The following is a 57,671-nucleotide window of genomic DNA, read 5'->3' as shown; positions in this document are numbered from 1 at the left end:
TGATATGAAAAAATTAGAGAAAGATAGAGAAAAACTACATAATGAATTAAAAGAAATTATTGCAACAAATAATATTAATGCGGTGAGTTTTGCTTATGAATATTATGACTTTGTAAAATCACTCAATTTAAAATATGATATTAACGGGGGGGGGGGGTAGATATGCCTCTACTCACTTGGAATGTAGGCGGGAGCGACAAAAATTGGGTTAATAACATAGCAGTGGAGGCTTTCGGTGATACCCAAACAAAGATTATTCTTGTAAGCGAACAGGGCAATTATCGCTAATTTTGCGTATCGACATGAGTGGATATCCAACTCTTACATAAATTATTTTTTGCTAAGATCTAGGCTAAACTTACAGGATTTGAGATTTTATACATTAACTTAGATGATTGGGAATCTCTAAGATATATTCCTAAATTTTAGCTAGATTTAGTTTGAGGCTATATATGCAAAAATAGACTCTAGAGAAACAAAAACTACACCATCATTGCTATAAGTATTAAAACTCACATTTGCATTTATGCTATAATGTAGCTTTGTAGTTCTAGATTCTAACACTACAAAACAGAATCTCTATATACACAAATAAAAATATTCCAACCTCACACACAAAGGAACAACATGCAAAATACTCTCTCAAAAGTTATACTTGTTGATACTTTTGGCTTCTTTTTTCGTAGTTATTATGCCCTGCCACCATTGCATAACTCAAAGCATTTTCCAACTTCCCTGCTAACTGGCTTTGCGACACTTATTTTCAATCTCTATAAAGAACATAAAGATTCATGTATTATTTTCACACTTGAGGGTGGCGGGACAAATAGGCGAAAAGAGTTTTATCCGCAATATAAGGCAAATAGAAAAGAAGCCCCGCAAGACCTTTTGCTACAACTCCCTGTGGCAATAGAGTGGCTAGAGAAAATGGGACTTCCTACGCTCTCACTGCAAGGCTATGAGGCTGATGACTGCATAGCTACCCTTGCTACCCTTGCTAAAAAAGATGGTTATGAAACACAAATCATTAGCCATGATAAAGACTTGTATCAGCTGATAAGTGAGGGGATTTATATCTTTGATTATGCGAAAAAACAAGCTATTACGCAAAAAGAATGTTATGAAAAATTTGGGGTTTTACCGAATGATTTTATTATGTATCAAAGTATTGTTGGGGATTCCAGTGATAATGTGCCCGGGATTAAGGGCATTGGTCCAAAGGGCGCACAAAGCATTTTGGCACATTTTAAAAGCTTAGAATCTTTATATGAAAATATAGAAAAAGATTATGAAAATATAGTATCACTGCTTGGCAAACGCACAGCAGGACTTATAAAAGAACATAAAGAACAAGCCTTTATAAGTAGGAATCTTGTAACTTTACGCACGGATTTATTACAAAATTATGATTTTTTAAGTAAGAAGAATGAGTTTGAGACTTCGCCTTTACTCACTATCAAAGATGAGTTAGAATCCTATGAATTACACAGAATTTTACAAAAGATACTGCCAAGACGCAAAAATAATACGCAACATGTAGAAACTATACCTTTGGGGGATATAGGTGCTAATCCATTTGAGCAGAGAGCAGGATTTAGGTCGCAAGATAGCGGAGATTCTAAAGAAAATGCATCCCAAAGCCCTATACCCACCCAAGTGGTTAAGAATCTAGATTCCATAAGTTGTCATACTGAGCCTTTAGGCGAAGTATCTAATATGAAAGCTAAAAGGGATATTTCGACTTCGTCTCAATATGACAATCATTTAGATTCTATAAATTACGCCCTAAACCCCGTAGCCCGCCCAGATTTGATAGAGAATCTAGATTCTAATATTTGTCATGTTGAGTGTAGCGAAACATCTAGCATGGAATCGAAAAGAGATATTTCGTGCTTACGCACTCAATATGACAATAATCTAGCAGCCCACACAAATTTGACACAGAATCTACAAAATCCTACATTTCAATATACCCCTCATTTAATCACAGATTCTAAAGAACTTTTTAATCTATTAGAATCTATCCCAAAAGGAAATTTAGTTGCATTTGATTGTGAAACAAATGGCTTAGATGTAAGAGTGGCGGACATGGTAGGATTTAGCTTTTGCTTTGATGGATTGAATGCTTATTATGTGCCATTTTTACATGGTGGGATAAAGCGTGAAAAACCCAAATATGAAGTTATGAAATCTCAAAGCATATCACAGAATCTTTTTAGCACAGAAGAAGCAAAGCCTACATTCTCACTATTTGATGATACGACAATGAGTAAAGATTCTGCAGATAATGATACAACAAACACCCCCGCACAAATCTCTCAAAGCGATGCAAAAAAAGCCTTAGAAATACTCTTTAGCTACCCGCTTATAGGGCATAATATCAAGTTTGATTTACATATAGCATGGCATAATTTTGGTATAAAGCCTAAGCACATACCACAAGATTCTATGTTACTTGCATGGCTTGATGACCCAAGTCAAAGCGTGAGTTTAGATAATCTTATGAAAAAGCATTTTAATCACAATATGATAGCCTTTAGCGATATTGTCCCCAAGAAAGCTACCTTTGATTCTATTGATATAAAGACGGCGAGTAACTATGCAGCAGAAGATGCGGCGGCTACTTTTCAACTTTATTTTTATTTTAAAAATACGCTTTATCCGCATTTATTCACACTTGCTAAAGACTTAGAGTTTCCTTTTATACGCACACTTTGTGCTATGGAGGATTGTGGTATTGCTATCAATTATTCATATTTTAAGAATCTAAAGACTACTTTTAGCCACACCTTGCAGCAATTACAGCAAGAAATCTATGAAAAAGCTGGGGTATCTTTTAATCTTAATTCACCAAAGCAAGTAGCAGAGATTCTCTTTGATACATTAAAGCTTGATACAAAAAGAAAGGGTAAAAGCGGATATAGCACTGATGAGGCTACATTACTTGCCTTAAAAGATTCCCACCCGGTTGTGCCTTTATTACTTGAGTATAGGGAGATTTTCAAGCTTTTTAGCACCTATATTGAGCCAATATTAAAGTTGGGTAAAAATGAGAATAGAATCTATACGACTTTTCTACAAACAGGCACAAATACAGGCAGACTAAGCTCAAAATCCCCAAATCTTCAAAATATCCCCGTGCGTAGTGAGATGGGCAGAAGTATCCGCAAGGGCTTTGTAAGTAGAGAAGGATATAAGCTTTTAAGCCTTGATTACTCACAGATTGAGTTGCGATTATTAGCACATTTTAGCGGGGATAAAGTGCTATTAGAATCTTTTCATAATAATGCTGATATTCACGCAGAAACGGCAAAATTGCTTTTTAAAGATTCTAATAGAGACTTTTCACTTTTAAGAAGCATAGCAAAGTCCATTAACTTTGGTTTAATCTATGGTATGGGTGCAAGGAAGCTATCACAAACGCTAAATATCACACAAACTGAGGCAAAGCAATATATTGAAGACTATTTTGCGACATTTCCTAGTGTCAAGCAGTTTTTAGAATCACAAAAAGATTCTATACTTAAAAATGGATATAGCAGCACTTTACTTGGTAGAAAAAGGTATTTTGACTTTTTTAGTGCGACTGAATTTATGCGCGCAAACTTCTTAAGGGAAGGGGTAAATACAATATTTCAAGGCAGTGCCGCAGATTTAATAAAGCTTAGCATGAATGAGATTTATAAGAAAATAGAATCTTTAGATAATGATTGCTTTATGCTTTTGCAAGTGCATGATGAATTGATTTTTGAGATAAAAAATAGCATTATAGAATCTTTAAGCAAAGAGTTAAAAGAGATTATGGAGAATATCTATAAGCTAAAAGTGCCACTTGTATGTAACCTATCCATAGGCAATACTTGGGCGGAGTTGAAATAATTGCTACAATAAATTTAAGATTCTAAGCGTAATATTATGGAATCTAGCATACTGCATGACATGTAAAATTTGGCATAAATAACTCACTTTTAAACCAAACTCTATAAACCACAGCTTTATTTTTTGAAAATTATATATTATAATATGCGTTTTATTTGGGAGGATAGTATGATAGCAAAGCGTTATAGCGATGTGGTGCAAGAAAAACCGCTTGTGCTTGGCACAAGGGGGTCTCTCTTAGCCTTATGGCAGGCAAATCATATCAAAGAAAAATTAGAATCGCTTGGCTTTCAAGTTGTGCTAAAAACTATCAAAACAAAGGGCGATAAAATCCTTGATGCACCGCTTGCAAAAATAGGCGGCAAGGGACTTTTTACAAAAGAGTTAGAGAATGAATTGTTAAGTGGTGGGATTGACTTTGCTGTGCATTCACTAAAAGATGTTCCCATTGCTATTCCACCAGAATTAATGCTTGTTTCTATCACGCAAAGAGAAGATGCTAGAGATTGCTTTGTGAGTGAAAAATATGCAGATATTGCTTCATTGCCACAGGGTGCAAAAGTCGGCACGACTTCACTTCGCCGTAGCATGCAGCTAAAGCGTATAAGGCAGGATTTAGACACACAAAGCCTAAGGGGCAATGTGCAGACACGATTAGAGAAATTGCGTAAGGGTGAGTTTGATGCGATTATCCTTGCTAGTGCGGGGTTAAATCGTCTTGATTTGAAAGATGATATTGGCTTTATCTCGCATTTACAGATAAATCAATTTATCCCCGCTATGGGGCAAGGCTCACTTGGCATTGAGTGTAGAGATCCTAAGTATTCGCCAGATTTTAGAGATCAAGCGATTATGAAAGTTTTAGAATCTTTGCATGATTCTAAAAGTGCGTTATGCTGTAATATTGAGAGAGCTTTTATACAATTACTTGGTGGTGGTTGTCAATCACCCATTGGCATACACGCACAGATTTTAGATTCAAAAGAAATAGAGATTCAGTGTGTTGTAGGGAATTTGGACGCTTCAAAAGTGCTTACTGAAACTCGTGTGTGCAATAAAGGTGAGGTAGAATACGCATTGCAAGATATGATTAATACGCTAAAGAAAAATGGCGTTATGGAAATTTTAGAAGAAGTTCGCACAAGTTTAAACTAAAAAGATTTAAGGATTCTATATGGAAACAAAGCATTATGTAGATATTGCCGTTATAATTATTGTCGCTGTGCTTGGATTGCGTGGGCTTAAAAATGGGCTTATCCATGAGATTATGGGCGTTCTTGGCATTGTGATTGGAATCTATTGTGCCTCTAAATATTGTATTGATGGGGCAAAATATATTGAGTTAGCAGGGCTAAGCTTTGAGAATAGGCATATTTTATTAATGCTTGCTTTTATCCTTATCCTTGCACTTGTGTGGATTGGCTTTCTTGTGCTTGGCGTTATTGTCGCGCGTTTTGTTGTGATTTTACCAGAGATTGCGATTATAAATTATTTTGGTGGTTATGTATTTTCGGCGTTAAAATATTTTGTGATTTTATGCGTTGTTGTATATGGGCTGACACAGGTTGGATTCTTAAAAGATCCCATTAAAGAATTGACTGAAGGCACAAGAAGTTATCCTATAATGTATGAAGTTGCCGAAAAAATTATGAGTATAGAAGCTTTGCAAGATTTACAAAAACAATATGTAGAGGTTGAAGAGACAGCTAAAAAAGAGGTAAAAAAGGCAGCCACAAAAGCCGCTAATGAAGTGGTAAAAAGCGTAATAAAATAAATTTATAAGGAGAATATATGTTTGATAATGTCTATATCCAGCAAAGAATTGAAAAAGCACAAACACTAAGAGAAGAAAATCTAAATCCATATAGAAATGATTGTGAAGTAAGTCTTGATAATAAAAGCTTTTTAGAGAAATTTGATACACTAAAAAATCTAGAATCTGATGAGAAAAAAGACGAAGATTCTAAGCTATGGGTAAAGGGTAGGGTAAAGTTTTTGCGACTTATGGGTAAGGCAAGCTTTATAAAGATTGAAGATGAATATGCGATTTTACAGATTTATTTCTCACAAAATGAGCTAGGTGATCTTTTTAAGATTCTAAAGAAAAATTTAGAGGTTGGCGATATTGTAAATGTCTATGGTTTCCCCTTTGTTACAAAGACAGGGGAGCTTAGTCTGCATGCACTAGAATTTAAGATTCTCACAAAAGCCATTGTGCCATTACCAGAAAAGTTTCATGGACTAAGTGATATTGAGCTTCGCTATCGACAAAGATATTTAGACTTAATTGTAAATCGTGAGGTAAAAGAGACTTTTCGTATGCGTAGTGCGATAGTCTCTTGTGTGCGTAAATTCTTTGAAAATAGGGGATTCTTAGAAGTTGAAACGCCGATGTTGCACCCAATCCCCGGTGGGGCTAATGCTAGACCTTTTATCACTCATCATAATGCCCTTGATGTAGAGAGATATTTACGCATTGCCCCAGAGTTGTATTTGAAACGACTTGTTGTAGGGGGCTTTGAAGCGGTATTTGAGATTAATAGAAATTTTCGCAATGAAGGGATAGATCATAGTCATAATCCTGAATTTAGCATGATTGAGTTTTATTGGGCATATCATACTTACCACGACTTAATCACGCTAACAAAAGAATTGTTTGATTATCTCTTAGATTCTCTCAACCTACCAAAGCAGCTGCCTTTTGGCGATATGCTGATTGATTTCACGCAATTTAGCGTTATGACTTATAGAGAATCTTTAGCAAAAATAGGCAATATAGACAAAGATATAATTGAAGATAGAGATAAACTCCATGCGTTTTTAAAGCAAAATAATATAAAGATAGAAGAGGGCTTAAGTCATGATAAATTGCTAAGTGAAGCTTTTGATAATTTTGTAGAATCTAAGCTTATTAATCCAACTTTTATCACAGAATATCCCATTGAGATTAGCCCACTTGCAAGGCGAAACGACACACATTCAAATATTGCGGATAGATTTGAGTTTTTTATCGGTGGTAGAGAGCTTGCTAATGGCTTTTCAGAATTAAATGATCCCTTAGACCAGCTTGAGCGATTTAGGGCACAAGTAGCAGAGAAAGAAAAGGGTGATGAAGAGGCACAATATATGGACGAAGATTATGTATGGGCGTTAGGGCATGGTATGCCACCTACTGCTGGGGAGGGCATAGGCATTGATAGGCTTGTTATGCTTTTAACGAATAATAAGTCTATCAAAGATGTGCTTTTATTCCCTGCGATGAAACCAGTGAGTGAAAACTATAATTCTATTACAAAAGAGGAGCAAGCATGAGTTATACAATGCAAACAACAGATTCTGAAATCTTTTCTTTGATACAAAAAGAGTTGCAACGACAAAACGAGCATTTAGAGATGATTGCGAGTGAAAACTACACTTTTCCAAGTGTTATGGAAGCTATGGGCAGCATTTTGACAAATAAATATGCAGAAGGTTATCCGGGCAAAAGGTATTATGGTGGTTGTGAATTTGTAGATTCTATAGAATCTTTAGCGATTGAGAGAGCAAAAAAGCTTTTTGGTTGTAAATATGCAAATGTCCAGCCACATTCAGGCAGTCAAGCAAACGCAGCAATCTATGGGGCACTGCTTAAACCTTATGATAAGATACTAGGCATGGATTTAAGTCATGGTGGGCATTTAACACATGGTGCAAAAGTTAGCATGAGTGGTAAAATGTATCAAAGCTTTTTTTATGGTGTTGAGCTTGATGGCTATATTAATTATGATAAGGTTATGGAATATGCAAAGGTTGTGAAGCCAAATATTATTGTATGTGGATTTTCAGCTTATACTCGCACGCTTGATTTTGCAAAATTTAGAGAAATAGCAGATTCTGTAGGGGCTATCCTTATGGCTGACATCGCACATGTAGCAGGGCTTGTTGTGGCAGGGGAATATCCTAATCCTTTTCCATATTGTGATATTGTTAGCACTACAACGCATAAGACACTTCGTGGTCCAAGGGGTGGCGTGATACTTACAAATAATGAAGAGATCGCACAAAAGATTGATAAAATGGTGTTTCCGGGTATGCAGGGCGGTCCGCTTATGCATGTTATCGCAGGAAAGGCTATTGGCTTTGGGGAGAATTTAAAACCAGAATGGAAAACCTATGCAAAGCAAGTCAAAGCAAATATTAAAGTTTTAGCGGAAGTTTTGGTAAAATCGGGCTTTGATTTAGTAAGTGGCGGGACAGATAATCACTTAGTGCTTATGAGCTTTTTAAAGAAAGATTTTAGCGGTAAAGACGCAGATATTGCCTTAGGTAATGCAGGCATTACGATTAATAAAAACACGGTCCCGGGTGAAACTCGCTCTCCATTTGTAACAAGCGGTATAAGGATAGGCTCACCAGCCCTTACCGCAAGGGGTATGAAAGAGAAAGAATTTACATGGATAGCAGAAAAAATAGCAGAGATTCTAAATGATATTAATAACACAGCCTTGCAGCAAAAAATAAAGGCTGAAGTAGCAGAACTTGGCAAGGAATTTCTTGTTTATGATAAGGCGATTTTCTAGTCGTATTATTAGCAATAAGAAAAATTTCCTTGTAATTGTAACTTGTAATGCAAAACTTACTTAAAGCATGTTACAATTACAAATTTAAATGAAGTAGTATAAATGCATAAGGAATAGCAAATGACCGAAATGGAACTCAAGTTAATAAAGATTGACACACGCTATTACTATACAAAAGCGAAAGGCTTAGGGCAGAAAACCACTCATAACGGACGCATATTTTACGATAAATTTGAGCGAGTAGATTCCATGCTTACTTCTCAAGTCATGCAAGCCCATTTTCGCAAAGAAATTATTGTCGCGCATTCTCTTATATTGCGCGGCAATAAGGTGGAAAATATTGTGTTTGATTATAATGGCAGAGATCCGCAAAGATTCTATCATAGAGCGCAATTAATGTTGCGTGATGAAGGCTTTATTAACTTTACTGCTTATCAAACAAAAACGCCCGGTCATTTGCATTTATACATACACAAAGGACATACAGATTTAGAAGAAGGAAAAAGACTTGCAAAAAACCTTTCTATGAAGCTTGCCTCAAAATGTCCTGTTGAGTGGCGTATGTTTCCAAGCAATGATGTCCCACCGCAATTTAATATTTTGACATTGCCCTATGAAGTCTATGCAAAAGAGCGTGGTGCATGGGCGAAACACATGTAATAGAGAAATTTTAGACTATAAAGGATTATACAATGAAAGACGACAATAAAGCAGTTAATGATATTTTTCAAAATGACAATGGAAGCAAAAATAAAACAAAAACCATATTGCTTTTAACCATTGTGGCCATCATTTTAATATCTGTATTTTTAATCATCGCACGGGTGATGACTAGAGATAATCCATTGCAAGATATGCAGAATCAAGCAATGCAAAATCAAAATAAAGATGGACTAGCATTAAATGAATCTAAAGATAGGACACTGCCTTACGCGCATAATCTCGATTCTCAAACTCCATCTCAAAATCCATTAGGTTTAGATACAAACAGAGATTCATTAAAACCACAAGAGAGCGAAGCACAAGCAAATAATCCAATGTCAAATGTCCCACCATTAGGTGTGCCTACAAATGTTGATTCTATGCCTACAACCAGCACAAAACCATCAAAAGATGATGATCTTGAAAATGATGCGCGTTTCCAAGCAGCATTAAGGGATCTTGAAAAGCAACATAATGATAAAAAGAATATAGACAAAACTACAGAATCTAAAAAAGAAGAATCTAAGAAAGAAGAGCCTAAAAAGGTTATCACACCAATACCGCCTAAAGATACCACAATAGCAATAGCCCCAGATCCAACAAAGTCTTCACAAAAACCACAGGCAGATTCTAAAAAACAAACAGATTCTAAGAAAGAAGAGCCTAAAAAAGAAGAAGCTAAAAAGCCAGAACCCAAAAAACAAGAACCAGCCAAAACAGAATCTGCTAAGCCAAAAGATTCTGAAAAAGAGACTAAAAAGCCAAATGACAATATTATCCCAAAACCACAAAATAATGTCGTAAGTGCAAATCAAGGTAAAGCACCAGAGCAAGGCTATTATTTACAAGTTGGTGTTTTCACACAAACTCCAGCTCAAAGCTTTTTGAATAAAATCGCAAAGTATAACTATCGCGTATTAAAAACAGAAGAAGATGGCGTTACGAAGTCAAAGTATTTAATCGGTCCATATATCTCAAAAAATAAAGCAAAAGAAGCAGAACAAAAAGTAAGAGAAGAAGTAGAATCAAAAGCAAATGTTATCTTCTATCAAAGACAAGCAAAATAAAGGCAAGATTCTTTGCATGCTCTGCTTTCTTATTGTTTAGATAATATTCCAAAATCCTATGATACAACCTATCCTATCACCGAGTTTAGTCAAGGTGAGCGTGGTGTGCTTGAAGTTACTATCACGCAGAAAAGATTCCATAACAATATACTTTTTATAGAATCTTTTTGTAAGGATTTTAACTCCCCCTTACGCATTATTATCTTTAATGCCCGTCCCTATCACGCACAGATATTTCAAGAGACAAAAACGCTTTTTGTGCTAGGAACGCTTGAATTCCAACATGATAAAATGACAAATGCCCTAAACCCTACTTTTGTAAATCCAAAGATTCCACGCACAACAAATACTATCACCATGCAGTTTAAAACACGCACAACAAAACTAGCAGACCTGCAAAAACATATCACAAAAGAAGCCCTTGAAAACACACATATACCACAGCAATATAGTGATAAACTTTATCGCATTTTTCACCCAGACCTTGAGTTTTTTAAAGAATATAGTAAAGAAAAAGCCCTGCCAGAGAGTTTTCAAGAAGCATTAAAATTTATTGAAATTTTTGTTTATACACAAAGATTGCGTAAAAAGAAAACACAATTCCGCTCAAAGTTTCGTTGTAATGGAGACTTAGAATCTTTTCTTAAAACCCTACCTTTTAGCTTAACAAACGCACAAAAAGAAGCCATAAAAGACATACAAGAAGATTTAAAAAGTGAATTTGCATGCAGACGCATTGTCATGGGTGATGTAGGTTGCGGTAAAACTATGGTTATTCTAGCAAGTGTCATATTAGCCTATCCACAAAAATCAATACTTATGGCACCCACTACAATCCTTGCTAAACAGCTTTTTGAAGAAGCAAAGAAATATCTACCAAAGCATATAAACATAAGCTTTGTTTCATCAAGTAATGCAAAAGAGAGAAAAAAGCCGCTAGAGGGCGATTTTATCATCGGCACACATGCCCTGCTTTATAGAAGCGGTGATTTAACTGATTTTGCCTTAGTTATGACAGATGAGCAGCATAGATTTGGCACAAATGCTAGAAGTAAGTTAGAGCAAATGTTAGAAGGGAAAGATGAACATGGTCGCACAAAACCGCATAATATACAATTCTCCGCCACGCCAATCCCACGCACAATGGCAATGCTAAAAAACAATGTAGTCTCTTTTTCTTTCATTAAAGAACTCCCCTTTAAAAAAGATATTGATACAAGAATCATTGATAAAAGCGGCTTTCAAAGACTAATAGAGCATATCCGCACAGAGCTTACAAAAGGGCATCAAATCGCAATCATTTATCCACGCATTGAAGAAACCGATGAAAATAAAGAAAAGCCTATAAAAGATTCTCGTTATGCACCCATTCCCTACATGTCGCTAAAGGATGCGGAAAACTATTGGATAAAGCATTTTCAACATGTATTTAGCACACATGGCAAAGACAAGGAAAAAGAAGATGTGCTAGAGCAATTCGCAAATACAGAGAGTGCAATCCTCCTTGCTACAACGATGATTGAGGTGGGAATCTCCCTGCCAAAGTTAAGCATTATAGTCATCGTTGGGGCAGAGAGACTAGGACTTGCAAGTCTTCATCAGCTTCGTGGTCGTGTGAGTCGTAATGGTTTAAAGGGATATTGCTATCTCTACACACACCAAATACAAAATGAGCGATTAATCCGCTTTGCAAAAACATTAAATGGCTTTGACATCGCAGAGCTTGACTTAGGATATCGCAATAGCGGGGATTTACTCGATGGGATTTTACAAAGTGGCGCACAATTTAGATATTTTGACTTTGCAACAGATAGCAAGATTCTAGAAGAAGCAAATGCCCTTATCCATAGAATCTAAACATAATCTTAGTAAATATTAGTTATAATGTGCTTTTAAATCACACACAAGGCTTTATATGCAATACCCACAATTGCTTTTTATTTCGGATTGTTATAAATATACACATGCAGCAATGTATCCAAATAATGTTGATGAAGTATATAGTCTGCTTTATTGTAGAAAACCGCGTTTGCCTTTAGAATCTTTAAATGGACATATTGTAGCTTTTGGTATGCGACAAGCTATCAATAAACTTCAATCTTTATATGATGAGTTTATACAATGGGACAGAAAAAAGCTAGAAGAAGGGCTAAGACTACTTTATGCGGATTTTATGAAGCTTAATGCAAATGACACTTCTTATAAATTTCTCATTGATAAATGGCTTACATTACCAAAAGTCATGCCTATTACTTTTAGGGCAGTCCCAGAGGGGACATTTGTGGCAAATAATACGCCTATTATCTCAATGCATTGTGCTGAAAGTAAGCATTGTTGGTTTGTAAATTTCATTGAAACATATCTTAACTCTATGCTATGGAAGACATGCTTTGTAGCGACACAGGCAGCTATCTTTAAACGCATTGAGTATGATTGCTTAGGCTATTATCTTGATGAGAGTTTTAACTTTCATGATTTTTCTGCACGGGGTATGAATGGTATTATGGACTGCTATAATTCCGGCGTAGGACATGTCCTCTTTTTCTCTGGCACAGATTCTATAATGGCATTACAAAATGTATATGAAAACTATGGCGGTAATGTAAGTATGCTGGGCTCAATCCCAGCAAGCGAGCATAGCGTAATGTGTCTAGGCGGACAGGCAAACGAGCTTAATACCTTTAAGCATATCATGCAGCAATTCCCAAATGATATGGTATCAATCGTAGCTGACACATGGAACCTATGGGATATTATCGAGTCTTTAAAAAGGGATAAAGATGCGTATAATCTCATTTCTTCTCGTTTAAAACCCATTGTATTACGACCAGATTCAGGCGATCCATTTTTAATATTAACAGGTGATGAAAACTCACAAGATTCTAGAGCTAAAAAAGGTGTGATACGGCTTGTTAATGAATATTTTGGCTTTGATAAAGTGCGTATTATCTATGGTGATGCAATCAGCACAGAACGCGCACAAAAAATCTATGAATGGTGTAAACAAAATGGCTATAATCCAACAGAATTTTTGTGCTTAGGCGTAGGGAGTTATGCGTATAATTCAGGCATACGCGATGATGTAGGGCTAGTTACAAAAATGACTTGGGCAAAGATAGGGGGAAAACCCACGCATTTAATCAAAAATCCAATCACAGGTAATGAAAAGATGTCTCTATCAGGGCAAGTCTCACTTGACAAAGACACAAGAGAGGTAACGCAATTCCTTGATAGCACACCAGAAAATGACTTGCTAAACACGAATTTAGCATTACCAAACTTTGAGCACATAAGAGAGTATGTAAAAAAAGAGTTTTTACGCGCAATCAATCATAAGGGATAGATATGAAAAGCATATATATAGGTAATCTCACTTACACCACGACACAACAACAAGTGCATGATATATTCGCGCAATTTGGCAATGTCATCTCAAGTAGAATGATTCTAGATAAAACAACCCATAAATTCAAAGGATATGCCTTTGTAGAAATGGACGATGACAACGCAGAAACCGCAGTCAGTATGCTAAATGGCGAAAGCTATAATGGCAGAATCATGCGAGTAAGCATTGCAAATTAGCCTAGATATTGCAGGATAGAGGCAATGCAAAAGGAAGTCTATTCTGGCAATACAGCAAAGAGGAATTTTACGCACTCAATATAGAATCTTATAAGATTTTGCAGGAAAAAGAGGGTGTAGATAAGGCACTTAGGTTTTAGAATCTATGATGAAATTCTTTTTAATTAGTATGGCAAGTTGTTATGGCATTTAGTCTATGTTAGAAATTAAAATGTATAGCTATATCCAAGATGAAAAGAAAATGGACTTTGAGGCTTATATATTTCCTCGCGAATTACATTTGGCGGATTGTTGGTATCTCTCACGATATTGCGTAAATCAGGTTGCAATATTGCATATCGATAGAGAATCTCTAACCTATGTCGGCTTTCAAATGTGAGCGAAAAGCCCGCATTTGCCACCGCCTTAAATCCACTCTTTGTATAGTTTTGCGTATGTTGCAAATTCCCGTTATCTCTATATGTCTTTTGTGCGCCAAGCTCATAACCAGCACCCAAGCCAAATATAATACCCAAACTCAATTTCAAGTCATTGTTGTTATAAAAATCATATAGCACATCAGCATTGAACAAAAATGTATGCGTATTTGCATATAAATCATTTATAACTGCTACAACTCTATATGCTGTTACAAAATCACTAAAGCTATAGCTATAACTACCATAAAGTCGCATACCCCATGTTTTTGTGAAAAATAGATTATAGCCAAGCCTCAAACCAGCATCTACAACAAACCTATCGCTATCATGTCCCATTACAAGATTAAACCCGCTATCAACACCAAGCATAGCTCCAGTCTTTGTATCCTTTGTGATCTCTTTTGTAGGTTCAGGCAATCTAGGCTGCGTGCGTTTATAAACTTGAGCATACGCCACACTTGATAAAGTTATACTGCACAATATTGCACTTACATATCTCATATAAACTCCTTTGCTTTTTCAAAGAAGTAGTATCGACAAAAAAATATATTATTTGATTAATTCAATTAATTAAGGTCTAGGTTCAGCGTTCAGGCTACATAGGCTTATATTGGCAAAATCAAAAACACAACACACAAAACCTATCTCTCAATCGCAAGTACGCCGCTACGCACGATTTCTTTTGGCATGAAGTTATGCAGTGAAGTGATAATGTCTTTAATCATTTGTGTTTCACCACTTACGCTAAAGACAATGTTTTTTTCATTCCAGCTTACAATCTTGCCACCAGAAGCATTGATTAAGGCACTGATTGCACCGATTTTTTCATTATTTTCAAATTTAATTAAGGCAATTTCTTGTGTAACAATATCGCTATGCTCTACGACATTTAGCACGGGGATAAGCTTGTGTAGTTGCTTTATGATTTGCTCCAACACTTTTTCATCGCCACGCGTTGTGATGGTTATCCTTGAGAGATTATTATCTGTTAAAGGGGCAACGGTAAGACTATCAATGTTATAGCCTCTACCTGCAAATAATCCTGAAATGCGCGCTAAAACACTATGTTCATTCACAACGGTGATACAGATAATTCGCTTTTGCATATTTTTCCTTATTATTCTAATATCATTTTATAGAGTGGATTCCCACCCGGGACCATTGGCAATACAATCTCATCTTTATCAACGCATACATTAATGAGACTAACTTTTGGGCTTTCAATCGCTTCTTTTAAAGCTTTCCTAAAAGATTCTTTATCACTTGCTTCTAAGCCCAATGCTCCAAAACTCTCGGCTAATAGCTTAAAGTTTGGCTGCGTGAGTTTAACATGGGATAATCTCTTTTCATAGAAAAATTCCTGCCATTGCTTTACCATACCTAGATAGCCATTATTGAGTATGATATTTATGGTTTTAATATTAGATTCTATACAAGTCATAAGCTCTTGTATATTCATTAATATCCCGCCATCGCCGCTAAAGTTTATCGCATATTTTTGCTTACTCTCACTTTCTTTATTCTCTTTTTGCATTTCTTGCAGGGCGATTGAGACACCCATAGTCGCTGGCATACCAAAGCCCATAGTCCCTAATCCACCACTTGTGATAAATTGTCGCTTTGCGCTAAAGGGATAGAATTGTGCTGCCCACATTTGATGCTGTCCAACATCAGTGATAATAACCGCGTTTTCGCCTAGAATCTTTCCAGTCTCTTCTATAACCCATTGTGGTTTTAATAAGTCTGTATCGCAATCTTTATACGATAGCGGGTGAGAGTTACTCCATTTTTTAAGCTTTGCAAGCCATACACTTCTTGCTTCAAGCACTTCTTTTGTCGGTGCTTTATCTTGTAATTCTTTAATGAGTTCTTGCAAAACTAGATTTAAATCACCTACAATAGGATAATTTACATTAATGATTTTTCCTATTGAGCTGGGGTCAATATCAATATGTGCTATCTTTGCAAACTTTGCAAACTCACTCACTTTTCCCGTTACTCTATCATCAAATCTAGCACCTAAGCTAATGAGTAAATCGCATTCACTTGTAGCCATATTTGCCGCATAAGTGCCATGCATGCCAAGCATACCTAAGAAGTTAGAATCTCCCTGTGCTACGCCCCTTGCCATAAGTGTTTCCACACTTGGAATCTGCGTTATTTCAAGTAGCTTTTTTACTAAATCATGGCTATTTGCAATAACCGCACCACCGCCGATATAAAAGAGTGGATTATGAGATTCTAAGATAGCATTTGCGAGTTTTTTTATCTGCTTTGCATTGCCCTTTGTTGTTGGCTTGTAACTTGCTAGAGAAATGCTATTTGGATAGTGAAACTCCCCTATTTGTGCGCTAATATCCTTTGGTAAGTCAATGAGAACGGGTCCGGGTCTGCCACTTCTTGCGATATAAAAGGCTTCTTTTAAGATTCTTGGTAACTCTTCAATGCTTTTTACAAGATAGTTATGCTTCGTGCATGGGCGAGAGATCCCTACTGCATCAATCTCTTGAAACGCATCTGTGCCAATTTGAGTAAGAGGGACTTGTCCGCTAATAACAACTAGCGGAATAGAATCTGTAAAAGCGGTAGCAATGCCTGTAACCGCATTTGTAAAGCCCGGTCCAGAAGTAATGATTGCCACGCCAACCTTACCAGAAGCCCTAGCATATCCATCGGCTGCATGGACTGCTGCTTGCTCGTGCCTTGTTAAAATATGTCGAAAATAATCTTGCTTATAAATCTCATCATAGACATTAAGGACAGCCCCGCCCGGATAGCCAAAAATCACAGACACACCCTCTAAATGTAGTGCTTCAATAAGCATTCTTGAGCCATTCATTTGCTGCTTTGCCATATCATTCCTTTAAGTAATACCACATAATACTGCCTAAACAAAAAGCTATATTATATACAACTTTTTGCCAAGCTTGTCAAGTATTTTTTACTTATTTATTTGTTTTATATGCAAATGATAAAGTTTTTTGATGATTGTTTGTATTACACAGCAAACACTCTCAAACTTGTTTTAGTTTGTTTTATGTTATAATTGCTAATCTTTATGGCTTAGAATCCGTATTCTATGGGTTTTATATGTATGCTTTGTTTTAGCGATTTTTACTTGTGCTAAGATTGAGATTTTAAGAAAAGGCAGAATGATGAGATATGTGCTTATTGTAGCTGATGGAGATATTGCATTAAATTTTGTGCATAAAGTGCTAGATGATTACTCAAGCAATAACTTCTATATTGTTTTGTATAGAGATTCTCGCTTTTTGCCAAAGAAATATCCAAATACTTTTAGATTCCATGAATGCGATTATACTTCCACTTTTCGCCTTGAATCTTGCCTAGAAAATAATGACATTGGCGATATTTTCATTGTCCTGCAAGATGAAAAAGAGGGTGATGTCGTATATGAATATTTACGCAAAAACTACAAAAAAAGCCGCATTGTGCGTAGCATACATGCCCCTGAAATCTCTTATGAAACTACAAAAAAAAGTGATGGGAATCTAGTGATTGTAGCAGAGACAAATGCAGTGGCTTCAAGGCTATTGCTTCGTATGCCAAATGTGCCTGTTATCCCGCGTGGTTTTGGGTTAGAGCAGGGTGAGATTATGGAGATTGGCGTGCCAAGTGGAAGCATTTATGCACACAGACAAATTAATACGATAGAGCAATCTGGTTGGTGCATTGTTGGAATCTATCGTCAAAATAGATTCATTCTTGCTAATGATGATGTAGTGATTTTTCCCGGAGATATTTTACTTGTAGCAGGTGAGCCACAAAAAACACGCATGATATATAACCAAATCAAAGCGGATATAGGGCAGTTTCCAGCACCATTTGGACGCGATATATGTCTTATACTTGATATGCGTTTGCAGCCAAAAGAGACAATGCTGCATGACTGCAAAGAAGCGATTTATCTACACAGACACTTAAAGAGCGCAAAACTTACTATTAAGGTTTTACACGCAACAGATTTTGAAACTATAAAAGCACTTGAAGAATTAAAGAGTGAAGATATCGCCGTAGTTATTGATTATGAGAATCTAGACTTTATACAAACTTTAGAAAATAAGATAAGTGAAAAAGTAGGCTTTATCATCGTAAGTCAAGAAATCTTTGCTAAAAGGGCGTATCGCAGGGCTTTATGGGAGAGTAAATTGCCTGTTTTAAAGATAGGTATGTATTCCTTGCGACCAGATAACTATGATCACACACTATCAAAACAGCAACTTTATACGCAAAAGAAAATGCTATATCCACCAAATGTTACAGCAAGTTTGCTTGTGAGTTCGGGTGATGGATATAGAGATTCTAATATCGCAACGCTTATATTTGATATTAGCAAACAACTTTGCCTTGATGTAGCGGTGTATGATTTTGAGCCAGATGGACATTTTAACAATAAGATTGATGAAGAGTTTGAGAATCTTTCCAGAATCTTTGAGAGAAAATACACTATACAGCATAATAACATAGATAATCCTATCTTTCATATACAAGGTTTAAATAAGCCGATTTTACATTTCATTCCATTTCGCATGTCTATAACTAGATCAAGATTTGCAGCATATATACGAACGCAGTTTGAATCTATCGCATGTATGGATAATACAAATCCGCAACTTTTCATTCCTGTGAGTGAATAGAATGCGAGTGATTTTGATTGATAATTACGACTCTTTTACGCATAATGTTGTGTATTTATTGCGTGAGATTGGAGTAGAAGTTAGCATTTTACGCAATGATTCTTCCTTGCAAACTCTAAAAGATTCTAATTTTGATGCTTTAGTTATCGCACCCGGTCCTAGCCACCCTTTGCAATCTGGAATCTGCTTAGAAGCGATTAAATATTTTGCTCCATTTAAAAAGATTCTAGGCATTTGCCTGGGACATCAGTGTATCGCACATGTTTTTGGTGGCGAAGTGGTCTCTATGCAAACACCACAACATGGTAAAATCTCGCATGTAACTTTCAGCAATCACCCGCTTTTTCACGGCATAAAAATACCGCTAAAAGTTGGTCGTTATCATTCATTGCATGTCAGCAAACTCGGCAAATGCAGGGCATTAGCATGGAGTGAAGATAATGTCGTCATGGCATTACAAGCAGAAGGCTATCAAACTTATGGGATACAATTCCACCCAGAATCTATTTTGCAAGACCAAGGCAAAAAGCTACTAGCAAATTTTTTTGAGTTGTGTTAATTATGTTTTATTGGTAGCAGGATTATAATTGTTGTGTAAAAAAGCTGGTAAAAAGCAGCACACATTGCAAAGTAAAATATCTTATATAGGATCTTAGTGAAAGATTTGTATATTTAAGGGTATTGAATGATTTTACAATCACTAGAAGTTACTTGGAAACCTGAAACCATAGAGAAAAGAATAGCTGAATATAAAGAGTTAGCCCCAAAGATAAGCGAATTACAAAGCACATTAAAAACCTTACAAAAAGCAGAGCTAGATTCTGAAGCAAGTAATGAAACAATCTCTGCATTAAGACAAAAGCTAAATAGTGATTATGAAGCAGTAGTGGGTAAGAATGGTAGCTTTTATACAAAGGATAAAAAGGTATCCCCTAGATTTAAACTCTTTGAAATGGTAGATGATACAAGCTTTGAGATATTTGCATTGGAAAAAGCACCGCTTGTAAAGAATAATAAAGTAGTAGGAGCAGAAAGGGCAGATATTTTTACAAAGCGAGTAAGCTATCCTTATGTAAGACCACAGAGTGCAGATAATCTAGCTGATGCCATGCATATAAGCTTAAATGAGACAGGCTATAATGATTATCAAAGGATTGCTGACCTTTTAGGAAGCGATGTAGATTCTGTAAAAAAGCCATTATATACCCCTAGCGTTATAAAATTACTCTCAAACTACATAAACAAGGGAATTGCAAACATACTACATAATCACATGTTTATAATTCTGTATAACCTTTTGTATAACCTTTTAAGATTAAATCAAAAAATTACAAGTAAAATAACACATATTCCAATAGATTTAACCCTTTAAAACACCCTTACATTGTAACTTAAAATCTAATCCTTTTTTATATGATTTTTATCTAGTGATTATATATTACATTTTCACTTTACAAAGTGTTACAAACTAAGCAATACAAAATTACAAATTAATTAATACTTTGATACAAATTAAAATTACACACAATACAAAATAATTAAAGACTAGATACAAACTTAATAAAACATACAATACAAACATTACTAACAAACAAAAGATTAAAAGATACATTAAAAACATAAAAAGGTATTAAAACATGATTTGCATTTAGATTATGATTAGCTTGTAATAAATGTATGATTAAGTTATGCAAGTAATATTAAAGTATATTTTGCTTTGTTTTCAGTTTGTTAAAAGCCTTTGTATGTGTTAAGCATTGTTTGTAAGTGTGTTATGTTTTGTTTTGCATTGCAATCACTTTATAAGCCTTTGCATGTATATTAATGCCTTGCTTATAGTTTTATAGCTTTATATTGTTTTGCTTACTTTGCATTGTTTGCATACTAAGAGCCACACATAAAGGCATATGTAAGCCCTTGCATGTGTTAATCTTTAAGTATTGCATACGCACACATACGCATTTATGTTATAACTCTAATGCTTTTAAAGAATAAAAGCTTTAAAAGTGTCCGTGATTTTTTTATCATTTCATTATATATTAAAGACTACTTGTAGGGTTTTTTATTGGTACTTATTACATGTAGTCTAAAATTTAAGCTTACAAAGTATCCTTTTATTTTAACATTCCAAAATATCAAATATAAAGGTAATCATAAAAATGAGTAGAAAAATAAGCATACCATATAAAGACATCATTCCAAAGTATCAAACAGGGTATTATTCAATATCAAAATTAGCTAAAGATTATAATATTTCAAAGAGTACATTAAGCAAGTATATTAAAGAAAATAATATAAGAATTAACGAACAAGCACAACATGCTACAAATGCCCTAAATAGCGGCTTTTCAACACTTGAAAAAATAATTAACGAACGAGGCTTGCAAATTAATGAACACTTGCAAAATACACAAAATAAAGGCTTAATTGATACACAAAATAACGATTTGATAGAATGTAAAAATATTAATACTTTAATTGTAAATGAAGTTATAAACATAGTAAAGCAAAAAAACCCTTATTTTGCATATATATTCCAAGATTTAAGCAATAAAGTTTTACATATATGCAATGATTTACTAGATAATGGAATCACAAATACTAAAGATTTAAAAAATATCACAAGTGCTATAAAAGATATTAACGATACCTTGCAAGTTATACCAAAACCCCCAGCATTAGCACAACAGATAAACATTAACAAAGATAATAATAACATTAACAATAATAAAGAATTTGTTAAACATATTGAAGTAGAGATTGTAAGCAAATGAAAACTAGAATATATAAAGCTTTAAAGCCTTGTTTATATTGCTTTATAAGCCTTTGCATTGTTTTATATTACCTTGCTTTAATGTTTTACTTTGTGTTATTGTGTGTAGATTTATAGTTTTGTATTGTTTGCAAGTGTATTAATGCCTTGCTTTGTGTTGCAAGTGTAGCTTTATATTGTTTTGCTTAGTTAGCTTTGTTTGCATACTATGGAGCCGAGCATAAAAGCACATGTAAGCCTTTGCAAGTGTTAAGCATTGTTTGCAAGTGTTAATCTTTAAGTATTGCATACTAGCATATACATTACATAAGCACATATAAGCATATACATACACATAACATACACTAGCACACAATAAACCCTTAAAAGTCTATTGTTACATTATTAACATTTAATACCTTATTGTTAGCTTTATCTTGTGATATTTCACTACTTAACAATAAATCATTACCTGCATTACTATCACATGCAATACTATCATTAAGTATTAATTCTGTTTCTAATGCTTTAATTTCATTATTTAAATGTATTAATTCTTTATCCCCTGCAATACTAGCAAAAAAGCCATTATCCAAGTTATCATTATCAGTGCTTGAAATTTCATTAAACACATCATTTTTTGCTAACTTGTCAATATTATTGCTTAATTTATCATGCCTTTTAGTATTAAGCAAGTTTTGTATATTGCTATAAAAGGCTTTACCTGCATAATCAAGTAAAGTATTATTTGACTTTGCAAAGTTATTAACATGCTTTAATACCATTAACACATCATATAAAGCCTTTTTGCTTTGTTTATGCTTCATATCATAATCTATATTATAAAACCCTGCTAACTTGCTTTTATACTTATAAAATGCTTGTCTAGTGATATTATATTTTATGCAAATATTACTTACACTATCAATACAAGCTACATAATCGATTAAAGCATTTGCAAGTATGTTGTTATTGTTATTATTGTTAGCTTTGTTATTAGCTTTATTGCTTGTGTTATTGCTTACCTTACCTTTTACCTTACCTTTTGTGTTATATCCATTAAAACCCGCTTTATTTGCTTTGTTACCTGCATTATAAGCATTTGTATTAAAGCCTTTGTTTGTGTTATTGTTTGTATCAATCATTACATACCCCCTTATCTTGTTTTAATACCCCATTATATTGCTTATGCAATAAATCATTATATTTATATTCTTTTGCTAAATGGTGTTTATTTATGCAAAACTCACAATCGCTTAAATGATTAGATAGCTTACTATGTTTTGTATTATCGCATGTATCACAATCACTACAAGCTACACAATCAAAGCAATTACTACAAGTTTCACACATAATACAATTATTACAATAAAAGCACTCTTTACACTTTATACACTCAGTGCATGTGTAGCAATCATTACAATTAATGCAATAATCACAATCTACACAATTAATACAATCAATGCAATTAACACACGCCCTGCAATCCTTACATTTTATGCAATTTTCACAATCAAAGCAATTAACTAACCCTTTGCTATGTTGTAAAGCTTCATTTTCATTATAAGCCTTTGCATTCCATTTGTTATTGTTATTATCTACATAATACCCTTTTTCTAGTTTTAATTCCATAATCAAACCTTTAATAAAAAATCAATCAAATAAACATTTAAAAACATTAAACCCTTAATCCTTAGCTATAACAAAGTAATATTACATAACATAGCATTACATAACACTATATAACATTACATGATTTATAACTAATAAGCCTTATAACCTCATCATGTAATATATTTGCTTAATGTTGAGGTTAGCAAAAAACATAACATGTAACATAAAAGCTAAGTAAAGCCATACACATATAAATCAATCAAAGCATATAAAAGCACATACACATAATAAAGCCTTTGCATGTATATTAATGCCTTGCTTATAGTTAGAATGTATGCCACACTAAGAGCCGAGCATAAAAGCATATTTAAGCCTTTGCAAACACATAACGCATACATATTTAAAACCTTAATGTATCATCATCATTAGCAGGATTTAATACATATAAATCACTATTATTTACTACTTGTTGCAATGTGTTTTCATGTGCTAATTTGTCTATATAATTAGCCCAAAATTGCATTAGCTCACGCCTTTCTTGCATTCTCTCGCTATGGTTATAGCTTTGTATTACCATATTTCCTACACTATGAGCCAAGCACATTTCAATAATTGTGAAATCTAGCTTATGCTTAGGTGTTAAATCATATAATATAGTTGAAAATGTGGAGCGGATTCTGTGTGGTGTGTTTAGCTTATGTGTTGTTAAAAACTCTTTATAACCCCAATATGAAAGCGGCTTGTTATATGCGTTATCTACTGACTTTTTATATTTATCTTTTATTGTGTTGTCTTGTAAATAACAACATATAAAAGTCTTAATACTTGCATAAGGTATTTTATACTTGTTAGCTAGTTTTCTTTGTGTACCTCTAGCTATTAAGCCTTGTTTTTGTAACTCCAAATACTCATTCAAAGCATTATAAAACGACCTTTGCATTCTTACCTTATCACTTAAAGCACATGAAAAAACATATTTATCTAGCTTTTGTTTATACATAAATTCTAATATTTCAAGTGCTTGACTACTTAAAGGTAATTTAAACTCTTTATTGAGTTTCATTTTATAAGCAGGTATCACTAACATTTTATTTTTAAAATCTATATCCCCCCATTCTAAGTTTAAAATATTATGTATTCTTAAGGGTATATACATATTAAATTTATACATAATTGCAAATAGTCTATAATCTAGTGTTTTATATTTTGTAAATTTATCCTTATATGTATGTATATCTAAATCATTAAATAAGGCTTTATTGCTATATATAACAAAGTCTTTTAAATCTTTTTCAAGTATTGCTTTATGGTGTTTTGCTTTAGGTAATTTAAATATTATCTTATATTTAATCCTATCACATACACTATACTCTATGTAATCATAAGCTATGCAATAATCAAATACACGCTTTAACGCCCTGTATAGTTGGTAACATATATTTAATTTTTTTCTTACTTGATAGCTTTGCAAAAACTCTAAAATATCATTTTTAGTAATATCTTGTATTAGCTTATTACCAAACACTTTTAAAAGCGGCTTTGATTGGTGTATATATTGCTTTTTTGTAGTTTCTCTTATGCTTTGTTTTTCTATCCATTCATTAAATACATGCTTAAAAGTAAGCTTTGCATTTTTATCTTTATCTTGCATGTATTGCAAGTAGTCTTTAAGGCTTAATCCTTTTTCTTTAAATTCTAAGCTTTGCAATATAGAATTATATTCTGTTGTTATATCCCTTGCTTTATCAAGGCTTATATGTGGATATTGTCCTATTGTGATAGTAAAAACTTTATTATTTACCTTGTATCTAAAAATAAAAGCTTTGTTAATCCCTTGCTTATTAAGCCTTATATGTAAATATAAGCCCTTGTATAAACTATCATTTGCAAATATAGCGGTTATAACCTTTGCATTACTTGCTTTATTAATACTATTTTCAAAGCTTGTTATAACCCTTTTTATATCATGTAGTGTTGTATATTGCATGTGTATCATTCCTTATAAAATAGTGTTTGTTATCTACTTTATAAAGTATGTTTAGTAGTGTTTGCATGTAAGGGTATTATGCTTTGCAAGTGTATTAATGTTTTTGCATTGCATACTAAGAGCCGAGCATAAAAGTATATGTAAGCCTTTGCAAGTATATTAATGCCTTGCTTTGTTGCATGTAAGCTTTATAACCTCATCATGTAATATATTTGCTTAATGTTGAGGTTAGCAAAGCATAACACATAACATAAAAAGTAACATATAAAGCAAGTATTGCATACATATATACTTTAAATGCTTTATATGTTTTAAATTATGTTATAATCCTTACATGCTTAACGCATATAAACTACACTTAAGCATATAATGTAACTTTTTGCATTTACGCATTATATGCCCCTTTAAAGCTTACAAATCCCTTTTATTTCAAATCTTACAAAGTATCAAATATAAATTACATAACACATTTAATAATCTTGTATTGCTTAATGCTTATGCTTTGTTTTGCATTGCAATTACTTTATAAGCCTTTGCATGTATATTAATGCCTTGCTTAGTATGTGTAACTAATTGCTTTATATTGTTTTGCTTAGTTTGCATTGTATGCCACACATAAAAGTATATGTAAGCCTTTGCATGTGTTAAGCATTAATATTGCATACTAGCATATACATTACACACATAATAACATTAATGCTTATGCGTGTTTTCACAAATACAAATAAAGCTTTTACAAATTACAAAGTATATAAAACACTTGATACAAAATAATTTTTAAAGCGTTACAAATTAATTAATACTTTGATACAAATTAAAATTACACAAGCAAATAATGCTTTAATTTTTGCATTCTTTACTTAATGGATTTTATAAGCTTTTATTGTGTAGTTTTATATGCTTTATTAGCACATAAAACATACTTTAATATGTAAAAAAAAATTTGTATAACCTTTTTTAGCTTAAAACAAAAAGTTGAGATGGAATTATAAAAGAGTGAGTATTTTTTAAGTTTATTTTTTATTTGCAATATGAGAACATACACACATTAACAAAGTTTTAAAACCCTTTATATAAGGCTTTTATGTGTTAGTGTGTTTTTGAGTGTTAGAGAGAGTGTTTTATTGTGTGTTGCTAAGTGAATATAAAAAATGTTTTTATTGATGCAGCGATATATATTTGCAATATTGTGAATTGCTGAAGTTTTTTTGACCCCCTCCCAATAATAAACCAAATCCCAATTTAGCATTCGCTAGATCACCAAGTATAAAATTCATTTGAGAGCTATATTGTATATTTAAGCGCAAATCAACTGCGAATTCATTGTTTGTAAGGAAAGCGATACTTTCTTTTAATCGATTAAATTGTATTTGATTAGGAAAGTAAGCCAACGCTTCATGATATTGTAAATCTTTAATATCAAGCAATATTTTATTTTGGTGAGAACATATCGTTTTTCCCAATAAAAAATTTTTACCAAGAATTGTATTTCTTATTCCTAGCACATTTTGTTGAGTTATATTGATGGGAATTTGTTGCGAAATATTTTCAATAATTGAAATCCTATTGTTTAGATTAAAATTATATTGCAAAATCTTTTCAATATATGGTTTTGGGCGTCTTTGGCTTAATATAAGAGATGAAAATGGTAAATACTCTTTTGCATTTGTTACATTATTAAAACCCAATATTTTTAAAAAAATATGCGAAATTCTATCATTCAAGTTATCATTAAAAGATCTATGATAATTTCTAAGTGACATGCTTTCGTGAAGAAGCCATAGAATATGATTGTTTAGAAAATCAAAAAATAAGCTAAAACCATTACCAGAATCTTCATTTCTTGCAAATTTGTCAAGTATGTAGTTTGGTAGAGGAGAAGAACTTCCAAATAAACCAAAAAAATTTGCTTTAATTTCAACGCAATTTTCATGTTGATCATTTAAAGAAGTTGTATTATCTGCAGAATCTGTTGCCTTTAAAAGTGTCTCATTGTCATTTTGTGCAATAACCTCTATTTCTTTATAAGCATGCCCCAAACTTTTCCCAGTTCGTAAAAATATTTGATGTTTCTTGTGTGTCAGTAAAAATGTTTTTATAGTATGATAGAATGTAGATGTTTTCATAAAGGCTCTTTATTTCCAAATTGTACAGGATATGTAAAGGTTGTATTGCTTAAAACACATATAATATTTAATTCACAAAAGGAATTAATAGCCGCAAAAGAAGCAAATAAGTGCGAAAATATCAATCCTATTTTATATACTTCTCCTAAACAATAAAATTTAGTCTCATCCATAGATATCGTAACAAGAATGCCTCTTCTTGTGATACAGCCATGAACTTTATAGGTCGGTTGTGATTGTATATTAATAATCGCATCACTTAGATTTGTCAAAAAATGTTTATCTTGAGAATCAAATGTAAACCCAAAAATATGTAAAAGAGACAATAAACTTTCTTTTTTTGTTATATTTTGATAATTAAAAGACAAAATAACAACAAGATTCCACATCATATCACTATCCATGTCTATGTGTTTAATTGGTGTGGGTAGCGTAATATTTTCTGTTGTAACGCTCTTATAGTCTAATATTTCGTTAATGTCATGAAGTTTAAGTTGTGCTGGTATATTATTATTGCTGCACAATACATCCATAGATATAGTTTCTTTTCTGTGATGCTTAGTATAAAAAGAAATTTCTTTATAGTGTTGGCCATGAGCATCGACTTTGTTAGCTAATGCATAAAAATCATTGCTTTTATTTAAAAACTCAAATCTCTCAAAACTATAATAATTTTTAAAAACTCGTCTGCCAGTATCGCTACTATGTGCTTTTACTTTTAGAATCTGTATAACACAATAAGCCTGTTCGTGCATTCTATCTACAAATATTCGATGAGTATTTCTTGAGTGATCAAGAAGTATTGGTTCTGCCTGTGTAGAAAACAAATTAATTGCTGGTGTTGCAAAGAGAGAAAACTGATTTGCTCTTGGTAGACAATTTTTAGGAAGCTCCTTATTAAAAATAAATTTGATACCCATTTTTTTACTTTTTACATCTTTTAAAGCTTCTAAACCCTCAAGATGGATAAAATGAAATTTTTCTGACATAAAAAATAATTCTTGCAACAATATAAATGCACTAAAGCCTAAATCATCATTATCTGATACACTTTCATTTCTGTTAAATCCCATAGGCTGTAAGCAATGTGTTGGTATTTTAAAATTCGTATGTGTATCGTATGAGAGAATAATAATGTCTTTTACATATTGTAAAAGCCATAAAAGCAGGGTATTTGCCGTATAAACCTCATTGCCAAGATATAAATTCAGATATTTTATGTTAATATCTGCAATAGTTAGATGATCTTGCGTGGTTTCTATGTCGATCACAAATGTAGTGTATTTTCCCTCACTACCCACATCAACATTATAAATCTTCAAGGGATACAACATAACATCATAAATTGTTCTAAACTCACATCTAACCGACTGAACAGGAGAAGATACTACGCTTGTATGTCTAGGAATAAACACATTATTGTCTTTAGAATCTGGTTTTAAGTTAAAATTTTGTATACAAAATGAAGGCAAAGAGTTTGTATAGTTTGGCATAAGGATATTAATAAGAGATTCTGCAAGAGATGGAATATTGCCATCAAGCTCTTCATTAATCTTAGCGGTCAAAATTGCTAATGATTCAATAATGCGTTCAACATCTGGATCATTGCTATTACATGCTAAAAATGGGGCAAGTTTAGGATATTTATTAATAAACAATTCCCTTGTTTTTTGCAGATAATCAATTTCCTTTCTAAAATAAAAGATATTTTTCATCTAACCTTATACCCTTCTATCTTATTTAGCTTATTATAAAACTTCATAATAACGGTTACTATTAAAAATAATTTGTATATTAAAATTTGTTAAATCTTTATTATATTGTAATGTTAAGAAAAATTTGAGTTGACAAGGCGCTAATGTCTCATCATATTCAATGCTTACAATCTTTGCTCTATATTCGTACGTAGAAACTATATCATAAATTCTTTCTGACATTACGATGGCTAGATTTTTGATGTTTAAATCCAAATCATTATAAGATAATAATTCCTGTGTATCCTCTTTTGTGTTTATGAGGGTTTCAATATGCTCTCTGATTGCTTGAATGGGATTCTCAAAATACTCAGAATCTACATATTCATCAAGCGCATGAATAACCCTATCAACAAAAGACATAGTTATTCTTTATCAAGCTTTCCTACCAACGAGAGTTCAAAATTAGCCCCCATAAACTTAAAGTGCGGACGCACATTCAAATCTATTTTATACCATCCAGTTTCACCTTCTATATCGCTTACTGTAATTCTAGCCCCTCTAAAAGGTCTTCTGCTCCGCACTTCTGCTGGAGGATTTTCTTGATCTGAAACATATTGTCTAATCCATTCATTCAAGCCATTTTCAACATCGCTACGTTCTTTCCAGCTCCCAATTTCCTCTCTTTGTAAAACCTTGATATAGTGCGCAAGACGAGAAACCAAAAAAATATATGGCAATTGTGTTCCAAGCCTATAATTTGTTTCTGCTTCTTTGCCTTCAGGAGTATTTGGAAAAATTTTTGGTTTCAATACTGCATTCGCTGAGAAAAAGACTGCATTGTTACTATCCCTTCGCAATGTAAAAGCTATAAAACCAGATTCTGAAAGTTCATACTCACGTCTATCTGTAATTAACACTTCAGTTGGTATCTTAGATTCTAATGTACCGAAGTTTTCATAAAGATATACCGGCAAATCTGTGACGGTGCCACCAGCTCTAGGACCTATAATATTGCCACACCATCGATATTGTGCAAAACTATCAGTCAATCTTGTTGCAAAAGCATAAGCAGTATTGCTCCATAAGAGATGATTGTGTGAATTATGCACATTTTCTTTATAATTAAAACTTTTTATGGGATTTTCTTGCGGGTCATATGGAGAACGAGTTAAGAATCTTGTCACCATAAGTCCAGCATATTTAGAATCCTCGTTCTCTCTAAAAGTGCGCCACTTTGTATATTGTGGACCCTCTAATAAACTTTTTAGATCTTGTATTGTTGGAAGTTCTGCATAATTATCAAGCCCAAAAAAGCTTGCATCTACAGATGTTAAAAATGGAGAATGACTCATAGCAGCAATTGATGACATTTTGGATAAAAAATTCATATCGGGACTTGATGCATTTAGCGCATAATCACCGATTATTGCTCCTATGGGTTCTCCTCCAAATTGTCCATATTCGGCAGAATAAATATATTTATAGAGCGTACTCGTCGTAATATCTGGATTTGAATCAAAATCCTCTAATGCCTCTTGTTTTGTAACATCAAGAATGTTAATTTTTATATTTTCTTGAAAATTCGTGCGTTCTACTAAGAAATGTAAACCTCTCCATGTAGATTCTAATTGTTGAAACTGCTCATTGTGTAAAATTTCATCCATTTGCTGCGAAATTAAATCATCTATATGCGCAATCATTTCATCAAGTGTGAATCGATTGATTTTGCTCTCTGCATTATCAGATTTTACAATTTCTGTAATAAACTCTGCAACACCAAGTTTAGCAATACTATAACTTTCATCATTTTTAGAATATTTACTTTTTTGCATAATGCCCTCAATAATTGAGACATTCTGTGTTTCTACCTCTTGTTCTAATTTTTCGCTCATAATTATCCTTCAGTCTAATTGTTCATTGTTTTCTCGGCTTTCTTGTATCTCCAATAAAAGCTTTTCTTTTATATCTTTATTCTTTAAAGCCTCCAAAACAGCTTTTCTAAAATCTGGGATATTGCCCATTGGACCTTTCAATGCAATAAGAGCTTCGCGCAATTTAAGAAGTTTATTGAGCTCTGGAACTTGGTTTGCAATACTATCTGGAGTAAAATCTTTCATGTTTTCAATCTTCAACTTTACATTCAATTCATCAGCATCTTGGCTCAGAGTGTTTTTGACACTAAAATGAGACTCTATTTGCATCTTTTGCATAACCTGATTGAAATTGTGTTTATTAATGGATGTTAACCCTCGTTCTTCCAATGGTACTTTATTGCCACCTGTAAAATTAGCCATAACCATTAGTTTTAATGGGAGCTCAATCTCTGGAGTTTGTCCACCAGTTTTTGATTTGTAAGTGATATTGATGCGCTCTTTCGGTGGAGTTGAATTTTTTTCTGCCATAACAAAATCCTTATTTTACTTTAGATTCTACCATTTTACTTTGAGATTCTACCATTTTATAACCAAATTTCATAAAAATTATTATAAAATTCTCAAGAATATACATCTCATAATTTCTTAAGGCATAACTAAAAAGTAGAGATAATGAAAAATATTTGCACGGCTTTAATTTTTGCTATGATGTTGATTCTTATTGGGTGTAACACACCTATACGGATACAAGCATCTAACCATGATAATTCTAATCTCAACAATCGTAACGATAATGTTCCCATCACGCTTGTTATTTATCAACTCAAAGATGTTAATAAGTTCGAATATGCAAGTATTCAAGATCTAACAATGCGTGAGAGCGTAGTTCTTGGTCGAGACAATGTAGACTCGATTAGAATCCAAGTTCCACCTAATGAAAAAGATATGCTTGTGGCAGAATTTGCAAAAAAAGAAGGTAAATACATTGGTATACTGGCTCTTTTTGCAAATTCTCAGGGCAAGAAGCAAAAATTTTACAAAAAATTGAATAAAGTGTTTAAAAATACAATAAAAATTGATATTACACAAGAAGGCATTACAAATAGTAAAAACAACAGAGGAACAAACAATAAGGAGAAGCGGTGAATAGCAGATTAAAAGTTGTTTGGTACAATGGGATGAATGTAGATAAGATCCATTTTGAACAGCAAGAAAGATATTTTGAGCAACTTGTTTATATCAAGACAACAAAGTCCTTATGCAATTTCTATGGCCTTTTTGAAGTAGAATTTTCAAATGAATTATTAAATCTAGGTAAAATAGCTCTCTCTAGGATTAGTGGTATTGCACAAGATGGCAGTGTATTTAATGCTCCAAGCGATGATTTATTGCCACAAGCCTTAGAGATTAATTCTAATGTTGGGTCACCAATTATTACATTAAAAATTCCTGTATCTTCAGATTCTATTGCTGATATTTCTCTGAACAACACCTTTTCAAACTCTAAATATGTTGCAACAAATGTGCCAGTGGTCTCTAAAATCCACGACGATGTAAATGCATACACACAACAAACAGATTCGGAAATATCTTACACACACCAAACATCATCTCTTGTGTTGGGAAGTTTACGTTTAAAGCTTGGTTTGCTTGGAGATAAGTCTCCTAATGAATTAGAAATCCCTATTGCAAAAATCAAAAATATACACCACAATAAAAGAATAGAGCTTGATGACAAATTTATTCCAACCTCTATGGATATCAGCAACAATCTTTTTATCAAAACCTTCCTAGAAGAGATGCTTTTTTCTATTCAACAACACAAAGAGACTTTTACAAAAATTTTTAGAGGCATTAATCAAACAAAAAATACACTTGATTTTAGCACCTACCTATCTCTTAATCTTTTAAAAAAGTATGATTGCATTTTTTCATATCTTATTAACAAAGAAAGATTGCACCCTGAATTTCTCTATGAAAAATTGATAGAATTTCAAGCTGATTTACTTGTGTTGCATCATGAAATCGAGGAATCATTTGAGTTTATTGCTTATAAACACAATAATCTTTCATCAGTTTTTATTCCCTTAAGCAATCATTTGCGTTTGCTGTTTGCAAATGTTACTTCACCAAAATATGCTATAGCAAGTGTTGTTGATAATGGTAATGGATTTTTTGATTGTATTTTTGAGAATGCATCAATTATTCAAAATGGTGAGATATTTTTAGCAATCAGTTCATCATTGCCAACAAATACATTGCTTGAAATATTTACCACACAAACAAAAATTCATACACAATCAGCAATAAAAAATATTGTTGCATCCCAACTGAAAGGATTGCATTTAGAACCCATACAAAGCATTCCACCCGCATTACCGCATTTAAGTGGATATATATATTTTAAACTTGATAAAAAAGATTCGCTTTTTTCACATTTTGCCAATCAAAATACAATAAGCATCTATATGACAAATAATATAGTTAGCCCTGATATTAAATTGTGGGCATTATTCTAAGGGTATTTATGAACGCACAAATAAATGACACACAATGTTCATTATTGCTTGAATCTAATTTTGCAGGTATGCAGAATAATAAAATTCTTGACTTAAGTCTACCTCTTCTTCTTTTTGCCACAAGACTTTCAAAAATACATGCGCTAGATGATGAATTCATTGTTGAAATAAGGGACACTTTTGCAAATCAGGTGCTTGCCATCAGTGGCAGCCTAAGTGCCATGCATTGCCATGATGAAAAAGACTTAATCAAGTTTCGCTATTGTTTATGTGTATTTATTGATGAGATGTTGTTACGTAATGAAAGCATTATGAATAGTGATTTTACAAACCATACGCTTACTAATCGTTTGTTTAATGAAATGTTAGGTGGCGATAAATTTTATGGTATAGCTGGGCAGTATTTGCTAAATCCAAGCAAATATAAAGACATGTTAGAATTCATCTACGCCTGTCTTATTCTTGGTTATAAGGGAAAATATACTGTTGATAAACAGGGCGATGAAAAAATTAACCATCTTTGCAATGATATTGCAGCGGCTATTACACCAGCATTAGATTCAAATGAAGATATAGCGTTTAATGTTGCTCACAAAAATATTGTCCGCAACAATGTTTTAGAATTGTTTAAAAAAAGATACCTAAAACCATTTTTACTTATTGTTGTTATGTGCACTGTAGTTGTTTCTTTTTTCTTTTCTATGCTTAAGATAGAATCTAATAACACCATAACAAAAAACACTCTTATGCAAAATATTAAAAAATTCAAACAAGAGAACAATGAGGATCAATAATGCTGAAAAAAATAACAAGCTTTTGCAAATCAAAACCATTTCTATACATATTTCTTATATGCTTGTTCATATTTTTCAGCATAATATTTTTTATTTATGCACCCCTACTGGCTTTCAATGATATTTACATATTTAGCAATGCTTTTGTTCGACTGGGTATTCTTGTTCTTGTATGGCTTATTGTAGCTTTTTATTTTATGTTTAGACCTCTTCTGGATTTTTTACAAACATTAAAAAGTGAAAAAGGTGTTCAACGCAGGGAGTTAAAAAAAGAGGTTGCAAGAATTTTGCACAAAGCAAAACGCAATTATTCCCTTGCTTTAAATGAAGCCAAAAGTACTTGGAAAAGAACAATTCGTTTTAAAGATATTCCTTTAGTAATTATTATTGGTAATGAGGGAGCAGGAAAAAGCTCTTTAATCAATTATGCGAACATTGAATATCCATTAAGCGATAAATTAGAATCATATAAAAAAATTCATAAAAGCACCAAGAATTTTAATCTTTATGTTTCTAAAAAAGGGGCTTTACTCGATACCGAAGGTAATTATTTTACGCAAGAAGATTTTTTTAATCCAGATACAACAGATGAAATTGCTGAAGATGATTTGGAAAAAAACAAAGATTTTCTAATAAAAAAAGCGGTATGGAATAAGTTTCTTTCTTTCCTTAATTCCAGCATTTTTCACAGCAAACTCAATGGCATTGTGCTTGTCATTGATGTTCATTCCTTTCTTAATAACCCAAAACAATATAGTGACAATTTAATACACTTTCTTGTTAAAAGAGTTCATGAATGTGAACAAAATTTGAATCTAAAATTACCTATTTATGTAGTTTTTAGTAAGCTTGATCTTATGGAAGGTATGGATATCTATTGGAATGTTTTTAACGAAAATGTCGCAAATAAAATATTGGGTATCACTTTAGAACAACAGGCAAATAAGCAAACATTGCTGTCTTATTTTCAAGCTATTAGCAAATCATTATTGTACTCTTTCATGCACAAAAACAAATCTCTGCATTCTCTTGATGAGAAAAATGGGGCATTTTTGTTTTTAAAGCAACTTGATACACTCTTTGCTTTGGTAGTAGATTTTGTAATACAGGTGAATGAAAAAAATGTGCTAAAAAATAAGTCTTATGTTCGTGGAATTTATTTCACTTCAGCTTATCAAGAAAATGTTCCAAGAAATTACTTAGTTGATGCTGTATGTGAAAAATATGCTATTAAAAAGCCAGCAGCAAAGGCTGCTACAAAGCAACATAAGCGAAGCTATTTTGTACATTCAATGTTAGAACAAATTGTTTTAAAAGATTCTCATCTTAATAGTATGATTCTTAAAAACTCATGGGTGACATTAAGATTAGGTGTTATGGCTGTTTGTCTGTGTATACTGACATATAGCGTATGTGCTTATTATATCAATAAGGCATATAAAGCAATTGAACAAAGCAATACTTCTTTAAACAGCATTAATGCACTCCTTGCAGATGCCAATAATTATAACACATTAAGCCTTTATGAAAAAGTCAATCTCATGTTAAATCTTAAAGCAATTTTAAAAGAATATCCATTATTGTTTGATACATCAGTTGGTAGCCAATACTTTTTCCTTGATACATCATATCAAGCTTTTTTACCGGCCAAAGATCTCTATTATGCAATTAGTGAAGATGTTGTGAGCAAAACACTTATTAATGAAATGGAGTATATATTAGCACACAATAAAACTCCAGAGACACTTGTTGAAACATTATATATGTATATGTCTTTATTTGACACACATTATCTTGATAAGTCGCTTCTTGCAGTTTGGATTGGTAAGAATTGGCAGTATTTTAAAAAGTACAATATTCCAAAAGATGATTTTATAGCTAGTACTGAGGATTTAGCCTCAGATAGAATTCTTAATGCTCATCCAATGAATATTGGTAGTGTTACTAAAGCACAAGAAGAAATTATGCAAATTGCTAAAGCACAAAGAATATATATTCTTATAGCTTTTAAAAATAGTCTTGAGAAACAAGCAATTTATAATATAAAAAATAAAATTGGCAGATCTATTGATGCTGTATTTGAAGCTCCAGAAAAACTAAGTCATATTGACAAGAGATATACCAAAGAAGGCTTAATGGTGTTTTTAAGCCATCTTGAAAAGAATATGCATAATGCTCTTGATATTGACTTGTGGTATCTCGAAGGAGTGGAACAAGATAATGATGAAAAGATGTTGGATACAAAAATTATAGAAGTTTATCTTGCTGACTATAAAAAAAAATGGGAAGATATATTACAAGCTATCAAACCCAAGAGACACCATGAAAGAAATGCTTTGCTTAATGAACTACAAATCTTGTCTCAACCTAGCAATCCTATCAATAATTTGATTGGGGTAATAAACGATAATACCCATTTGAACGATACATTATTGCTTGGTTATGTTTATGGGCTTGGATTCTCCAGCAAAGAAATAAAAACACAATTTACAGCTCTTAGCAATCATTTCAAAGCATACTATGATTTAACCAATGAAGAATCATTAATAGATTCTAAAGCCAATTCTCTTAGTCAATCAAAAAATAAGGAATTAGCAAATTCACAGAATGCAACAAAAGATGAAAATAACATGTTGGCAGTTATTGCACAAGATGTGCAAAATGTCTCCGCAAAAATTGAATATTTTACGCAAGATATAACAAAAGATGCTAAAGAAAAAATTGTTTATATTCTTGATGGAAGCGATGATGAAAATGACCCATTTAAAAAGCTTGATATAGATAGTAAGGTTTTACCTCAAGAACTAAAAGCATATTATAATCATTTGGCACGAATGTCTTGGAAAATCATAGAGAGTAATGCTGGAGTTCTTCTGAATAGTGTGTGGAAAAATGAAGTTTATACAGACTTTGTGAATAATATATCTCCACTTTATCCTTTTAACACATATTCTAGAGAATCTGTGTCGATAGAAACTTTTAAAGGATTCTTTGGCAATGCTGGCACATTACAAACCTTTTATAAACAGTATCTAAGTAAGATTATACAAAAAAAGGGTGGTGCTTACATTCCTAATCCAACCTATATGTCAAAAATTAAGCTAAAAGAACAATTTTTAACTTTTTTTAACAAAACCTCTAGTTTAAGTGCAATGTTTGATGCAAACAACAATTTGACACTCAATTTTTTTATACAATGTCTTGATTTATCATCAGACTTTAGTTCTCTTGACATGGGATATAATGATACAAGCATCCACTATGATCATACGCTGCATCCAAAACTCCACATTATTATTGAGCACTTTAATAAAAATACCGAGTTGAGACTTACTGCAAATGATTATTACCAATATCCACAATATAAAAAAGTGTATATTGGAGAATGGGCATGGTTTGCATTTATAAAGGATATGGTCCCAAATCAAAATATGCGTAATTCAATTTATTTTGAAAATAATAAGAAGCTATATTTTGATTTTAATATTACAAATAAAACAGAGCTTTTAAAAATTATTGATACTTTGACACATTTTAATATGCCAGACTCTATTATGTAAGGAAATTGTATGCAAAAGATTGCTATTACTGCACAACATATAAATGATTTATCCACAACACCACTATATTGTGTTATTGATGAAAATGGTGGCACAATAGGGAGTGATTCGGGCAATAATCTTTGTTTGCAAGACCAACAAATAAAATCACAACATGTTCATATTCAATATGAAGAGGGTTTTTTTACAATTACAAGTATTGCAGATTCAGATATTTTTTATAACAATTCATTCTCCAAACTTCTTGCGGGTTATGAAACAACTATTGAATTTGGTGATACATTTAGGATCGGCAATTATCAATGTAGCATTATAGATCCAAAAGATTTAAACGAAGAGATTCTAAATACAAAAAACATTATCAAAGAAGTTGCTGCCTATGACAAACTCGATACATTGCAAATAAGACCTAGGGGACAAGTAGATGGAATGAATATCCATGAAGTACCAATTGAAAATATCTTGCATGAAAATGAGATGCTAGATGATATTATAAATATTCCAACTCATGCTTTTGGTAATATGAAAGAAAACCAGCATACTAGCAAAGAAATAGCCTTTATGCAAGATAGCATAAAAGCTAAACAAAAAAATAATAAATTAGACATAGCAAATAATGATATAGCCACACATAATCAATCCATCACCAAAGAGACAATCATTGAAAATAACCAGCCGCTTAACAAACAAACTATTTTAACTTTCTTAGACAATGCTCTTAAAAATTTATTTATTGATGCAAAAATCCCCTTACATACAAATGTACATTTAACTATGCAGGATATACAAGATATTTTACAAGATACCCCACTTATAGATTCCCCATTACTCATTAATACGCTTGTGTTAGGCATTATTTTTAAAGAATTGCATACTCCATTATTTGAAGTTTTAGATAATGATATATTGGAAGTAACACTAAGCTATGCTATACAGGAACAAAGACAAGGAGATGAAAAAACTTTGCAATGTCTTTTAATACAAGCCCTGCATTCTTATTTAAACAAACAGAGTTAATAGAGAATGATTTATTGTGGCATGATTTTAATAATGTGAAAAGCTATAAGAAAAATGTGTATAGAGAAACAAAACTAATACTCTGAATTACTTAAATACTATTTAAATTATCTCTTTGCTGTGATATGGTTTATCCAATTAAGGCTTAAGGCTATATTTTACCTTTCTTAAATAAAATCTTTATGCTAAGTTTTTGACATATAACTCTACAATCATTCTTTTATCTTATATTCTATTCTTTTATATTATGCTTTTTGGCATACCACTCTATCTTATCTCGCAACTCTTGTGGGAAAGATTCTCTATATATGGCTGGGATTGTGGGGTTTAGTTTTTTATCAAGCTTACCTGCTTCATAGAGTTCATCTAAATACTCTGGGATATAGTAAGTAGGGGCATTAGGATAGCCTTGTGGGGGAATGGTAGCCACAATCTTAGCTTCTAAAAGCATAATGTGTAAATACAAATCTACCTCTTCTTGTGTCCATTCATTTGATATCTCTAGGTCATATCTTTCTAAGTAAAACTTTTTGCTTTCTTCTCTAAACTCTTTCCTTGTTTGCTCTGTGGTTTTAGGGTCTCTTGGGTCTAGGATTTTGCCTTCTTCAATTTTCTCATCAAGACGCCATAAATTTCTTCCATCTCCATCTGTAGCAGCTCTATCTACCACATTAAAATCCATTATCCAATCCACTCCCATTATCTCATCTATGTAGGGATACATACCAAATCTATCGGGCTTTATTGTTTTAGATATATTCATTGCTTGTGCTACTCTTAATGGATTATTATATGTGCCATCATCTATAAGACTGCCATACTTCCCATAATAACCTCCCTCCCACATCACGCCTAATTGATGAACTAAAACTCTTTTTTGATATGTCCTTGCTGTAAAACCCTCTACTCTTAGCGCACTAAATCCTTTTATATCTCCTAGCATACCTGCTGCTATTTCCCATTCTGCCATTGTTAAAGATCCATCACTTAGATGAGCCATTCCTCTATTTGCTTCTACTATTGCATAGAGTTCTTCATATTCTCCATTAATGAGTTTGCCATTTTCATCTACATTTGCTATGGCATCTAATGGTATATCTATGACAGAGCTTCTTATCCCACTGCGTATTACTAGATATTTATATCGCTCTCTTTTAGTCTTTAGAGATTCATAATAGGCTTTTTCTTTATTAGTCCAAGGAGCTATTTTAGCTTTAGGAGGGTCTTTAAGATAGAGATCTCTCCAAGCTTTAAATTCTTTAAAATGATTCGGGTTTGTCTTAAGGCTTGGGTCAAAGTATATGGGTTTGTAGGGTTTATGGGTTTTTTTCATTATCTGCCAAGTTTCCATAAGGACTTTGGAGTGTTGCTCATTGTATTTACCACCTCCATTATCACTTCTTTTTGTAAGTTTTACAAGATTTGTTTGCTCATCTATATACATAATAAATCCATTGGGCGTGTGGAGTTCATTTGGTGGAATATCTTTATATTCAAAATACATATATTCTCCTTATTGCACAAAGCTTTATAGAAGCCTTAAGAGTTATCCTATCCATAATCCATCCTCCATTACTATTGTGGTAGCCAACCGTCCTATGAGTTTGGGGCGGTTAGATTGCTGTATGGTTTGGTTGTTTTGCATACTTGGCTGCTTATTGTTTGCAGGTAAAGGATATTTCTTATCAGAATCTAAACCTTTCTTATTCACCCCCACATACAAAGCCTTAACATTATTATGCCCTATGATATTGAGCTTTTCTAATAACTCTCTATACTTTGCATGATATTTATTATTTTTTCTATTTGTGTTTATATTGCCATTGGCTATATCGCTTAGTATATCTATGCAAGTATTATAGCAATCTATGGCTTTTTCTCCTTTTGGATTTTCATCTAATTTTCTAAATTCTTGCAATCTCTTTTCATCTCTTAGTTTGTAAAGCTCTTTTTTATTTTTTAAAATATCAAGACTTGCTTTATTTGTGCCATTTGCAAAGAAATCTATATCGCTGATGTAGTAGTTTTTATCTTTACTCACTCCTCGTAATTCATCTAAGAGGATATAGCCTAGTAGCTTTTGTAAGAGATAGTTTGATACTTGATTAGATGAAGTATTGCTTAGATGATAAAAGAGGGCATCTAGCTCTCCTAATCCACCTGTTTTTAGCTTTCCACCTATTATCATATCATAGAAATTAAATGATAGAAAAGTATTATTAACTATCATGGGATAATACACCCCACCATCTCTTTCTAGTGCATAGGGATAATTGTATTTATAGCTGAGTTTGAGGAATTGCAATCGTTCAAATTCTTTTTTGCTTTTTTCATATTCTGTGATAAAGGTTTGATTGAAGATATTGAGCGCTATGGCTTGAGGCAAACCTTTTGCAAAGTCTTTAAATGTATTGGCGATAAAGTCTCTTGCAAATAAGCCTTTTTGTTTAAAGATTTCTCTATTGATCGCCTTATTTATTGCTACTTCTTTTTGTTGTCTGTCTTTGATATTAGCATATTCTTTTTCAAGATTTTTTCTTAAAGCATCTTCAAGGCGTTTCATTCCTGAATTATTCGTAATATCCCCTAATGTAATCACTTCAAATGCTCGTGTTTTATGGATTCTAGTGAGCTGGATAAAAGCTTTTTTCTTGATTTGCTTCATTCTTGCATTGGCTCTATGTTTGTTGCTTTTTTGCTGTGAAACATAGAACTTTTTATCATTAGAATTCAAAATTGTAGCGATGTATAATAATCCAAATTCCTCGATAAGTAAAGCACTTAGGTTTTTTGAAAAATGAGAATGTAAAAGCGTTTTTGTCAGTTTGTATGCCATGTTTATCCCTGAAAAATTGAATAATATAGCAGAGAATGGGAAATAGGCTTTGACGAAATCTTCAAGTATATCTTCTAAAATTTTTTGATTATTGATTTGTGGTTTTTGTTTTTGGTCTTGCTTGATTTGTGAGAGTTTATTATCTATTTCGTGCAGATTATTTTCAATGTGTTGCAACATAACATCATCTTCTTTGGCATTATCATTAGATTCTGTATATGTAAATAGTATATCAAGTGTTTGCTGCTCTTCTTTGCTCAAAGCTTTGTTTTGCTCACTTTTTTCCATAGCAAGAACAAACTCTTCTATACAAAATACTTCTTTATCATTTCCTTTTTGCTTGGCAGAAAAACACAGAGGAATATTCTTATCTAATGTCTCAATATAGGAATTTGTAGGAAGCATATTGATTCTTTCTCCCTCTATCTCTATGCATTCATAACCCCAAGTAGAAAGGTTGTATAATGCCTGAGTATCTGTCTTAATCTTACCATAGAAATTTTTAATCACATAATAGCTTAAAGCTAGTAAAAGAACTTCTAGGGCAGAATAAGATTGTTTTTTTATTGTGGTTTCGTACGGTAAGCCAGTTTGCATTCCATAGCTTATTCCTTGTGTTAAAATTATGCTATTAATATACTTTTGCAAACAAGCTATGCTTTCTTGAAAATATTGCTCTTCTTTTTCTACTATCTCTTTTTTATCCTTGGGTTGTTTGAAAAAAGATTGTATGTATTGATAACTTTTTACTTTTTGCATCGCATTATTATCAGCACTAAATCTTAAAAAGGCAAGACTTCCCATTTCTAAATAAGAAGGCGCAGAATCTTGCCGTTTTAACCTTAGATACTCGTCATATGAGTCTTTATATCCTTTATATTGTGCTTTATCTATGTGGACAAATGGACTTAGATTTAGCACATAGGCTTTTTCTTTAGTCGCTTGTATTGTAATTTGATATTTACTATAATCAACTACTTCGTTATAATTTTTGTTATGCTTTGGGTGAAGCGTATCATTTGTGATTTTTTTTGGAGCTAGATTGTCATAAGAGATTTTATTGTTTAATTTATTGATCAGTGTTGTGTTTAATCCTGCATTATGCTTGTATGGAGCATTACTAATAATAAGATAATTAAAACCTTGCTTGGACGCATCGGTTTCTTTTTTGCTTTGCTCTTCCTTTTCCTTAATAAGCCTTACAAGCTCGGTTGAGTTAAAAAAAGGACTTTCAATATAAGCAAAGCGATTACTTGATACTGACATTTGATGCTGCAAAAACTTACGAATTTCTCCCTTACCGCAAATGCCTATTGCATTATTTGCTTTTTTGCTATGAAATACTAATTTTGCATTATCACGAAAACTTGGCAATGTTTGATTTTTCAACTGTAAGCAAACCCCTAAATCTTGCTTGAGTGTGGCTTGAAGCTCATCTGCTTGTGTGTTCAATCCAGAAAAATCAATAAGTATCTTATTATCTATTATGAGTGTATTATGTAGAATTTGATTTTCAAAAAGCGTGATAATTGGTGCAATGTCTTGAATCAATAGCTTAATGATGGGACTTAAGATAGCATAACTATACTTAGAATCTCTCCATTCTAAAATATTATCTAGTGTCTTGCCACCTTCAAACAATGTATCAGCACCCAAAAACAACAAATTGCCTTTAGCAAATATTTTTTTAATGCTAAAAATATCAACGATGCTAAAGAAAAAATTTACTATTTCTTTATACATTTGAGAGTTACCACCTTCATAAATCTTTTGGATTGATTGATTGAGTTCATCAAATGCGATATCTAAACTATTTTCCAAATATGTTGCGTTATTGAGATGCTCAAGCTCACTAAATTGCTTAACCTTTTCTATAAATGGCTCTTTAAAGTTGTCATTTATAGAATCTATAAGATCTTTGCAGCTATTATTCTGGTTTGCAAACTCATCTATGGCTTTAGAGAGAGATTTTATATTTTTACCTGATAGCTTGTCGCATAAAGATTTCACAAAGTTAAATAAAATACTTGATTCTGCTGTTTGCATATTATGCACACAAATACTATTATCTATTTGCACATCGCTTATCTTTAGATTATGCTCAAGGTAATATGTTTTTTGTGATGATTGTGCAATAATGTTTTTTATATCAAGACTGTTGTAGCTAAATACTTCTATATTAATTTTTTGTGATGCTAGGTCTAAGAGGTGTCTCACAAATCGAAACTCGAAGTCAATTGTCTTATTGTTATGATAAGATTCAAAATTTGAACAATAAAATTTTATTGTTTTAGCGTTCTTGCTATGTTCTTGGATTATTTTTAATAAGTCTTCTTGGGTATGTATAAATTTTATATCTATGTTATCCATTGTATGCCTTTCTCACTTACATTCCTTGCAGTATTTTTTGACTATGCGTTCTACTTCTGCTTGATATTCTTTGGAGTCGTAGAGTTCAAGGCAGTTAGTTAGACTAGAATCTTTTTTTCTGCGCTCAACAAATTGTTTAAGTTCAGCCAATGCTTGCTTCCCACCGACTTCTAACACAAGATCCCTAGCGTATGCATCAGACCTATGGGCGTGATTGTTAGGCAACCCTTTTGTATAACCTAAACAATAGTCAAATCCCCAAACTTTGTAATATTTCCTAGCATCTTGCTGATAATATCGCTCTTTAACCTCTTGCGTATAGTGTTTTTTTATCCATATTGTTGTCATAGTTAATGCATCAGATGCTTGGCTAATGTGTATCAAAAGAAATACCCCTATATATATCACTCTCATCATTTCAACTCCCAAAAATAAAATTGTGTTATATGTGGATAAGATTTGTTTGAGTCATTGAGATAATCATAACCAAAAATATGTATCTCAACTTCTTTATTCATTTCTACATCCACAAAATTACTTCCATTCCATAGAGTCGTATGTCTCAGTCTATTGTGCTGCATTCTCATAGCAACTATACCCTTTTTATTGAAAGACACCAATTCGTTGAAAAAAGTGGCATTTTGATATTTGCTTGTCATTTCTTTGTAAAAATCTTCCGAGTAGCCACACAATATGGATTGCTTGATCTTATCATCAAGCTTTTTGGGCTTATGCCAAGCAATACTTAGGGCATTAATAATACCATCAACGGATATATAGTAATATTTACCACCAATACCCCAAAGTCCAACAGGTAAGTCTTTTTTATTGGCTACCATATGTAGTGGCACTGTGCTGTTATTGATGGCATAACTTACTCGTGTTGCACATGTATTATATCTTTCTTTCCTTTTATCATTATAAAAATTTAATAAAACTTGACTGATTTTTTTATATCTTGCTTCTGCCATAATATAAGAGAGTTGATTAAGTTCATCTTGTGTTTGTGGTTGTGTCAATTTATAGTTTTTTATAAACTCATCGGCACCCTCTCTTGTTATCTCCCTATACGCACTTTCTACACTCGCAAAATCTGGTCTTTGAATCTTAATTGTTATCTCCTTGTTGCCACATTTGACTCTCCACACATTTGCGCCTAACATCACTTGCCCCTTAATTATTAAATACATTCATAAATAAAGCTTGATTATCTTGTATTGTGCCACACATAATAAGGACTTTACCAAAAGAAGATTTTAGTCTTATCTCCACTTCCTCCCCATTGCTATACCCTTGTGTAATGATATGTAGATTCACATCTTGTGTATGTCTTGAATCTCCTTGTAGTCTTGTCGTATCCTCTCCATAGCTAAAATATATCTCTAATATTTGTTTTTGTTTGTTTTCTTGTATCCATTGTTTGTAAGAAATGCTTTTATATTTTTGTTCTATTCATACAACCTAAATATTTCTCTTTATAGCTACTATTCACTTACATTCTTTGCAGTATTTTTTGACTATGCGTTCTACTTCAAACTGATAGCCCGAACCATATCCTGCACCATAATAAAACATTTTTATGCAACCTTTAAAATTTTTATAACTTAACTCTGGATTCTTATCATTAACACCATAAAATTCTTTTTCTGTATCAATATATTGCTTTAGCTCATTAAAAGCGGTTTTTGAATCCATTATCTTTATCTTATGCCTAGTGGGGTCAAGCGATAAATTATCAAGTTCTTTTTTAATCTCGCTTTCATCATCTATACCCATACAATATGCCAATCCTAACCAACCCAGCTCTGCGACTTTTCTGTAAGAATCCAAAAACTCCTCTGCATTTGCAATGCAAAAACAAAAAAATGGTGTAATACAAAATAAGGCTATCTTTTTCATTACTCACCCTTTTAATTCCCAAAACTGAAAATCCACCACATTATGGTTACCAATTAAATAATTTTCGCTAATCTCAAAGTCCTCAAAGTGTTTATCTTTTCCATTCCACAAAGTCGTATGTCCTTTTTCACTTCGCATACTTACCCTTTCTCTGTATCATATCCTCATATTCTTGAGAATTATACATATTCAGGCAGGCTACAAAATACCAATTCTTAGGATAAAGTTCAGGATATTTAAAATGTGGTATATAGCTATTGATATTGGTTGTAATAAAATCGATAAATCTTTTCTTATCATCTGGGTCAGCTAACTCAATCACGCCAAATAACCTATCAGCATTGACTATTTCATTTGGTAAATCTTTGTAAAATTCTTTTAAGCAAAGAGTGAATCCAAGATTTTTCCTACTTATAAATCTATGTTTATCCCATTCTGTATCACTAGATTCACTGCCCAATAAACAACAAACTATCGCTATTGTCATTACAGCATATCTCAATCCAACCTCCTTTATTTTAGTTCCCAAAAATAAAGCTCTGTTACAATAGCATTTCCGTATAATAAATAATTATTGTATAAATTTTCATCATAATCCAAGAATACTTTATTCAGTTCATTTGCTCCATCCCAAAGCGTGATATGCCCTCCAGCATCACTCCACCCACTAATTATCATTGCTACTACTCCACTTTTATCAAACTTTGAAAATTCGTTGTTGTAAAAATCGATGTTTTCCTGCTTGGTTTTCATAATTTTAGGATTATATGGTTCATCTGCGTTACCCCAAACACTTTTTAACTGAAGGAATTGTCGTATTTCTTTTACTCTCATAAAGTAATTATTATTGGCCTTATCCCCAAGAATTAAAGCGTTTTGAAAAGCAATCGGTCTGCTTGTTATTTGTTGTCTTGATATATATTTATTAAGTGGCATTCCACCATAGTTAAGTGCATAGCTTAATTTAAAAGCACAAGTATTTATATAAGATTCAGAATCTCTATTAAATTCACGCAAGGCTTGTCCTCCTACTTTCTCATACCGCTTTTGTGCTTGGACGGTAGCCCTTAACGTAATATCTTGCAATCTTTCCATATTTTCCGCTCTGTAAGTCGTTTTATATTTTCGCAAACTTCAGCATTTTTACAATATTTCTTTGCTATATTCTCTATCTCATCTTGATACACGCTAGAATTGTACATTAAAAAACAATTATGAAATAATTGTGCCTTTTCATCATATTTTCTTTTAGGCTTTACAAATTCTATTTTTTGAGTATTGATAAGCATTTTTATTTCATTGATTACATCATTGCGTTTAGAATCATCAAAACCAAACCACAATATTGCTTCATCATAAAGCTTTTCTATATCGTATCCCAAGCAATACCCTACTCCCAATGACCTTAGAGCATCTATGTATTCCCTTGCTTTCAGTAAATGCAACTGAAGCGACATATTATACCTATCGCTACTGCTATACACACAAGAAAGACAGAAGCACAATGCAACAAGAACTTTTTTCATAACAAATCCCAAAAATATAATTCTTTGATAATGTAATTTGTTCCATCTAAGAAATTATAATAATTAAATTCTACATCGACAAAATTACTTTCATTCCATAGTGTTGTGTGTCTTAGCCCATCTGTGCCAATCATTGCTACAATGCCTTTTCTTTTAATGGATTGCAATTCTTTAAAAAACTTTTGATTTTCAGCTTTTGAGGTCATATTGTGGTAAAAATCCTCAGAGCAACCACATTGAATCTTGTCTTTTACTTGATTATAAGTGGATTTAGTCCAAGATAACGCTTTCCAATTTAATTTTAGAAGTTCGATAATGTCAAATACACCCAAATAGTAAGTGTGGTTATCTTTACCTTTGTAGCCTCTGCCTACAACTTGCTTTTTCATATTTTTAATAGGGTGGGTGCTATAATTCAAGGCATAGCTAATACGCAAGGCATGCGTTCGTTATCATCAAACCCAAGTAAAATAGGTGTAACCCCCTCATCATACAATTTCTCTACATCATATCCCAAACAATATCCTATTCCTAATGCTTTTATACTATCTATATTATCTTGCTTTCTTATTGTAATCTCGGGTTCACTGCTATACATACAGGAAACACATAATAATATCACACAAACAATCTTTTTCATAGAATCCCTTTGTATTTTTTTATTTTAATTCCCAGAAACAAAGTTCGCGGACAAAAATATCGCTTCTCACTCACAATCTTTGCAATACTTCTTTACTATGCGTTCTACTTCGTCTTGGTATTCTTTGGAGTTTTGAAACATATTCATACATTCCATAATATATATTTGGATCCCTTGTTTATTATTTGTTATTTGATTTTTAGGATTTGAGCGATATTGAGAGACAAAATTTCGTATGCTTTTAGCAACTTGTTCTTCATTTCTAAGTCCGCCCATTATAGCAAATTTCATAGAACCTCGTTGAAATATATATAAATCATATGAGAGTTTCGTTGGCGGAAAGGCTTTCTCTTTTTTATCTACATAACTTTCCTCCAAACAAAAAGCAAAGCCATAATCCTTAAGCTCTTTTACTGCTCTATCAAATCCATCATAGGCATTGGCATTTAAATAAGATACACACAATAAAATAAATAGAATCTTTTTCATGTCGATTCCCCCTATAATAATTCCCAAAAACAGAGTTCACGGACAAATATAGATGCTTCCTCGTCGTTTAAATAATTTGTTCCATCTGCAAACTCTTCCCCATTCCATAAAGTTGTATGTCCACCTGCATCTACAAAGCCTTTAATTCTCATTACTACAATACCATTTTTCTTAAAGTTTTGCAACTCTTGTCTAAATGCTATATTATCATTTTTTGAATACATTTCTTTTGGATTGTATGGCTTTTCAAACCCCCATTTTACATATAAAAAATCCCTTATATATAGTAAATTTTATACAATCATTATTCAATTATCTGCGAGATACAATTTTTACTCTTTGGCATAATTGTGTAATCCTTAACATAGAGAGTTGCTTTGCCAAATAATCCTTGATGTAATGTGCCGTTAAAATAATAAATATTGCAGATAGGCGACACACCCTCATTTTTGCTAAACTCTCTTTCTTTTTCTGCACTTTCAAACTCTAATTCCAAATCTACGCCAATAAGATTTTGAGGGACTTCTAAATTCATGACATGCCATATTTCATTAGAAAGATTTGCGTTTTTATCTAAATCAATTTCACCATCTGTAAGTCTAGATTCTGTATCTTCTACCCTAAACACCCTATATCTTGGACACTCACATGCATACATCATATTTATCGCATACAATGTGATAGGCTTATCCACACTACACGCACAAAAGAATAACGACAATGCAATCAATACATATTGTCTCATATCATTTCCTTGTTAAAATTTATCCACCTTTTTTGCGTGGTTTTTTTGATGACCTTGCCATTTTGCCAAATAGCCCTTACTCCATGTCGATAATCTTGCTTTGTATTATCTTGCGTGTTATCAATATTTGGATTTGTTTTTGTGGTATGTCCCACAACATATCCTTGTGGAATTTCTTCGGATAGATTTTTTGAAATACTATCAATCACATAAAGATCTCCGCCAGATTCACAACCATGTATTTCAATGATTGCTCCTTTTGAAATAAATCGATCAAATTTTACATCATATATTGTCCTTTTTTCCTCATGAGTGTCCCAAGCAGTCAGTAAATCTGCGGTTTTACTGGCATAAAGACTTGCATTTAATTTGTTTTCTTTAATGTCTTCACTCAACAATTCTTTATACATTGAAGCACCTTTATACATATATAATCCCCATTTACTACCATGAAAAAATAGATCTAATGAAGCAATAGATTCTATATTTTGTTCATTAATTTTATCTACTATAGTTTTTGCTGAATCCACAAATTCATGTATAAAAATATCATTAGGATAATAGTGCTTATAATCTTTTAGAACATTTATAGAAGCATAATAAAATGCCGCATTGTCTCCAATTTTTCTTGCACCACCATAAAATAAAAGATGAACTTGTTTATTTCTTTGTGGAGTTGATTTTTGAATGCTTGTCCTTATTGTCTCTGCCCCCATAAAGTCTTTTTTTGGATTAAGTATAGTTATACCATCTTCGCTATTTTCCCTAAATCCCCATAATTTATCCTTATAACCACCATTTATAAGAGTAATAGTCAGTAGGGAATCTATGCTTTGTTGTTTTATGCTGTTTTGAGATTTTCTGTCAAGTTTAGCTTGTCTTTGTCTATCCCTAGATTCTAGTATAGAATCTAATCCATTAGCAAGTGTTATTTCTAGCTTTTGTGCTTTATAGGCTGTGTGTAGTGTAAGGATAGTAGCATTGCTAGGATTAGAATCTAATCCTATTTTTGCATAGTCTTTTATGTCTAAATCTTTATGATAGCAATATTCATATAAATATGTATATCTACCAACACCATACTCTTTATCATGGTATTCTTTATAGGCTTCTTTATAGATTTTTGGAATCTTTTGTGGGATAAGGAGTATAAGTAAAAGCATATTAGAATCCAGCTGTAAAGATACATATTTATACATATATTCTTTCATAAAAGATTGTTTAAGATTGGAATGCAATATAGAGAGTATATCTTGCAATGCTTTATCTAAGTTATGTATATCATGTAAATCTTTAGTATCTTTAGCTATATCAATAGTGATAGAATCTAGTGGAGTGTCATTATGAGATTCTATAAGTGTCATATGAAATTGGTAACTCATAAAAACCATTATTTCTTTTCATTTCGGTGTTTCTCTACTATTGCTTTAAATTTCTCTTGAATCTCGTTGTTGTAATAGATTTTTTCAAAGCACGTATTAACTCTCCCCTTATCAAAAGTTTCATATTCTAGATTTTTGTCAATATAGGCTTTTATTTCTTTAAAAGCTTGATTACCAAAAAGTTGCACCATATTGTCTATATGGTGTGGGTTTTTTGTTTCTTTTCTTGCTTTGCATTTGGGCATTTGATACATTTTATTTTCATTAGAAACATAACCTAAGCAATACATCAATGCCCATCTTACATAATATGTAGTAGGTTCTTTACTAAACTCATTTTCTGCTGACATTTGTTTTCCCGCATACGCCTTTGTTTCATCAAGGCAAAAAGCCAAACCAAATGATATGCCCAAAAAACATATAACTATATATTTCATCTTGCAATCTCCCAAAAATAAAATTGTGCTATATGTGGATAAGATTTGTTTGAGTCATTGAGATAATCATAGCCAAAAAGGTATAAAGATATATCAACCTCCTTATTCATTTCCACATCTACAAAATTACCTCCATTCCAAAGGGTTGTATGTCTTACTCTATTACCTTGCAATCTCATTGCTACAATACTTTTTGCATAGAATCACTTGCAATCCTTGCAGTATTTTTTGACTATGCGTTCTACTTCGTCTTGGTATTCTTTAGAGTCATAGAGATTTAGGCAGGTATAAAATCTACTAAAGTTTGATTTTTGATAATGATGCAATAATGTTTTATCGGTGATTGTAGCCTTATTGTCTATGTATGGCTTAAGGTCTGCTATTATATCCTCTCCATACGGAACGCCCAATTTATATCTATACCAACCCATAATCATAATATTAGGCTGTGTCTTATCAAAATTATTGCCCTTAATACAATACTCCATACCTATTCTTTTTATAATTTTTATTTTTTTATCATAAGAATAGGCTACTTTATCCACTTTCCCTACAAGCTCTCTGTTAAATTCTATATCATCGGCATTTAGATACATAAAAAACACACAACAAAACCATATCACTTTTTTCATTTTTTATATAAGCTCCCAAAATTCAAGTTTAGCTGTCCCTATATTAGTTAAATAATAATTATTAGCCACACCATTTACTACATCAACAAAATTACTTTCATTCCATAAAGTTGTGTGCGAATAAAATCCTTTCATTACCACAATGCCCTTCTTATTTTTAATTTGCTCTAATACCGCATATTTACCTTCATCTGTTGCTGTTATAGATATCTCTGCCTTACCCCATTTATCATTTAAGAATCTCCCCATATAATCTGCACCTAAGATATAAAGATATTGCTTGCCTTTACCATACATAGATTTATATTCTTTTGGCTTGATTTCAGTATGTAGTGGCATACCCCCATAATTTAGTGCATAGCTCACTTGCAAAGCACAAGTATTGCTATAATCTGCATAATCAGGACTTCTGCCAAAGAAATTTTTATGATTAATGTATTCGCTCAAAGGTGTGCCACCCACTAGGGCATATCTCTGCCATACAGAATCATCATAGCTATCATTTTGAATTTGTGTGAGTATCTCTTGGGCTTTCTGCTCTGCTGCTTTAGATGATATACCACGCCATACGCCATTATCTATGATAGCTTGTCTAAAGGTTTCTTGTAGATTCATATCATTCGGATTTGCCATATTGATTGTGTCGTATGCTTTTTTCACATCATCAAAATTTGGTCTTTTACACTTTATACTTGCACTTACAGTGCCACAAGTCGCTTTCCATTCAACTGCCATTATGTATCCTTGAATATATTTGTAATCACTGCTTGATTATCTTGTATTATGCCACGCACAATAAGGACTTGATTATTAGAAGATTCTAGCCTTACCTCCACTTCCTCCCCATTGTCATAACCTTGTGTTTTTATATGCAGATTCACATCACTAGAATGTCTTGAATCCTCTTGTAATCTCTCACACTCCTCCCCATAACTAAAATACACCTCTAGTATTTGTTTGTCTTTGTTTTCTTGTGTTGCTTTGGAATCTTTGCTTTCTTTATTTGTTATATGTAAGAGATTTGCTTGTGTATCTTTGTTTTCTGTCTCCTCTCTAAATCCCCAATGCTTCTCTTCATACCCTCCATTGATAACTTGAAGTGTGAGAATTGTATCTGTATTGTGTTCTTTATCTTTAGATTCTAGTATAGAATCTAATCCATTAGCAAGTGTTACTTCTAGCTTTTGTGCTTTATAAGCTGTGTGTAGCGTAAGGATAGTAGCATTGCTAGGATTAGAATCTAATCCTATTTTTGCATAGTCTTTTATGTCTAAATCTTTATGATAGCAATACTCATATACATATGTATATCTACCAACTCCATATTCTTTATCATGGTATTCTTTATAGGCTTCTTTATAGATTTTTGGAATCTTTTGTGGGATAAGGAGTATAAGTAAAAGCATATTAGAATCTAGCTGTAAAGATACATATTTATACATATATTCTTTCATAAAAGATTGTTTAAGATTGGAATGCAATATAGAGAGTATATCTTGCAATGCTTTATCTAAGTTATGTATATCATGTAAATCTTTAGTATCTTTAGCTATATCAATAGTGATAGAATCTAGTGGAGTGTCATTATTTGATTCTATAATACTATCATTAAGCTTTAGTCTATATATAGGGAGATTGTCTTTTTGTAATGGAGTGATTTTATAATGTAGCCTTAGTGTTGGTCTGTAAAGATTTATTTGTGATTCTAGCTTTTGTTTATTTTGAGTGTTAGAGTCTATTGGCTTAGGGGAGTTTATTCTAAATGTATTAGGCTTAGGTGTAGCAATAAGAGGGAATCCTTTATCACTAAAGACATTGCCACTAACTAAATCCTGCATTATGGGATAATCATCATTATATTTCTTTAATGCTCTAGCACTAGGGAGTATTACAGAAATAAGAGTGCATGGAGTAGGAATACCTGCGATATTATTAGTGCAACCTACTATGCTAGAGTTGATTAAATCAGATTCTAGAATCATAGGTATGCCTTTAGACTTAAAAGGTTTGCCTTTATTGCTCTTTAGTTTTACTACACCATTATGAGGACATTTAATCTCATTATCTTCTAATATTGGGTGCAAGAATGCGGTAGCGATTACATTGTCATGCTGAGCTGTAAGCGAAGAATCTTTTTGCTTTTGTGCTTTTTCTCTCTCTAATATTTCTTTAGATTCTGTGCTTTTAGATTCTAGCTTGATATTAAGGCTAGAATCTAAAAGAGAATAATTTAGGATTGTAAGGATAGAGTTGTTTAAAAAGATATGTAATGTGCTTAGAGTGTTGTTAGAATCTGTGCTATCTATTTTAGATTCTATGTAGTTAGAATCTACTTTGTTAATGAGTTGATAGATAGGCTTAGATTCATTTAATCCTAATGTAGATTGAGTATTACTAGCATCTAACTCACCAAAATAGCATTCTTTATGAGGCAGGCTAGATTCAGTGCCACCTGTGAGTAAGGTAGAGTAGAAAAAGACTTGTGTATTAGCAGAATGCAAGGAATCTAAAGTAGGTTGAGATTCTATATTATTAGATTCTCTTAAGCTATCGCTATATGCTTTTATAAGAGATTCTAGCTCTTGTATATCTAGTATGCTTTTATCTTTTAAGAATATATCTATTTTATTGTTGTGGATATGAATGAGATTAGACATTGAAATGTTTCTATTTAAAGCCTTAGAATCTAGTTTATCTAAGAATATGAGTTTAATGTTTTTATCTTGAGTATCTAAGATGAGATGGGAATATTTGCTGGTATCACTTGTATTGAAACTTGCTTGTTTTTGCTCTTGTCTTTGTTTTTCTTGTTGTTTTTGTGAATCTTTTAATGTAAATTCTCTTTGTTTAGAATCTAAGTTTTGTAAGGATTGTTCTAATATTTCTTGTTGCTTTTTCAGTTCTTGTGATTCTTGTTCTTGGCTTTCTTGTTTGATTTGAGATATAGAGTGATAGAGAGCTTTTCGAGCTTCTAGGTATTCAGCGGTTATAGAATCTTTGTTTGATATAAAGGTAAGATAAAATTCATCTTTATAGCCAAAATTATCAATAGCTACTTTATTGTTTAGTGTTGTTGTATTTTTACTATCCAGCACAATCAAAGGATTACAATGATAAAGGCAATAAAAATATCCTAGTTGAGTCTCATCTTGTAAATCTTGGAATGTTAGATTTTCTAAGTCGCTAGGGTTTAAATATGTGTAGTAGGCATCATTATTGTATAGAGTTTCTATCATTTCATAAAAACTTGAGAGTTGCCCTTTGTAATCATCTGGTAGCTGTAAGAGTATGTATTTAGAAATACTTTGTGTGTCCTTATGGTAATTTTCAATAAAATGATTAGTGTTTTTTAGCATTTATTTATCCTTAATAGCGAAGATTCTGAAGACTATTGAAGACATTAGCTTGCATTTGAGATATTTGCTCATCTTTTCTATTTCGATTCATTCTTAAAAACATACTCTCATCTTTTAAATCTTTGATTTTGTTGTATTCTAAAAGATTATCTACATTGCCGCTATTCATATGCATTAAGGCTTTTTGTAAAGAGTGAATGGTTGGCAGTATAAAGTGGGAGCCACTAAAAGCCCCCAGATTGATATAGTAATGCTTCCCATCTATATCTGTGCCTAGATTTTGTATAAGCTCATCTTGCCATTGATTATTATCTGGATTAGAATCATCATCAGATTCTATGTGGTGGATAGAATCTTGACAAGCTAAAGGCTGTTTTAAGAGATTATTGGCTTTTAAGGTATTTAGACATTTGATAAAAATCTCATTAACACTAAAGATTTTATAGGTATATGTAACACTAGATATTGCGACACCATTTCCCATGTAGCTCATGTTTGGCATGGAGAATGTCCTTACAAGAATAGAATGCTCTTTAAGATTTTCGTTATTAGTAAAATATTTGTGGATTTCATTAAGCAAACCATTATCATATCCAATGAGTGTGGTATCTCTTAAAAAACCACTTTTCTCTCCATACTCATATCCTCGTATCTTTTTAAACAATGCCATTTCTTTATCCTTAGCAGTAAGGATTGCAGAAACTATTTTATAAACCTTGCCTAATTTATCATTATCAATCCTTAGATTCTTAGCGCCCGGAGAATTAAATGTATAGACTTCTTTGACATTGTTTGCATTTTCTGCAGTAGCAAGGGATAATGTAAAGAGTTGAGCTAGACATCCACCTAGTGAATGCCCTACGATGATTAAGGGAGTAGATTCTGTAACATGCTTTTCGTCTATACAAGCACAATAAAACTTTAGCATATCTATGTATTGATTACTTGGGAGTGAGCTAAGGACTAGATTAGCATCAGAATCTAGCACATCATCAAAGAATCCAGAGGGAAACTCTGTGCCTCTTATGGCAAATATCTTTTGATTATTATCCTCTGTATCTTCAAAGAGTGTAGCAGAAAAGCCACTTGAAGTGTTTTCTTGGTGAGCTAAGATTCTAAAGCGATTAGTAAAAGCTATGGTTCTTTTGCTTAATGTATCATGTAAGCCTACTTTAGTAATATCATTATGCAAAGTTATATCTTTTTTACCAAAGCAAGTATTTATAGCTGGAATGCACCGATCTTTCTCTTGTCTTATGACTTTATCTGCATTAAATCGTGCTTCGATAGCACAGGCATAAGCTGTGTTTGTGCCTTTGGGTTTGATTGTTGGCTTATTATCTAAACCCAACACTTCAATATCGTGTTCTAATTTATCCCCGAAAGTTAGACTATCAGCTTTCACCTCTTTTTCATCTTTTGCATTTTGTTTAATGTAGTGCAATAAAGCATAGGAAGAATCAGCTATGTTTGCATAATCTAAGAATTTCTTAACTAACTCTGCTTTAGCATTATGAGTTTGTATATTTTTAGCCATTTAAAAATCCTTTGGTATCATTAAGTCTTTACATTCTAATATTATATCACCAGAATCTATGTAAAATCCCCCACCTTCATCACCTTTTAAAAAGATACCAAAATGCCTATAATAATAATTTTTATCATGTAAAAATGGATTCTCATTCTTCTTGTAATATAACATATTTTGATATTCAGTTATTTTGCCAGAAATTTTTTGCTGTTGGCTATCTCTTTTTTTCTCAAAATCGCTCATTAAATACTTCTTTTGCGTTTTCTCATCATAATAGCTCGGCTGAAAAGTCCTTTGGCTATCCAAAGCCTTATAGATTCTATATAGTTCCTCATCATAGATTGTATCTTTAGCCTCTTTACACAACCCCTTAAACTCATAATACTGCGGGTCAACATACTTAAAAGAGATTCCACCCATAATAAGTATAAAATAAAAGATAAGAGAAAAGCAAGGTAGAATCAAAGAAAAGTATTGAGAGTATTTTTTATGAAAGATTCTGTTAATAAGAAAGATTATAAAAATACCAAATAGTAAAAAACCAATGAAAAGAATAAAAGGTATGAAAATAAAAAATAATAAAAACCACATTGTAAATTCTCCAAATTAATGTTAATCCTAAAAGTATTGCTCTTAGGTGTGCAAGTGATAGGGAATCCTTTATCATTAAAGACATTGCCATTAACTAAATCTTGCATTATAGGATAATCATCATTATACTTTTTAAAAGCTCTTGCAGTTGGAAGTATAGTAGCTACCATAGTGCAAGGTGTAGGCACACCTGCTATATTGTTTGTGCAGCCTATAATAAAGCTATTTAATAAATCAGATTCTAAAATCATAGGAATATCTTTAGACTTAAAGCTTTTGCCTTTATTGCTTTTTAGCTGGACTACTCCATTATGAGGACATTTAATCTCATTATCTTCTAATATTGGGTGTAAGAATGCTGTGCTTGTTAGAGAATCTATGGGGGTGGATTCTTTTTGTGTCTGCTCTCTTTGTGTTTGTTCTTTTTCTAA

The 57,671-nt window shown here is 32.4% G+C and carries 55 protein-coding genes (2 of these 55 only partly in view); 22 read left to right on the top strand and 33 right to left on the bottom strand.

What is annotated here, in order from left to right:
• From XJ32_RS03270 to XJ32_RS13155, 13 genes are all read left to right on the top strand, one after another.
• Window positions 1-160 carry the 3' end of a phosphoethanolamine transferase gene (locus XJ32_RS03270; protein WP_254422458.1) on the top strand. The gene continues 2,282 nt to the left of window position 1, outside the view, so 160 of the gene's 2,442 nt are visible here — the last part of the coding sequence; its start codon lies beyond the left edge, outside the window; its stop codon occupies window positions 158-160.
• 2 nt (window positions 161-162) lie between these two features.
• Complete coding sequence (locus tag XJ32_RS13160) at window positions 163-288, top strand: hypothetical protein (RefSeq protein ID WP_267892784.1); 126 nt, start codon at window positions 163-165, stop codon at window positions 286-288.
• 339 nt (window positions 289-627) lie between these two features.
• Entirely contained in the window at window positions 628-3,879 is a 3,252-nt protein-coding gene (gene polA / locus XJ32_RS03265) for a DNA polymerase I (RefSeq protein WP_077388342.1), read from the top strand.
• A gap of 168 nt (window positions 3,880-4,047) precedes the next feature.
• Window positions 4,048-5,034, top strand: a complete 987-nt coding sequence (hemC, locus tag XJ32_RS03260) for a hydroxymethylbilane synthase (RefSeq protein WP_004084386.1) — start codon at window positions 4,048-4,050, stop codon at window positions 5,032-5,034.
• 19 nt (window positions 5,035-5,053) lie between these two features.
• Window positions 5,054-5,653 carry a CvpA family protein gene (locus XJ32_RS03255; protein WP_005217588.1) on the top strand — a complete coding sequence of 200 codons (600 nt, stop codon included), beginning with the start codon at window positions 5,054-5,056 and terminating at the stop codon, window positions 5,651-5,653.
• Between the two features lie 17 nt (window positions 5,654-5,670).
• Window positions 5,671-7,191: a lysine--tRNA ligase gene (lysS, locus tag XJ32_RS03250; protein WP_077388341.1), complete on the top strand. Its 1,521-nt coding sequence runs from the start codon at window positions 5,671-5,673 to the stop codon at window positions 7,189-7,191.
• Entirely contained in the window at window positions 7,188-8,438 is a 1,251-nt protein-coding gene (locus tag XJ32_RS03245; RefSeq protein WP_034564207.1) for a serine hydroxymethyltransferase, read from the top strand. Before lysS ends, XJ32_RS03245 begins: the two co-directional genes overlap by 4 nt.
• Window positions 8,439-8,558: 120 nt before the next feature.
• Window positions 8,559-9,098, top strand: a complete 540-nt coding sequence (locus tag XJ32_RS03240; RefSeq protein ID WP_005217596.1) for a DUF1882 domain-containing protein — start codon at window positions 8,559-8,561, stop codon at window positions 9,096-9,098.
• A 32-nt stretch (window positions 9,099-9,130) separates the two neighbouring features.
• Window positions 9,131-10,207: an SPOR domain-containing protein gene (locus XJ32_RS03235; RefSeq protein ID WP_077388340.1), complete on the top strand. Its 1,077-nt coding sequence runs from the start codon at window positions 9,131-9,133 to the stop codon at window positions 10,205-10,207.
• 12 nt (window positions 10,208-10,219) lie between these two features.
• The gene (recG, locus tag XJ32_RS03230) at window positions 10,220-12,064 is read left to right on the top strand and encodes an ATP-dependent DNA helicase RecG (protein ID WP_077388339.1); all 1,845 of its coding nucleotides are present in this window, start codon (window positions 10,220-10,222) and stop codon (window positions 12,062-12,064) included.
• Between the two features lie 58 nt (window positions 12,065-12,122).
• Complete coding sequence (locus XJ32_RS03225; RefSeq protein WP_077388338.1) at window positions 12,123-13,550, top strand: nicotinamide phosphoribosyltransferase domain-containing protein; 1,428 nt, start codon at window positions 12,123-12,125, stop codon at window positions 13,548-13,550.
• Between the two features lie 2 nt (window positions 13,551-13,552).
• Window positions 13,553-13,789 carry an RNA recognition motif domain-containing protein gene (locus XJ32_RS03220; RefSeq protein WP_077388337.1) on the top strand — a complete coding sequence of 79 codons (237 nt, stop codon included), beginning with the start codon at window positions 13,553-13,555 and terminating at the stop codon, window positions 13,787-13,789.
• Between the two features lie 8 nt (window positions 13,790-13,797).
• Window positions 13,798-13,929: a hypothetical protein gene (locus XJ32_RS13155; RefSeq protein ID WP_302475946.1), complete on the top strand. Its 132-nt coding sequence runs from the start codon at window positions 13,798-13,800 to the stop codon at window positions 13,927-13,929.
• A gap of 66 nt (window positions 13,930-13,995) precedes the next feature.
• Here XJ32_RS13155 and XJ32_RS03215 read toward each other — a convergent pair whose 3' ends face one another.
• The 3 genes from XJ32_RS03215 to XJ32_RS03205 all read right to left on the bottom strand — a co-directional run bounded on the left by XJ32_RS03215 (window position 13,996) and on the right by XJ32_RS03205 (window position 17,062).
• Window positions 13,996-14,709, bottom strand: coding sequence for an outer membrane beta-barrel protein (locus XJ32_RS03215; RefSeq protein ID WP_077388336.1), 714 nt, complete (start codon window positions 14,707-14,709; stop codon window positions 13,996-13,998).
• A 140-nt stretch (window positions 14,710-14,849) separates the two neighbouring features.
• Complete coding sequence (ilvN, locus tag XJ32_RS03210; RefSeq protein ID WP_004088408.1) at window positions 14,850-15,314, bottom strand: acetolactate synthase small subunit; 465 nt, start codon at window positions 15,312-15,314, stop codon at window positions 14,850-14,852.
• 11 nt (window positions 15,315-15,325) lie between these two features.
• Complete coding sequence (locus XJ32_RS03205) at window positions 15,326-17,062, bottom strand: acetolactate synthase large subunit (RefSeq protein WP_077388335.1); 1,737 nt, start codon at window positions 17,060-17,062, stop codon at window positions 15,326-15,328.
• Window positions 17,063-17,360: 298 nt separating this feature from the next.
• Between XJ32_RS03205 and XJ32_RS03200 the strand changes: the two genes are divergently transcribed.
• The 4 genes from XJ32_RS03200 to XJ32_RS03185 all read left to right on the top strand — a co-directional run bounded on the left by XJ32_RS03200 (window position 17,361) and on the right by XJ32_RS03185 (window position 21,640).
• Window positions 17,361-18,866 carry a TrkA C-terminal domain-containing protein gene (locus XJ32_RS03200; protein WP_254422457.1) on the top strand — a complete coding sequence of 502 codons (1,506 nt, stop codon included), beginning with the start codon at window positions 17,361-17,363 and terminating at the stop codon, window positions 18,864-18,866.
• 1 nt (window position 18,867) lies between these two features.
• Window positions 18,868-19,425, top strand: coding sequence for an anthranilate synthase component II (locus XJ32_RS03195; RefSeq protein ID WP_077390098.1), 558 nt, complete (start codon window positions 18,868-18,870; stop codon window positions 19,423-19,425).
• Between the two features lie 126 nt (window positions 19,426-19,551).
• Window positions 19,552-20,238, top strand: a complete 687-nt coding sequence (locus tag XJ32_RS03190; protein WP_077388333.1) for a hypothetical protein — start codon at window positions 19,552-19,554, stop codon at window positions 20,236-20,238.
• A 787-nt stretch (window positions 20,239-21,025) separates the two neighbouring features.
• A complete protein-coding gene (locus tag XJ32_RS03185) occupies window positions 21,026-21,640 on the top strand; it encodes a helix-turn-helix domain-containing protein (RefSeq protein WP_077388332.1) in 615 nt (204 codons plus the stop codon).
• Window positions 21,641-22,001: 361 nt separating this feature from the next.
• Here XJ32_RS03185 and XJ32_RS03175 read toward each other — a convergent pair whose 3' ends face one another.
• The 9 genes from XJ32_RS03175 to tssB all read right to left on the bottom strand — a co-directional run bounded on the left by XJ32_RS03175 (window position 22,002) and on the right by tssB (window position 31,444).
• Complete coding sequence (locus XJ32_RS03175) at window positions 22,002-22,763, bottom strand: hypothetical protein (RefSeq protein WP_077388330.1); 762 nt, start codon at window positions 22,761-22,763, stop codon at window positions 22,002-22,004.
• On the bottom strand, window positions 22,756-23,250 hold the full coding sequence (locus tag XJ32_RS03170; RefSeq protein ID WP_077388329.1) for a hypothetical protein: 495 nt from the start codon (window positions 23,248-23,250) through the stop codon (window positions 22,756-22,758). The genes XJ32_RS03175 and XJ32_RS03170 overlap by 8 nt, the downstream gene beginning before the upstream one ends.
• A gap of 212 nt (window positions 23,251-23,462) precedes the next feature.
• Window positions 23,463-23,630, bottom strand: coding sequence for a hypothetical protein (locus XJ32_RS11750; RefSeq protein WP_155761448.1), 168 nt, complete (start codon window positions 23,628-23,630; stop codon window positions 23,463-23,465).
• Between the two features lie 2 nt (window positions 23,631-23,632).
• A complete protein-coding gene (locus XJ32_RS03165) occupies window positions 23,633-25,219 on the bottom strand; it encodes a tyrosine-type recombinase/integrase (protein ID WP_077388328.1) in 1,587 nt (528 codons plus the stop codon).
• A 1,157-nt stretch (window positions 25,220-26,376) separates the two neighbouring features.
• On the bottom strand, window positions 26,377-27,345 hold the full coding sequence (locus tag XJ32_RS03160) for a type VI secretion system baseplate subunit TssG (RefSeq protein WP_005219820.1): 969 nt from the start codon (window positions 27,343-27,345) through the stop codon (window positions 26,377-26,379).
• Window positions 27,342-29,060, bottom strand: coding sequence for a type VI secretion system baseplate subunit TssF (tssF, locus tag XJ32_RS03155; protein WP_077388327.1), 1,719 nt, complete (start codon window positions 29,058-29,060; stop codon window positions 27,342-27,344). The genes XJ32_RS03160 and tssF overlap by 4 nt, the downstream gene beginning before the upstream one ends.
• 33 nt (window positions 29,061-29,093) lie before the next feature.
• Window positions 29,094-29,462: a hypothetical protein gene (locus XJ32_RS03150; RefSeq protein WP_077388326.1), complete on the bottom strand. Its 369-nt coding sequence runs from the start codon at window positions 29,460-29,462 to the stop codon at window positions 29,094-29,096.
• A 2-nt stretch (window positions 29,463-29,464) separates the two neighbouring features.
• Window positions 29,465-30,934, bottom strand: coding sequence for a type VI secretion system contractile sheath large subunit (tssC, locus tag XJ32_RS03145; RefSeq protein WP_077388325.1), 1,470 nt, complete (start codon window positions 30,932-30,934; stop codon window positions 29,465-29,467).
• 9 nt (window positions 30,935-30,943) lie between these two features.
• Window positions 30,944-31,444 (bottom strand): type VI secretion system contractile sheath small subunit, encoded by a 501-nt coding sequence (gene tssB, locus XJ32_RS03140; RefSeq protein ID WP_005219823.1) that lies wholly within the window; start codon window positions 31,442-31,444, stop codon window positions 30,944-30,946.
• Between the two features lie 144 nt (window positions 31,445-31,588).
• Between tssB and tssJ the strand changes: the two genes are divergently transcribed.
• Genes tssJ through XJ32_RS03115 form a run of 5 tightly spaced genes read left to right on the top strand, consistent with a single transcriptional unit; the run spans window position 31,589 to window position 38,806 of the window.
• Window positions 31,589-32,062, top strand: coding sequence for a type VI secretion system lipoprotein TssJ (gene tssJ / locus XJ32_RS03135; protein ID WP_005219824.1), 474 nt, complete (start codon window positions 31,589-31,591; stop codon window positions 32,060-32,062).
• Complete coding sequence (gene tssK, locus XJ32_RS03130; RefSeq protein ID WP_077388324.1) at window positions 32,059-33,435, top strand: type VI secretion system baseplate subunit TssK; 1,377 nt, start codon at window positions 32,059-32,061, stop codon at window positions 33,433-33,435. Before tssJ ends, tssK begins: the two co-directional genes overlap by 4 nt.
• A gap of 8 nt (window positions 33,436-33,443) precedes the next feature.
• Entirely contained in the window at window positions 33,444-34,229 is a 786-nt protein-coding gene (icmH, locus tag XJ32_RS03125) for a type IVB secretion system protein IcmH/DotU (RefSeq protein ID WP_077388323.1), read from the top strand.
• The gene (gene tssM, locus XJ32_RS03120; RefSeq protein ID WP_077388322.1) at window positions 34,229-37,789 is read left to right on the top strand and encodes a type VI secretion system membrane subunit TssM; all 3,561 of its coding nucleotides are present in this window, start codon (window positions 34,229-34,231) and stop codon (window positions 37,787-37,789) included. Before icmH ends, tssM begins: the two co-directional genes overlap by 1 nt.
• A gap of 9 nt (window positions 37,790-37,798) precedes the next feature.
• Window positions 37,799-38,806 (top strand): FHA domain-containing protein, encoded by a 1,008-nt coding sequence (locus XJ32_RS03115; protein WP_077388321.1) that lies wholly within the window; start codon window positions 37,799-37,801, stop codon window positions 38,804-38,806.
• A gap of 232 nt (window positions 38,807-39,038) precedes the next feature.
• Here XJ32_RS03115 and XJ32_RS03110 read toward each other — a convergent pair whose 3' ends face one another.
• The 21 genes from XJ32_RS03110 to XJ32_RS03000 all read right to left on the bottom strand — a co-directional run.
• On the bottom strand, window positions 39,039-40,310 hold the full coding sequence (locus tag XJ32_RS03110; RefSeq protein ID WP_077388320.1) for a hypothetical protein: 1,272 nt from the start codon (window positions 40,308-40,310) through the stop codon (window positions 39,039-39,041).
• Between the two features lie 42 nt (window positions 40,311-40,352).
• Window positions 40,353-43,721 carry a hypothetical protein gene (locus XJ32_RS03105; protein WP_155761447.1) on the bottom strand — a complete coding sequence of 1,123 codons (3,369 nt, stop codon included), beginning with the start codon at window positions 43,719-43,721 and terminating at the stop codon, window positions 40,353-40,355.
• Window positions 43,722-44,024: 303 nt separating this feature from the next.
• Entirely contained in the window at window positions 44,025-44,360 is a 336-nt protein-coding gene (locus tag XJ32_RS03100; RefSeq protein WP_155761446.1) for a hypothetical protein, read from the bottom strand.
• Between the two features lie 65 nt (window positions 44,361-44,425).
• Window positions 44,426-45,175, bottom strand: coding sequence for a T6SS effector amidase Tae4 family protein (locus XJ32_RS03095; RefSeq protein ID WP_174566008.1), 750 nt, complete (start codon window positions 45,173-45,175; stop codon window positions 44,426-44,428).
• 325 nt (window positions 45,176-45,500) lie between these two features.
• Window positions 45,501-45,911 carry a hypothetical protein gene (locus XJ32_RS03085; protein WP_077388317.1) on the bottom strand — a complete coding sequence of 137 codons (411 nt, stop codon included), beginning with the start codon at window positions 45,909-45,911 and terminating at the stop codon, window positions 45,501-45,503.
• Window positions 45,912-45,914: 3 nt separating this feature from the next.
• Window positions 45,915-46,049, bottom strand: coding sequence for a hypothetical protein (locus tag XJ32_RS13150; protein ID WP_023948264.1), 135 nt, complete (start codon window positions 46,047-46,049; stop codon window positions 45,915-45,917).
• A complete protein-coding gene (locus XJ32_RS03080; RefSeq protein ID WP_034549745.1) occupies window positions 46,039-46,413 on the bottom strand; it encodes a hypothetical protein in 375 nt (124 codons plus the stop codon). Before XJ32_RS03080 ends, XJ32_RS13150 begins: the two co-directional genes overlap by 11 nt.
• Before the next feature lie 11 nt (window positions 46,414-46,424).
• Window positions 46,425-47,006: a type VI secretion system amidase effector protein Tae4 gene (locus XJ32_RS03075; protein ID WP_023948266.1), complete on the bottom strand. Its 582-nt coding sequence runs from the start codon at window positions 47,004-47,006 to the stop codon at window positions 46,425-46,427.
• Entirely contained in the window at window positions 46,979-47,437 is a 459-nt protein-coding gene (locus tag XJ32_RS03070) for a hypothetical protein (protein ID WP_004085368.1), read from the bottom strand. The genes XJ32_RS03075 and XJ32_RS03070 overlap by 28 nt, the downstream gene beginning before the upstream one ends.
• On the bottom strand, window positions 47,434-47,874 hold the full coding sequence (locus tag XJ32_RS03065) for a T6SS effector amidase Tae4 family protein (RefSeq protein ID WP_155761445.1): 441 nt from the start codon (window positions 47,872-47,874) through the stop codon (window positions 47,434-47,436). The genes XJ32_RS03070 and XJ32_RS03065 overlap by 4 nt, the downstream gene beginning before the upstream one ends.
• A 269-nt stretch (window positions 47,875-48,143) precedes the next feature.
• Window positions 48,144-48,566 carry a hypothetical protein gene (locus tag XJ32_RS03055; RefSeq protein ID WP_254422456.1) on the bottom strand — a complete coding sequence of 141 codons (423 nt, stop codon included), beginning with the start codon at window positions 48,564-48,566 and terminating at the stop codon, window positions 48,144-48,146.
• An 11-nt stretch (window positions 48,567-48,577) separates the two neighbouring features.
• A complete protein-coding gene (locus XJ32_RS03050) occupies window positions 48,578-48,790 on the bottom strand; it encodes a T6SS effector amidase Tae4 family protein (protein WP_254422455.1) in 213 nt (70 codons plus the stop codon).
• A gap of 80 nt (window positions 48,791-48,870) precedes the next feature.
• A complete protein-coding gene (locus XJ32_RS03045; RefSeq protein WP_077388313.1) occupies window positions 48,871-49,311 on the bottom strand; it encodes a hypothetical protein in 441 nt (146 codons plus the stop codon).
• Complete coding sequence (locus XJ32_RS03040) at window positions 49,308-50,693, bottom strand: hypothetical protein (RefSeq protein ID WP_254422454.1); 1,386 nt, start codon at window positions 50,691-50,693, stop codon at window positions 49,308-49,310. Before XJ32_RS03040 ends, XJ32_RS03045 begins: the two co-directional genes overlap by 4 nt.
• 8 nt (window positions 50,694-50,701) lie before the next feature.
• The gene (locus tag XJ32_RS03035; protein WP_005219845.1) at window positions 50,702-51,130 is read right to left on the bottom strand and encodes a hypothetical protein; all 429 of its coding nucleotides are present in this window, start codon (window positions 51,128-51,130) and stop codon (window positions 50,702-50,704) included.
• Window positions 51,131-51,333: 203 nt separating this feature from the next.
• Window positions 51,334-51,762, bottom strand: coding sequence for a hypothetical protein (locus XJ32_RS03025; RefSeq protein WP_005023007.1), 429 nt, complete (start codon window positions 51,760-51,762; stop codon window positions 51,334-51,336).
• A 3-nt stretch (window positions 51,763-51,765) separates the two neighbouring features.
• The gene (locus XJ32_RS03020) at window positions 51,766-52,497 is read right to left on the bottom strand and encodes a type VI secretion system amidase effector protein Tae4 (protein WP_005219847.1); all 732 of its coding nucleotides are present in this window, start codon (window positions 52,495-52,497) and stop codon (window positions 51,766-51,768) included.
• Window positions 52,497-55,118 (bottom strand): hypothetical protein, encoded by a 2,622-nt coding sequence (locus XJ32_RS12670; protein ID WP_020995721.1) that lies wholly within the window; start codon window positions 55,116-55,118, stop codon window positions 52,497-52,499. The genes XJ32_RS03020 and XJ32_RS12670 overlap by 1 nt, the downstream gene beginning before the upstream one ends.
• Window positions 55,119-55,128: 10 nt before the next feature.
• The gene (locus tag XJ32_RS03010; protein ID WP_005219849.1) at window positions 55,129-56,655 is read right to left on the bottom strand and encodes a lipase family protein; all 1,527 of its coding nucleotides are present in this window, start codon (window positions 56,653-56,655) and stop codon (window positions 55,129-55,131) included.
• Window positions 56,656-57,069, bottom strand: a complete 414-nt coding sequence (locus tag XJ32_RS03005) for a hypothetical protein (RefSeq protein ID WP_155761443.1) — start codon at window positions 57,067-57,069, stop codon at window positions 56,656-56,658.
• 95 nt (window positions 57,070-57,164) lie between these two features.
• Window positions 57,165-57,671, bottom strand: partial view of a hypothetical protein gene (locus XJ32_RS03000; protein WP_367635285.1) — the 3' portion only. Its footprint extends 447 nt past the window's final position; only the last 507 of its 954 coding nucleotides appear in the window; the start codon falls outside the window, past its right edge — the gene reads right to left on this strand; it ends in the stop codon at window positions 57,165-57,167.

Source organism: Helicobacter bilis (genome assembly GCF_001999985.1).
Taxonomy (GTDB): domain Bacteria; phylum Campylobacterota; class Campylobacteria; order Campylobacterales; family Helicobacteraceae; genus Helicobacter_A; species Helicobacter_A rappini.
The sequence above is the reverse complement of the archived record's forward strand: the minus strand, read 5'-3'. Positions and strand labels throughout refer to the sequence as shown.

What these genes read in the sequence shown, in the direction of transcription:
- XJ32_RS13160 (WP_267892784.1), top strand. Translation starts at nt 163, where the DNA reads ATGCCTCTACTCACTTGGAATGTAGGCGGGAGCGACAAAAATTGGGTT.
- polA (WP_077388342.1), top strand. Translation starts at nt 628, where the DNA reads ATGCAAAATACTCTCTCAAAAGTTATACTTGTTGATACTTTTGGCTTC.
- hemC (WP_004084386.1), top strand. Translation starts at nt 4,048, where the DNA reads ATGATAGCAAAGCGTTATAGCGATGTGGTGCAAGAAAAACCGCTTGTG.
- XJ32_RS03255 (WP_005217588.1), top strand. Translation starts at nt 5,054, where the DNA reads ATGGAAACAAAGCATTATGTAGATATTGCCGTTATAATTATTGTCGCT.
- lysS (WP_077388341.1), top strand. Translation starts at nt 5,671, where the DNA reads ATGTTTGATAATGTCTATATCCAGCAAAGAATTGAAAAAGCACAAACA.
- XJ32_RS03245 (WP_034564207.1), top strand. Translation starts at nt 7,188, where the DNA reads ATGAGTTATACAATGCAAACAACAGATTCTGAAATCTTTTCTTTGATA.
- XJ32_RS03240 (WP_005217596.1), top strand. Translation starts at nt 8,559, where the DNA reads ATGACCGAAATGGAACTCAAGTTAATAAAGATTGACACACGCTATTAC.
- XJ32_RS03235 (WP_077388340.1), top strand. Translation starts at nt 9,131, where the DNA reads ATGAAAGACGACAATAAAGCAGTTAATGATATTTTTCAAAATGACAAT.
- XJ32_RS03225 (WP_077388338.1), top strand. Translation starts at nt 12,123, where the DNA reads ATGCAATACCCACAATTGCTTTTTATTTCGGATTGTTATAAATATACA.
- XJ32_RS03220 (WP_077388337.1), top strand. Translation starts at nt 13,553, where the DNA reads ATGAAAAGCATATATATAGGTAATCTCACTTACACCACGACACAACAA.
- XJ32_RS03215 (WP_077388336.1), bottom strand. Translation starts at nt 14,709, where the DNA reads ATGAGATATGTAAGTGCAATATTGTGCAGTATAACTTTATCAAGTGTG.
- ilvN (WP_004088408.1), bottom strand. Translation starts at nt 15,314, where the DNA reads ATGCAAAAGCGAATTATCTGTATCACCGTTGTGAATGAACATAGTGTT.
- XJ32_RS03205 (WP_077388335.1), bottom strand. Translation starts at nt 17,062, where the DNA reads ATGGCAAAGCAGCAAATGAATGGCTCAAGAATGCTTATTGAAGCACTA.
- XJ32_RS03200 (WP_254422457.1), top strand. Translation starts at nt 17,361, where the DNA reads ATGATGAGATATGTGCTTATTGTAGCTGATGGAGATATTGCATTAAAT.
- XJ32_RS03195 (WP_077390098.1), top strand. Translation starts at nt 18,868, where the DNA reads ATGCGAGTGATTTTGATTGATAATTACGACTCTTTTACGCATAATGTT.
- XJ32_RS03190 (WP_077388333.1), top strand. Translation starts at nt 19,552, where the DNA reads ATGATTTTACAATCACTAGAAGTTACTTGGAAACCTGAAACCATAGAG.
- XJ32_RS03185 (WP_077388332.1), top strand. Translation starts at nt 21,026, where the DNA reads ATGAGTAGAAAAATAAGCATACCATATAAAGACATCATTCCAAAGTAT.
- XJ32_RS03175 (WP_077388330.1), bottom strand. Translation starts at nt 22,763, where the DNA reads ATGATTGATACAAACAATAACACAAACAAAGGCTTTAATACAAATGCT.
- XJ32_RS03170 (WP_077388329.1), bottom strand. Translation starts at nt 23,250, where the DNA reads ATGGAATTAAAACTAGAAAAAGGGTATTATGTAGATAATAACAATAAC.
- XJ32_RS11750 (WP_155761448.1), bottom strand. Translation starts at nt 23,630, where the DNA reads ATGTATGCGTTATGTGTTTGCAAAGGCTTAAATATGCTTTTATGCTCG.
- XJ32_RS03165 (WP_077388328.1), bottom strand. Translation starts at nt 25,219, where the DNA reads ATGCAATATACAACACTACATGATATAAAAAGGGTTATAACAAGCTTT.
- XJ32_RS03160 (WP_005219820.1), bottom strand. Translation starts at nt 27,345, where the DNA reads ATGAAAACATCTACATTCTATCATACTATAAAAACATTTTTACTGACA.
- tssF (WP_077388327.1), bottom strand. Translation starts at nt 29,060, where the DNA reads ATGAAAAATATCTTTTATTTTAGAAAGGAAATTGATTATCTGCAAAAA.
- XJ32_RS03150 (WP_077388326.1), bottom strand. Translation starts at nt 29,462, where the DNA reads ATGTCTTTTGTTGATAGGGTTATTCATGCGCTTGATGAATATGTAGAT.
- tssC (WP_077388325.1), bottom strand. Translation starts at nt 30,934, where the DNA reads ATGAGCGAAAAATTAGAACAAGAGGTAGAAACACAGAATGTCTCAATT.
- tssB (WP_005219823.1), bottom strand. Translation starts at nt 31,444, where the DNA reads ATGGCAGAAAAAAATTCAACTCCACCGAAAGAGCGCATCAATATCACT.
- tssJ (WP_005219824.1), top strand. Translation starts at nt 31,589, where the DNA reads ATGAAAAATATTTGCACGGCTTTAATTTTTGCTATGATGTTGATTCTT.
- icmH (WP_077388323.1), top strand. Translation starts at nt 33,444, where the DNA reads ATGAACGCACAAATAAATGACACACAATGTTCATTATTGCTTGAATCT.
- tssM (WP_077388322.1), top strand. Translation starts at nt 34,229, where the DNA reads ATGCTGAAAAAAATAACAAGCTTTTGCAAATCAAAACCATTTCTATAC.
- XJ32_RS03115 (WP_077388321.1), top strand. Translation starts at nt 37,799, where the DNA reads ATGCAAAAGATTGCTATTACTGCACAACATATAAATGATTTATCCACA.
- XJ32_RS03110 (WP_077388320.1), bottom strand. Translation starts at nt 40,310, where the DNA reads ATGTATTTTGAATATAAAGATATTCCACCAAATGAACTCCACACGCCC.
- XJ32_RS03100 (WP_155761446.1), bottom strand. Translation starts at nt 44,360, where the DNA reads ATGACAACAATATGGATAAAAAAACACTATACGCAAGAGGTTAAAGAG.
- XJ32_RS03095 (WP_174566008.1), bottom strand. Translation starts at nt 45,175, where the DNA reads ATGTTAGGCGCAAATGTGTGGAGAGTCAAATGTGGCAACAAGGAGATA.
- XJ32_RS03085 (WP_077388317.1), bottom strand. Translation starts at nt 45,911, where the DNA reads ATGAAAAAGATAGCCTTATTTTGTATTACACCATTTTTTTGTTTTTGC.
- XJ32_RS13150 (WP_023948264.1), bottom strand. Translation starts at nt 46,049, where the DNA reads ATGCGAAGTGAAAAAGGACATACGACTTTGTGGAATGGAAAAGATAAA.
- XJ32_RS03075 (WP_023948266.1), bottom strand. Translation starts at nt 47,006, where the DNA reads ATGGAAAGATTGCAAGATATTACGTTAAGGGCTACCGTCCAAGCACAA.
- XJ32_RS03070 (WP_004085368.1), bottom strand. Translation starts at nt 47,437, where the DNA reads ATGAAAAAAGTTCTTGTTGCATTGTGCTTCTGTCTTTCTTGTGTGTAT.
- XJ32_RS03055 (WP_254422456.1), bottom strand. Translation starts at nt 48,566, where the DNA reads ATGAAAAAGATTCTATTTATTTTATTGTGTGTATCTTATTTAAATGCC.
- XJ32_RS03050 (WP_254422455.1), bottom strand. Translation starts at nt 48,790, where the DNA reads ATGTATTCAAAAAATGATAATATAGCATTTAGACAAGAGTTGCAAAAC.
- XJ32_RS03045 (WP_077388313.1), bottom strand. Translation starts at nt 49,311, where the DNA reads ATGAGACAATATGTATTGATTGCATTGTCGTTATTCTTTTGTGCGTGT.
- XJ32_RS03040 (WP_254422454.1), bottom strand. Translation starts at nt 50,693, where the DNA reads ATGAGTTACCAATTTCATATGACACTTATAGAATCTCATAATGACACT.
- XJ32_RS03035 (WP_005219845.1), bottom strand. Translation starts at nt 51,130, where the DNA reads ATGAAATATATAGTTATATGTTTTTTGGGCATATCATTTGGTTTGGCT.
- XJ32_RS03025 (WP_005023007.1), bottom strand. Translation starts at nt 51,762, where the DNA reads ATGAAAAAAGTGATATGGTTTTGTTGTGTGTTTTTTATGTATCTAAAT.
- XJ32_RS03020 (WP_005219847.1), bottom strand. Translation starts at nt 52,497, where the DNA reads ATGGCAGTTGAATGGAAAGCGACTTGTGGCACTGTAAGTGCAAGTATA.
- XJ32_RS12670 (WP_020995721.1), bottom strand. Translation starts at nt 55,118, where the DNA reads ATGCTAAAAAACACTAATCATTTTATTGAAAATTACCATAAGGACACA.
- XJ32_RS03010 (WP_005219849.1), bottom strand. Translation starts at nt 56,655, where the DNA reads ATGGCTAAAAATATACAAACTCATAATGCTAAAGCAGAGTTAGTTAAG.
- XJ32_RS03005 (WP_155761443.1), bottom strand. Translation starts at nt 57,069, where the DNA reads ATGGGTGGAATCTCTTTTAAGTATGTTGACCCGCAGTATTATGAGTTT.